Source organism: Pseudomonas sp. LBUM1668, assembly GCF_059695715.1.
Genome location: NZ_CP166787.1, coordinates 5,927,948 through 5,985,618 on the forward strand (window position 1 = coordinate 5,927,948; position 57,671 = coordinate 5,985,618).

The 57,671-nt window shown below is 59.1% G+C and carries 49 protein-coding genes (1 of these 49 cut by a window edge); 26 read left to right on the forward strand and 23 right to left on the reverse strand.

The window, feature by feature from the left end; all coding sequences use genetic code 11:
* Nucleotides 1–517 precede the first annotated feature (517 nt).
* The 5 genes from ACA061_RS26820 (at nt 518) to ACA061_RS26840 (ending at nt 10,391) form a co-directional block, all read left to right on the forward strand.
* Nucleotides 518–1,969, forward strand: coding sequence for an alanine/glycine:cation symporter family protein (locus tag ACA061_RS26820; protein WP_210700707.1), 1,452 nt, complete (start codon nt 518–520; stop codon nt 1,967–1,969).
* Nucleotides 1,970–2,137: 168 nt separating this feature from the next.
* Complete coding sequence (locus tag ACA061_RS26825; RefSeq protein ID WP_497300307.1) at nt 2,138–3,142, forward strand: asparaginase; 1,005 nt, start codon at nt 2,138–2,140, stop codon at nt 3,140–3,142.
* Between the two features lie 169 nt (nt 3,143–3,311).
* Nucleotides 3,312–4,307 (forward strand): AraC family transcriptional regulator, encoded by a 996-nt coding sequence (locus tag ACA061_RS26830; protein ID WP_497300308.1) that lies wholly within the window; start codon nt 3,312–3,314, stop codon nt 4,305–4,307.
* A gap of 268 nt (nt 4,308–4,575) precedes the next feature.
* Nucleotides 4,576–5,607: a histone deacetylase family protein gene (locus ACA061_RS26835; protein ID WP_497300309.1), complete on the forward strand. Its 1,032-nt coding sequence runs from the start codon at nt 4,576–4,578 to the stop codon at nt 5,605–5,607.
* Between the two features lie 146 nt (nt 5,608–5,753).
* Nucleotides 5,754–10,391, forward strand: a complete 4,638-nt coding sequence (locus ACA061_RS26840; protein WP_497300310.1) for a dermonecrotic toxin domain-containing protein — start codon at nt 5,754–5,756, stop codon at nt 10,389–10,391.
* Here the strand turns inward: ACA061_RS26840 and pdxR are convergent.
* Nucleotides 10,348–11,901 carry a MocR-like pyridoxine biosynthesis transcription factor PdxR gene (gene pdxR, locus ACA061_RS26845; protein ID WP_210700711.1) on the reverse strand — a complete coding sequence of 518 codons (1,554 nt, stop codon included), beginning with the start codon at nt 11,899–11,901 and terminating at the stop codon, nt 10,348–10,350. The genes ACA061_RS26840 and pdxR overlap by 44 nt on opposite strands.
* Nucleotides 11,902–11,993: 92 nt before the next feature.
* Here pdxR and ACA061_RS26850 point away from each other — a divergent pair, with 92 nt between their 5' ends.
* Genes ACA061_RS26850 through ACA061_RS26860 form a run of 3 tightly spaced genes read left to right on the forward strand, consistent with a single transcriptional unit; the run spans nt 11,994 to nt 13,758 of the window.
* Nucleotides 11,994–12,617: an FMN-binding negative transcriptional regulator gene (locus tag ACA061_RS26850; RefSeq protein WP_210553316.1), complete on the forward strand. Its 624-nt coding sequence runs from the start codon at nt 11,994–11,996 to the stop codon at nt 12,615–12,617.
* Between the two features lie 10 nt (nt 12,618–12,627).
* A complete protein-coding gene (locus ACA061_RS26855; RefSeq protein ID WP_497300311.1) occupies nt 12,628–13,074 on the forward strand; it encodes a GNAT family N-acetyltransferase in 447 nt (148 codons plus the stop codon).
* A gap of 12 nt (nt 13,075–13,086) precedes the next feature.
* Nucleotides 13,087–13,758, forward strand: coding sequence for a GNAT family N-acetyltransferase (locus ACA061_RS26860; protein ID WP_210553314.1), 672 nt, complete (start codon nt 13,087–13,089; stop codon nt 13,756–13,758).
* Between the two features lie 87 nt (nt 13,759–13,845).
* On the opposite strand, the gene ACA061_RS26865 is transcribed toward ACA061_RS26860, so the two are convergent.
* From ACA061_RS26865 to ACA061_RS26880, 4 genes are all read right to left on the reverse strand, one after another.
* Complete coding sequence (locus ACA061_RS26865; RefSeq protein WP_150603600.1) at nt 13,846–14,124, reverse strand: helix-turn-helix domain-containing protein; 279 nt, start codon at nt 14,122–14,124, stop codon at nt 13,846–13,848.
* Complete coding sequence (locus ACA061_RS26870) at nt 14,121–15,473, reverse strand: HipA domain-containing protein (RefSeq protein ID WP_210553566.1); 1,353 nt, start codon at nt 15,471–15,473, stop codon at nt 14,121–14,123. Before ACA061_RS26870 ends, ACA061_RS26865 begins: the two co-directional genes overlap by 4 nt.
* A 178-nt stretch (nt 15,474–15,651) precedes the next feature.
* Nucleotides 15,652–16,017, reverse strand: a complete 366-nt coding sequence (locus tag ACA061_RS26875; RefSeq protein WP_497300312.1) for a DUF6124 family protein — start codon at nt 16,015–16,017, stop codon at nt 15,652–15,654.
* 502 nt (nt 16,018–16,519) lie between these two features.
* On the reverse strand, nt 16,520–17,419 hold the full coding sequence (locus tag ACA061_RS26880) for a homocysteine S-methyltransferase family protein (protein ID WP_497300313.1): 900 nt from the start codon (nt 17,417–17,419) through the stop codon (nt 16,520–16,522).
* 113 nt (nt 17,420–17,532) lie between these two features.
* Between ACA061_RS26880 and ACA061_RS26885 the strand changes: the two genes are divergently transcribed.
* From ACA061_RS26885 to ACA061_RS26895, 3 genes are all read left to right on the forward strand, one after another.
* Complete coding sequence (locus tag ACA061_RS26885; protein WP_497300314.1) at nt 17,533–18,354, forward strand: ABC transporter substrate-binding protein; 822 nt, start codon at nt 17,533–17,535, stop codon at nt 18,352–18,354.
* Nucleotides 18,351–19,187 carry an amino acid ABC transporter permease gene (locus tag ACA061_RS26890; RefSeq protein ID WP_210700715.1) on the forward strand — a complete coding sequence of 279 codons (837 nt, stop codon included), beginning with the start codon at nt 18,351–18,353 and terminating at the stop codon, nt 19,185–19,187. Before ACA061_RS26885 ends, ACA061_RS26890 begins: the two co-directional genes overlap by 4 nt.
* 252 nt (nt 19,188–19,439) lie before the next feature.
* Entirely contained in the window at nt 19,440–21,809 is a 2,370-nt protein-coding gene (locus ACA061_RS26895) for an autotransporter outer membrane beta-barrel domain-containing protein (RefSeq protein WP_497300315.1), read from the forward strand.
* Nucleotides 21,810–21,970: 161 nt separating this feature from the next.
* Here the strand turns inward: ACA061_RS26895 and oadA are convergent, their stop codons facing one another.
* Together oadA and ACA061_RS26905 are read right to left on the reverse strand one after the other, a co-directional pair.
* On the reverse strand, nt 21,971–23,779 hold the full coding sequence (gene oadA, locus ACA061_RS26900) for a sodium-extruding oxaloacetate decarboxylase subunit alpha (protein WP_210553309.1): 1,809 nt from the start codon (nt 23,777–23,779) through the stop codon (nt 21,971–21,973).
* Between the two features lie 11 nt (nt 23,780–23,790).
* A complete protein-coding gene (locus tag ACA061_RS26905; RefSeq protein ID WP_042561843.1) occupies nt 23,791–25,206 on the reverse strand; it encodes an acetyl-CoA carboxylase biotin carboxylase subunit in 1,416 nt (471 codons plus the stop codon).
* A 190-nt stretch (nt 25,207–25,396) separates the two neighbouring features.
* Between ACA061_RS26905 and ACA061_RS26910 the strand changes: the two genes are divergently transcribed.
* On the forward strand, nt 25,397–26,359 hold the full coding sequence (locus tag ACA061_RS26910; protein WP_497300316.1) for a LysR family transcriptional regulator: 963 nt from the start codon (nt 25,397–25,399) through the stop codon (nt 26,357–26,359).
* On the opposite strand, the gene ACA061_RS26915 is transcribed toward ACA061_RS26910, so the two are convergent.
* From ACA061_RS26915 to ACA061_RS26925, 3 genes are all read right to left on the reverse strand, one after another.
* Entirely contained in the window at nt 26,301–26,513 is a 213-nt protein-coding gene (locus tag ACA061_RS26915; RefSeq protein WP_047304266.1) for a PA3496 family putative envelope integrity protein, read from the reverse strand. The genes ACA061_RS26910 and ACA061_RS26915 overlap by 59 nt on opposite strands.
* Before the next feature lie 183 nt (nt 26,514–26,696).
* Nucleotides 26,697–27,563, reverse strand: a complete 867-nt coding sequence (hexR, locus tag ACA061_RS26920) for a transcriptional regulator HexR (protein ID WP_150603608.1) — start codon at nt 27,561–27,563, stop codon at nt 26,697–26,699.
* A gap of 127 nt (nt 27,564–27,690) precedes the next feature.
* Nucleotides 27,691–30,564: a putative bifunctional diguanylate cyclase/phosphodiesterase gene (locus ACA061_RS26925; protein WP_497300317.1), complete on the reverse strand. Its 2,874-nt coding sequence runs from the start codon at nt 30,562–30,564 to the stop codon at nt 27,691–27,693.
* Nucleotides 30,565–30,820: 256 nt separating this feature from the next.
* On the opposite strand from ACA061_RS26925, the gene uvrD reads away from it, so the two are divergent.
* The 3 genes from uvrD to ACA061_RS26940 all read left to right on the forward strand — a co-directional run bounded on the left by uvrD (nt 30,821) and on the right by ACA061_RS26940 (nt 34,710).
* Complete coding sequence (uvrD, locus tag ACA061_RS26930) at nt 30,821–33,004, forward strand: DNA helicase II (protein ID WP_150603610.1); 2,184 nt, start codon at nt 30,821–30,823, stop codon at nt 33,002–33,004.
* A 287-nt stretch (nt 33,005–33,291) separates the two neighbouring features.
* Nucleotides 33,292–34,164 carry a Tim44 domain-containing protein gene (locus ACA061_RS26935; protein WP_150603611.1) on the forward strand — a complete coding sequence of 291 codons (873 nt, stop codon included), beginning with the start codon at nt 33,292–33,294 and terminating at the stop codon, nt 34,162–34,164.
* Between the two features lie 138 nt (nt 34,165–34,302).
* Complete coding sequence (locus ACA061_RS26940; RefSeq protein WP_003187120.1) at nt 34,303–34,710, forward strand: SMI1/KNR4 family protein; 408 nt, start codon at nt 34,303–34,305, stop codon at nt 34,708–34,710.
* Nucleotides 34,711–34,731: 21 nt separating this feature from the next.
* Here ACA061_RS26940 and ACA061_RS26945 read toward each other — a convergent pair whose 3' ends face one another.
* Entirely contained in the window at nt 34,732–36,495 is a 1,764-nt protein-coding gene (locus ACA061_RS26945; protein ID WP_150616926.1) for a cation:proton antiporter, read from the reverse strand.
* A gap of 281 nt (nt 36,496–36,776) precedes the next feature.
* Between ACA061_RS26945 and ACA061_RS26950 the strand changes: the two genes are divergently transcribed.
* Nucleotides 36,777–37,259 carry an acyl-CoA thioesterase gene (locus tag ACA061_RS26950; protein WP_003229693.1) on the forward strand — a complete coding sequence of 161 codons (483 nt, stop codon included), beginning with the start codon at nt 36,777–36,779 and terminating at the stop codon, nt 37,257–37,259.
* 99 nt (nt 37,260–37,358) lie between these two features.
* Here ACA061_RS26950 and pdxY read toward each other — a convergent pair whose 3' ends face one another.
* Nucleotides 37,359–38,231: a pyridoxal kinase PdxY gene (pdxY, locus tag ACA061_RS26955; RefSeq protein WP_210553306.1), complete on the reverse strand. Its 873-nt coding sequence runs from the start codon at nt 38,229–38,231 to the stop codon at nt 37,359–37,361.
* A 117-nt stretch (nt 38,232–38,348) separates the two neighbouring features.
* Between pdxY and ACA061_RS26960 the strand changes: the two genes are divergently transcribed.
* On the forward strand, nt 38,349–38,762 hold the full coding sequence (locus tag ACA061_RS26960) for a DUF3301 domain-containing protein (RefSeq protein WP_497300318.1): 414 nt from the start codon (nt 38,349–38,351) through the stop codon (nt 38,760–38,762).
* 96 nt (nt 38,763–38,858) lie between these two features.
* Here ACA061_RS26960 and ACA061_RS26965 read toward each other — a convergent pair whose 3' ends face one another.
* Nucleotides 38,859–39,824 (reverse strand): CobW family GTP-binding protein, encoded by a 966-nt coding sequence (locus ACA061_RS26965; protein ID WP_210700718.1) that lies wholly within the window; start codon nt 39,822–39,824, stop codon nt 38,859–38,861.
* 41 nt (nt 39,825–39,865) lie between these two features.
* On the opposite strand from ACA061_RS26965, the gene ACA061_RS26970 reads away from it, so the two are divergent.
* Entirely contained in the window at nt 39,866–40,222 is a 357-nt protein-coding gene (locus ACA061_RS26970; RefSeq protein ID WP_150688282.1) for an NADH:ubiquinone oxidoreductase, read from the forward strand.
* Between the two features lie 4 nt (nt 40,223–40,226).
* Here ACA061_RS26970 and ACA061_RS26975 read toward each other — a convergent pair whose 3' ends face one another.
* Nucleotides 40,227–40,877, reverse strand: a complete 651-nt coding sequence (locus ACA061_RS26975) for a DUF1826 domain-containing protein (protein ID WP_497300319.1) — start codon at nt 40,875–40,877, stop codon at nt 40,227–40,229.
* Nucleotides 40,877–42,082, reverse strand: a complete 1,206-nt coding sequence (gene zigA, locus ACA061_RS26980; RefSeq protein WP_210553302.1) for a zinc metallochaperone GTPase ZigA — start codon at nt 42,080–42,082, stop codon at nt 40,877–40,879. The genes ACA061_RS26975 and zigA overlap by 1 nt, the downstream gene beginning before the upstream one ends.
* Before the next feature lie 220 nt (nt 42,083–42,302).
* Here zigA and ACA061_RS26985 point away from each other — a divergent pair, with 220 nt between their 5' ends.
* The 7 genes from ACA061_RS26985 to ACA061_RS27015 all read left to right on the forward strand — a co-directional run bounded on the left by ACA061_RS26985 (nt 42,303) and on the right by ACA061_RS27015 (nt 48,083).
* Nucleotides 42,303–42,680, forward strand: a complete 378-nt coding sequence (locus ACA061_RS26985; protein ID WP_210553301.1) for a glutamine synthetase — start codon at nt 42,303–42,305, stop codon at nt 42,678–42,680.
* Between the two features lie 196 nt (nt 42,681–42,876).
* The gene (folE2, locus tag ACA061_RS26990) at nt 42,877–43,773 is read left to right on the forward strand and encodes a GTP cyclohydrolase FolE2 (protein ID WP_497300320.1); all 897 of its coding nucleotides are present in this window, start codon (nt 42,877–42,879) and stop codon (nt 43,771–43,773) included.
* Nucleotides 43,770–44,438: a metal ABC transporter ATP-binding protein gene (locus tag ACA061_RS26995; protein WP_150616933.1), complete on the forward strand. Its 669-nt coding sequence runs from the start codon at nt 43,770–43,772 to the stop codon at nt 44,436–44,438. The genes folE2 and ACA061_RS26995 overlap by 4 nt, the downstream gene beginning before the upstream one ends.
* Nucleotides 44,438–45,304: a metal ABC transporter permease gene (locus tag ACA061_RS27000; RefSeq protein ID WP_497300321.1), complete on the forward strand. Its 867-nt coding sequence runs from the start codon at nt 44,438–44,440 to the stop codon at nt 45,302–45,304. The genes ACA061_RS26995 and ACA061_RS27000 overlap by 1 nt, the downstream gene beginning before the upstream one ends.
* A gap of 11 nt (nt 45,305–45,315) precedes the next feature.
* A complete protein-coding gene (locus ACA061_RS27005; RefSeq protein ID WP_497300322.1) occupies nt 45,316–46,191 on the forward strand; it encodes a metal ABC transporter substrate-binding protein in 876 nt (291 codons plus the stop codon).
* The gene (locus tag ACA061_RS27010) at nt 46,188–46,748 is read left to right on the forward strand and encodes a gamma carbonic anhydrase family protein (RefSeq protein WP_150616936.1); all 561 of its coding nucleotides are present in this window, start codon (nt 46,188–46,190) and stop codon (nt 46,746–46,748) included. Before ACA061_RS27005 ends, ACA061_RS27010 begins: the two co-directional genes overlap by 4 nt.
* Nucleotides 46,749–46,751: 3 nt before the next feature.
* A complete protein-coding gene (locus ACA061_RS27015) occupies nt 46,752–48,083 on the forward strand; it encodes a dihydroorotase (RefSeq protein ID WP_497300323.1) in 1,332 nt (443 codons plus the stop codon).
* Nucleotides 48,084–48,239: 156 nt separating this feature from the next.
* Here the strand turns inward: ACA061_RS27015 and ACA061_RS27020 are convergent, their stop codons facing one another.
* Nucleotides 48,240–48,758: a DUF3617 domain-containing protein gene (locus tag ACA061_RS27020; RefSeq protein WP_210553296.1), complete on the reverse strand. Its 519-nt coding sequence runs from the start codon at nt 48,756–48,758 to the stop codon at nt 48,240–48,242.
* Between the two features lie 131 nt (nt 48,759–48,889).
* On the opposite strand from ACA061_RS27020, the gene cls reads away from it, so the two are divergent.
* Nucleotides 48,890–50,329 carry a cardiolipin synthase gene (gene cls, locus ACA061_RS27025; RefSeq protein ID WP_150603625.1) on the forward strand — a complete coding sequence of 480 codons (1,440 nt, stop codon included), beginning with the start codon at nt 48,890–48,892 and terminating at the stop codon, nt 50,327–50,329.
* Nucleotides 50,330–50,376: 47 nt separating this feature from the next.
* Here cls and cfaB read toward each other — a convergent pair whose 3' ends face one another.
* From cfaB to hflC, 7 genes are all read right to left on the reverse strand, one after another.
* The gene (gene cfaB, locus ACA061_RS27030) at nt 50,377–51,564 is read right to left on the reverse strand and encodes a C17 cyclopropane fatty acid synthase CfaB (protein WP_150603626.1); all 1,188 of its coding nucleotides are present in this window, start codon (nt 51,562–51,564) and stop codon (nt 50,377–50,379) included.
* Between the two features lie 85 nt (nt 51,565–51,649).
* Nucleotides 51,650–52,438: an HvfC/BufC N-terminal domain-containing protein gene (locus ACA061_RS27035; RefSeq protein ID WP_210553294.1), complete on the reverse strand. Its 789-nt coding sequence runs from the start codon at nt 52,436–52,438 to the stop codon at nt 51,650–51,652.
* Entirely contained in the window at nt 52,429–53,274 is an 846-nt protein-coding gene (gene bufB, locus ACA061_RS27040) for an MNIO family bufferin maturase (protein ID WP_210553293.1), read from the reverse strand. Before bufB ends, ACA061_RS27035 begins: the two co-directional genes overlap by 10 nt.
* Before the next feature lie 64 nt (nt 53,275–53,338).
* Nucleotides 53,339–53,590 carry a BufA2 family periplasmic bufferin-type metallophore gene (gene bufA2, locus ACA061_RS27045; protein ID WP_497300324.1) on the reverse strand — a complete coding sequence of 84 codons (252 nt, stop codon included), beginning with the start codon at nt 53,588–53,590 and terminating at the stop codon, nt 53,339–53,341.
* A gap of 110 nt (nt 53,591–53,700) precedes the next feature.
* Nucleotides 53,701–55,608: a heavy metal translocating P-type ATPase gene (locus ACA061_RS27050; protein WP_497300325.1), complete on the reverse strand. Its 1,908-nt coding sequence runs from the start codon at nt 55,606–55,608 to the stop codon at nt 53,701–53,703.
* Nucleotides 55,605–56,666, reverse strand: coding sequence for a protease modulator HflK (hflK, locus tag ACA061_RS27055; protein ID WP_150616943.1), 1,062 nt, complete (start codon nt 56,664–56,666; stop codon nt 55,605–55,607). The genes ACA061_RS27050 and hflK overlap by 4 nt, the downstream gene beginning before the upstream one ends.
* Nucleotides 56,663–57,671, reverse strand: partial view of a protease modulator HflC gene (gene hflC, locus ACA061_RS27060; RefSeq protein WP_497300326.1) — the 3' portion only. The gene runs 38 nt beyond the window's last position; 1,009 of the gene's 1,047 nt are visible here — the last part of the coding sequence; its start codon lies beyond the right edge, outside the window — the gene reads right to left on this strand; the stop codon is at nt 56,663–56,665. The genes hflK and hflC overlap by 4 nt, the downstream gene beginning before the upstream one ends.

Consider the following 57,671-nt stretch of genomic DNA (forward strand, 5'->3'; position numbering starts at 1 on the left):
TTTTTTAACTATCTGATCCTGAGACCCGAATGTCTGGGGATTGCTTCATGTGGAGGTGAGCCCTTGTGGCGAGGGGATTCATCCCCGATGGGTCGCGAAGCGGCCCCAAAAACTGCAATCGCAATGTATCCGGTACACCGCGCCGAATGGTTTTGCGACTGCTTCGCAGCCGATCGGGGATAAATCCCCTCGCCACAGGGTTTGCGTCAACAGAAAAGCAGTTCCCGCACAAACCCGGCACCGGTAACGCCGGGTGTTTCAAAGCTTCGTTTCGTCGCTTGCACCACTACCGTGCAGACGGGCGCGCCACTGATCGGTATAGTGCCGCCCCTCTTCGCGTGAGCGGTCGTCGATAACGAGGCCATAACCCATGCGAAACCCGAACTAATAACAAACCCGCGAAATGGATCCGGGACGAAACCTTCGCCTCACCTGTTGTGCCGCGCGCAAACCGGTGTAACGCGATGTTTCAGAACATCCAGCATTTGCTTACACAAAAAACAGCGAGGAAAAATCCATGCTCGAAGTCATTAACGACTTCCTCTCAGGGAAAGTACTGATCGTGCTCATTGTCGGGCTCGGTAGCTACTTCACGATTCGCTCGCGTTTCGTTCAATTGCGGCACTTCTTCCACATGTTCGCGGTGTTCCGCGACAGCCTGAAAAGCAGCGCCGGGCAGCTCAGCTCGTTCCAGGCCCTGATGCTCAGCCTCGCCGGCCGCGTCGGTGCAGGCAACATTGCCGGTGTCGGCATCGCCGTGACCCTCGGTGGGCCAGGTGCGGTGTTCTGGATGTGGGTGACCGCACTGGTCGGCATGTCCAGCAGCTTCTTCGAATGCTCGCTCGGCCAACTCTACAAACGTACCGACTCCGACGGCACCTTCCGTGGCGGTCCGTCCTACTACATCCAGCACGGTTTGCAGAAGCGCTGGTTGGGTATGGTCATGGCGTTCCTGTTGCTGGTGACCTTCGGTTTCGCCTTCAACGGCCTGCAAGCCCACGCGGTGACACACTCGTTGAACGACGCTTTCGGCCTCGACACCACTTACACCGGCCTCGGTCTGGCGGTGCTGCTGGGTCTGGTGTTCGTCGGCGGGATCAAGCGTATCGCCAAGGTCGCTGACCTGTTGGTGCCGGTGAAAACCCTGGTGTACATCGGCGTGACCCTCTACGTGATCGTGCTGCAATTCGACCACGTCCCAGCCATGTTGATGACCATCGTCAAAAGCGCATTCGGTCTCGACCAGGCATTCGGCGGTCTGATCGGTAGCGCCATCGTCATGGGCGTGAAGCGTGGCGTGTTCGCCAACGAAGCCGGTTTGGGCAGTGCGCCGAACGTGGCGGCTGTGGCCTCGGTCGAGCACCCGGTCGCACAAGGTGTGGTTCAGGCGTTCAGCGTGTTCCTCGACACCTTCGTGATCTGCACCTGCACCGCGCTGCTGATCCTGCTGTCGGGCTTCTACACCCCGGGCTTCGAAGGCGATGGCATTGCCCTGACCCAGAACTCGCTGGCCGCTGTGGTGGGTGAATGGGGCCGGATGTTCATCTCGGTCGCCCTGGCGTTGTTCGTGTTCACCTCGATCCTCTACAACTACTACCTGGGCGAGAGCAACCTGCGCTTCCTGATCGGTGAAAACCGCAAGGCGCTGATCGGCTACCGCGCGCTGGTATTGGTGTTGATCTTCTGGGGTGCGGTCGAAAACCTCAGCACCGTGTTCGCCTTCGCCGACATCACCATGACCATGCTCGCGTTCGTCAACCTGATCGCGCTGTTCCTGCTGTTCAAGATCGGCATGCGCATCCTGCGTGACTACGATGACCAGCGTGCGGCCGGCATCAAGACGCCGGTGTTCGATTCGAGCAAGTTCCCGGATCTGGACTTGGACCGCAAAGCCTGGCCGGCCAACCCGCCTGCTGCCGCTGGCAAGACCGAAGTCGAGCCGCAAGGCGTCCCTGCAGCGCAACGCTGACGGGAGATGACGGGCGCATCTCCTGCGCCCGTCAGTTATTGTGATGCAATACCTGTAGGAGTGAGCCTGCTCGCGATAGCCATCTAACAATCAGCATCTATGTTGATGAATGACCGCTATCGCGAGCAGGCTCACTCCCACAATGTCATCTCTTGTGGAGACCTTCAGATGATTGCCAATTCCTATCCAGCCGCGCAGAACGTCATGGTGCTCTACACCGGTGGCACCATCGGCATGCAGGCCAGCGCCAATGGCCTGGCCCCGGCGTCCGGCTTTGAAGCGCGGATGCGCGACTATCTGCACAGCCAGCCAGAACTGGTCGTGCCGCAGTGGCGGTTTCGCGAGATGTCGCCGCTGATCGACAGCGCCAACATGACCCCGGCCTATTGGCAGCAACTGCGTGAAGCAGTGGTCGATGCGGTTGATGTACAGAACTGCGACAGCGTGCTGATCCTGCATGGCACCGACACCCTGGCGTACAGCGCCGCGGCCATGAGTTTCCAGTTGCTCGGCCTGCATGCTCGGGTGTGTTTCACAGGCTCCATGTTGCCGGCCGGCGTCACCGATAGCGATGCCTGGGAAAACCTCAGCGGCGCGCTGGTCGCGCTCGGTCAGGGTCTGGCGCCGGGTGTGCATCTGTACTTCCACGGTGAACTGCTGGCGCCAACCCGTTGCGCGAAAGTGCGCAGCTTCGGTCGTCATCCATTCAAACGCCTGGAGCGTCAGGGCGGCGGCGTGAAAGCTACTTCAACTCCTGAGGCGTTGAACTACAACCAGCCAAAGCAACTGGCGAAGGTTGCCGTGCTGCCGCTGTTCCCCGGCATCAGCGCCGAAATTCTCGATGGGATGCTCGACAGCGGCATTCAGGGTCTGGTGCTGGAGTGCTACGGCAGCGGCACCGGGCCGAGCGACAATCCAGAATTCCTCGCCAGCCTCGGCCGTGCGCGGGACAACGGCGTGGTGGTGGTCGCGGTGACGCAATGCCATGAAGGCGGGGTTGAGCTGGACGTGTACGAGGCTGGCAGCCGCCTGCGCGGGGTTGGCGTGCTGTCCGGTGGCGGCATGACCCGTGAAGCGGCGTTCGGCAAGTTGCATGGCTTGCTGGGGGCGGGTCTTGAAACGGCTGAAGTGCGGCGACTGGTCGAACTCGACCTGTGTGGCGAACTGATCTGACACCACACAACTCCCCTGTAGGAGTGAGCCTGCTCGCGATAGCCATCCATCATTCAACACTTATGTTGGCTGACTGAACGCCATCGCGAGCAGGCTCACTCCTACAGTTTGATTTTCGCTCGGCACATAACTTGCTCTCTTTTCCAGCATCCCAAGGCTGGAAGATCTTATGCTCCACTCCCACCTCACAACCCTTAACGCGGTCTCTCTGGTGCTCAACACCTTCAGGGATCAAGGCTTATCCAGCGAGGCTCTGCTGGCCGGCAGCGGCATCAGTGCGGCGGATCTGGCCCGGGCCGACACGCGCATCACCACCAATCAGGAGATGCAGGTGTGCGCCAACGCGGTCGCGCTCAAGCACGATATCGGTCTGGAACTGGGCCGACGCATGCACGTTTCCTGCTACGGCATTCTCGGCTACGCACTGCTGACCTGTGCCACCTTCGGTGACGCTTTGCGCTTGGCGATCCGCTATCCGGCGCTGTTGGGAACACTTTTCGAGCTGAGTCTTGAGGACGACGGCGAACGCGTCTGGTTTGTCGCCGACGATTACCGCGAGAGCCCGGCGATGGCAGTGTTCAACGCCGAGTTTTGCCTGGTGTCGCTGAAAGTCATTTGTGATGACCTGCTCGGGCATTCACTGCCCTTGCTCGCCACCCGATTCGAGCACACCGCGCCGGACTACCGCGACAGCTATGCCGAACACTTCGCCAGCCCGCTGCATTTCGCCGCCAAGGACAACGCGTTCGCCTTCGACCGACACTGGCTGGACCAGCCGCTGCCGCTGGCAGACGCCATCACCCATCAAGCCATGGCTGAACGCTGTCGCAAGCAGAACCTCGAATTCACCGGACGTCAGGCCTGGCTGGGCCGTATCCGACAGTTGCTCAGTGCCCAGTTGAACGCCGCACCGGGACTGGAAGGTCTGGCCCAGCAAATGAAATGCTCGCCGCGCACCCTGCGCAGGCATTTGAAGGACATGGGCAGCAGCTATCAGGAACTGCTCGATGAGCTGCGCTTCGAGCGGGCCAAACAGATGTTGTGTGAGGATCAATTGCCGATCTACCGCATCGCCGAAACCCTGGGTTTCAGCGAGACCGCGAGCTTTCGCCATGCGTTTGTGCGTTGGAGTGGCGTCGCGCCGAGCCAGTTCAGACCGCATTGATATTCCAATGTGGGAGCTGGCTTGCCAGCGATGACTTCGGCACAGGCAACATTAATGTTGCCTGACACGCCGCTATCGCTGGCAAGCCAGCTCCCACAGGGTTTGTGTTTCATGTCTGTTGCTTGGACGGGCCTTTTCCAGCAAGGGGCGAATAGCGGTCAGATGTTCTGGCCATATCGATCCCCTTTTGGCCTCTCCTGCCGTTTTCCAATTCGTCTCGCGCCGCAACACTGAAAGCAACCGAATCAGCCCCTGCGGAGAACAACAAATGCTGACGATCTACTCGGACGATCACCACCTTCACCATGGCCGCTGCGAATTGATCGATGGCCAGCTCAAGCCTTGCTTCGAGATGCCGTCGCGTGCCGACCATGTGCTGCAACGCGTGCAGCATCAACATCTGGGCCCGGTTGAAGCACCGCAAGACTTCGGCCTCGAACCGATCGCCCGCATTCACAGCCGCGACTATCTCGTGTTCTTCAAAGGCGCGTGGGCTCGCTGGACAGAATTCAACACCGACGGCGACTTGCTGCCCTACACTTGGCCAGCCCGCACACTGCGCGCCATCAAACCGACCAGCCTGCACGGCCAACTCGGTTACTACAGCTTCGACGGCGGCGCACCGATCACCGCCGGCACCTGGCAAGCAGCGTACAGCGCGGCGCAAGTTGCACTGACCGCGCAAGCGGCGATCCAGCGCGGCGCACACAGTGCCTTCGCGTTGTGTCGTCCACCGGGACATCACGCTGCCGGCGATTTGATGGGCGGTTATTGCTACCTCAACAATGCCGCCATCGCCGCCCAGGCCTTCCTCGATCAGGGCCACAGAAAAGTCGCAATCCTCGACGTCGACTACCACCACGGCAACGGCACCCAATCGATTTTCTACGACCGCAGTGACGTGTTGTTCACCTCGATCCATGGCCATCCGGAGGCCGAGTTTCCGTTCTTCCTCGGCTACGAGGACGAGCTCGGTGAAGGCGCCGGCGAGGGCTTCAATTTCAACTATCCATTGCCCGCCGGTTCCGGCTGGGACGCCTGGAGTGCGGCGCTGGATCAGGCCTGCAACGAGATCGACCGTTATGGCGCCGACATCATCGTCGTGTCGCTAGGTGTCGATACGTTCAAAGATGATCCGATCTCCCAATTCAAGCTCGACAGCCCGGATTACCTGGCGATGGGCAAGCGTATCGCCGCGCTCGGCAAACCGACGCTGTTCGTGATGGAAGGTGGCTACGCGGTGGAAGAAATCGGCATCAACGCGGTGAACGTGCTGGAAGGTTTTGAAGGCGCTCACTGAAGCAAGACCAGCCCGATCGACCCGCCCACGCGGGTCTTTTTTGCTCGCCAGATGTATGTACCGCACGCCGCTGCAACGCGATCCCTACCTTGCTCTGACCAGCCACCGCTCCCGGTGCGCCCCAACAGTCAAAGCAGGTATTGCCCATGTCCGAAATATCCCCACCCAGTTCGGTTGATGTACTGACCCAACTGGTCACCGGCCCTTCACTGCGAGAAGTCGCAACAGCGGCATTGCGTCCGGCACTCAAGACGCTTTACCCGCATCTGGACATCGACCCGCAACTGGCCATGGTCGTGACGCCGACCTGGGTCATCAGCGGTAAGCATGTCATCGCTGGCGTTGATAAAATCGAGTCGCTTACCGATGTGCTGGTGCGGCTCGGCCTGTCCGGTACGACAGTGACGTACCTCGACGAAGAACACTTCCTGACTCTTCAACCATACGTCACGCTGGCCATCCACTTGCCGGTGAAGATCGGTGCCATCGCCAGCCTGATCAACGAGCTCGCGCCGCTGCTGTTTGTTGCGTTCAAAGAACAGCAGATCGAGTACTGGAATAAAAACAGATCTGCGGATCAACCTCGCTGGTATGAGCTGTCGGATGCCTTGCGCAACCTGTGGAATGTACCGGCCAGCCTGGACTGGACTGCCGATGAACAAGCCATGGCCCTCGCCGTCTTCAACCACCCGGACAAGAAAGATCGAGCCGCGGACAAGTACAAGACATGCGCATACCTGATTGACCTTGATCGCGAAAAAGGAGAAGCCCCCAGACACCTGACGTTGCTCACCACCAGCGTGCTGATCGGGACGCTCGCAGAGCGCACGCTGATCATTACGCATTCGGTGGGTCGAGGCTTCCGGCGTTTCAACTCGGTGGACGATATTGGCAAGGCCTTGCCACAAAGATATCGGGATGAGGCCGCCGGTGATGGTCTGAGCTGGCGGTTGGTCGAGCCCGAAGGCAACTTCTTCGACCACATGGCCTGCACACTGGTTGCGATTGAAGCCGACGCCGTGGGTAAGCTCGATTTCTTTAAAGACTCGCCCGTCAGCAGGTTCTATCCCCACCCTGGCACGGAAGGTAATCATCAGCAGCCGCCTGCGCGCCTCAAGCCGCACATCGATCAGTTGCGGCCCATGCTGCCCGAGTGGCTGGACACGGCCTCACCCGCTGATCAGACGTGCTACAGCCGACACTTGCTGGATCTGACGGTGGTGCAGCATGAAAACAATGGCAAGTCGTTTCAGAGCGAAGTCAAAGACCTGCACACGTTCACCCGTGAAGCGCTGACCACGCAGATCCTCAAAGATCACCCGAAAGCGACCGACGTGAAGATCGACGACATCGAGTTGACCATCGTCAGCCTGGTGATCTGGGGCACCTTCGTGGTGCCGTTCACCACTCAGACCCTCACCATGTCGCTTCCTGAACTCGCCCTGCAAAACCTCGCGGGCCTGCCCCTGGGCAATAAATCCGTGCGCTACAAGGATGGCAGCGCACTCCCCGCCTGGATGAGCGCTGCTTACCTGGAAAAACTGGTAACAACAGTCGATATCGGCAGCACCTACCCCGCTTACCTGAAAAAACAACTGGTCGACGACGCGACCCAGGCGCCCGCCCTGCGAGATCTCTACACCAGTCAGTTGCCTGTCGAGTTGCCGCTACTGGCACTGCAACGCAAGATCCTTGGCGAAGCGGGAATCACTGAACAGGGTTACCGCTATGTCGTTGCGGCCTTGAGCAGCAATCCCTCGGAACGGCGGGTCGACGGGGAAGAGATCGTCATCCGGCCTCTGGCGTTCGTTGCTCACCGTAGCAGTGCCCACGCCGATACCGTGGTCAACATGTTCGTCATCGGTCCGCGTCAGTCGGAAAAGGGACCGTGCCTGCTCTATCGGCCACTGTTCGAAAAAGTACTGATTCAATACCCGGGGCCGACCAACCTGCTATACGCGATCAGGCATGGGCGGGCACTGCGCGAATCGGTCCTGGCCTGGCTCCCGGATAGCGTACGGCTCAATTACAGCCAATACGTATTTACTGGCGAGCTGCCCTCGGCGTGGATTATTCCGGAACTGATTGTGCACCCGAGCAACGCCATTGATATGACGGGGCCCGTCGCTCTGGGCAGCGAAATCATCGAAACCGATACCCTGGCAACCCTGCACAAAACCAACGTGCAGGCGCTCATTACCCAGGCTGACCGGCAATCGGTTTCCAATGCAGAAGGCCGCTGGGCGACGCTCAAGCGCGGCGGCTGGATGCTCTTCAATGCCGCACTACCGTTTCTGGGACGCAGCCTGGGAGCAGCGGCCTGGATCTGGCAGATCATGGACGACCTGCAGGAAGTCACCGACGTGGCCAATGAGTCGGACAAGATAGCCTGGTCGGCGATTGCCGATATTCTGCTGGCGCTGGGCATGGCACTCGCCCATCGCGCAGCGGTCGGCCACAAACCGATCGAAGCAATCAGCACGCTGGCAGAGGAAAAACCGTTAGAAGCGATCAGCCTGATTGAAGAGGAAGTTTCGAAGCCATCGTTACCCACCCCCGAGCCCGCTAAGACAGTGCGCTTACCTGATCTCACCCTGGCCGAGATTCCCACCGCCCACGCCTCCTCGGTCAACCATTTCGCGGCTCTGAAACGCTCGCCCGCTGGACTTGCAGCATTGCTGGACCGTCTGAAAACCGCCAAACCGCAGGGTATCGGCGTGGCAGCTGTCGAAGGGCAGCATCAACACCTCTATGCCCATGAAGGCAAATGGTACGCGCCGGTCGGTCAACGCTGGTTCCAAGTGCAGATCACGGAACATGAACACGTACAAATCATCGACTCGCGTGTGCAACCGCCAGCCGCAGGTCCATTTTTGACCTGCACCGCCGGCGGTGAATGGGTGCCCGACCTGCGATTACGCCTGCGTGGTGGCGGCTTGAGCGCTCGCCGCGAAGTGGAGAAAAAAAGGCGACGCGAGCAAGCGGACCAACTGAACAAAGATATTTCCACATTCGAAGAAACCATGGAGACCCGGTTGAGCGATCTCCAGAAAGCTCACTCGAACCTGATGGCGGCCAACGACGTGAACCGCGCAGAACTGACCCGCCTCTATCTCATCGAACTCGATTCGCAGCACAAGGAATACGGCGCGAACATCGAGAAAATCAAGGCACTGCAAATCGTCGAGGCATCACCCAGCTATCGCACGAGCATGATTCAAAACCTGCAGATGCAGCTGTTCTTCGGGCAGGAGTGGCTCGCCCTGCACAGCAGGGTCCAGGCAGCCGACGTGGCCACGGCAATGGCAATAGAGAGGTTTGGCAGCCCCACCAATACCGACCGGCCGGCGTTTATCCAGACCTGTGAAAATCTGACCGATCAATGTCAGGCCATTATCGAAAAAATCGAGTCTGCCCATACCCGGTTTGCCGAACTGGAACGGCTCGGCAAAGGCGCCGTGGCAATTCTTAACGAATATCGACAAAAACTGCCCGACTACGATCTGAACAGCCTGAAGCTGTTGCAAATCTTTCTCGGCAAGGAAATCTGCGTCAAGCCGGGCTCGGCAGCGATCGATGCCAAAGCGCAGGAAGCACTGGAGCTGCTCATTGAAGATGCCGATCTGAATGCTCAGAGTTCGCTGAACCTGATCGACGACGAAAGCCTCGACGACCTGCGCGACCGTCTCAAAGCCCTGAACAACGTCTCCAAGCAGTTTGGCGCAGTGGAGCAACGCTTTGACGATTTCGCCCTCGAGTTTGCCGAGCAACTTCAGACCGAGCGTCTCAAGAAGGTCCGAACGCGGGTGATCGAGTTCAAAAAGCGAACCGCTGAACGACTGGCCGACCTGCTGCGCAATAAACACCTGCTGGGACCACAGTCTGGCCCGTCCAGACCGGCATCGAATCGGCGGATCATCCATACCAAATTCAAAGGCACGCAGGTCGGTGAGCGCAAGACGAGCACAGATGGCAAAGATACCCATCTGGTGGAAGTGCGCGGTGAGCTGACCGGGGTGATCGCGACCTTCCATGAGAAGTCGCCAGGTGAATGGGTCGAACATATCACCTCGACAGAGCCGGCGCCTGTGCCGGTGCCCAAGCCCAAAATGACCCTCAAGCAAAGCACTGCGGCAGGTCAGGCGCTGCTCGACGGGTTGGCAGAATTCAACCGACACACCGAGGCTTACATCGAACGAGCGCAACGGATTCCGGTCGAGGTTGAGGAAATCTACCATCGGCAAGCCACCCGCCTGCGCAATGCCAGTGAAGCGATCGATCAAGCATTGACCGCCGGCAATGAAACCACCAACCCGGCGAATCCGACGCTCAGCCACAGCTTGTCTGCATCGGCACAGGACCTATATGAAAAAGGTACCAGTGAACGTATCCGCCTCATCAAGCGACAACCGCCGACGGAGGCTGGCGTGCAGTGGCTGAACAGCAAGAATGAGGTGCGGATATCGCAAACCGTCACCCGGCGCAGGCTCAAGAGTCAGGCCAAAGACTTTCTCGACGAGTATGCGGTCAGCGATGCGAAGACCAATAAAGTGCTGTGGTACGCGCATTTCCACTACGCCCACGTCGACGACGCGGTCAACTTGTTTACCGCAGGACACCTGAAAACGGTGGCGCAGCAGCGCCTGGGTGGTGCCTTCACCACCCTGGGCGCCAGCAATCAGGAGCTCACCGCGATTTATCGCAGCGAAATCGGCAGTACATTGGCTCAGAGTCTGTTCTTCACAACTGCCACGCCTGGCGTAAGCGTGCCAACGCCGCTCTGATCGCCGGTTCAGGCACGGCGGCAAACCCCAGGACCAGTCCGGCGCGCTGATCCTGGGGAGTCACGGAGTCCGGCAACCAGTAATGGCTCAAGCCGCTGATTTCCACCTCCACGCCGGCGGCTTGCTCGATCAGTTGCTGCTCACGCTCGATGCTCTCCACCCTCACTGTCAGGTGCAGCCCGGCAGACACCGCCGGCAGGTCACCGACGCCGGGGATTGCCATTGGCCAGCCATCGAGCAACGTATTGCGCCGGTTTAACGCGGCGCGACGCATCCGGCGGATGTGCCGCTGGAAATGCCCGGCCGCCATGAACTCGGCCATCACCGCTTGCGTGCTCACCTCGGAATGCCGGACGTCCACCGCCCGGCGTTGCGAGAACGCTGGCACCAGCGCCGGTGGCAACACCAGATAACCGAGGCGCAACGCCGGAAATGCAACCTTGCCGAAAGTGCCGACATACAGCACGCGGCCCTGTCGATCGAGTGCCGCCAAGGGAGCCAATGGCGCGCCGGTGTAACGGTACTCGCCATCGTAGTCATCCTCGACGATCCAGCCTTGAGTCCGTTCAGCCCAGGCGAGCAATTCAAGACGCCGCGCCAGGCTCATCACCACGCCTGTCGGGTATTGATGCGAGGGCGTCACGTAGGCCACGCGACAATCACTGGCGGCCGACAGTGCCGAGCAATCCATGCCCTCCTCGTCCACGCCAATCCCGCGCAGAAGGCCACCCGCCACAGCGAATGCGTGGCCGGCCGCACGGTACCCCGGATTTTCGATCGCAACGCCATCGCCAGGCTCCACCAGCAGCTGTGCACAAAGGCTAATGGCCTGCTGCGCGCCACTGGTGATCACAATTTGCTCAGCCGAGCACTGCATCCCTCGCGAACTGCGCAGATAGGCCGCAATCAGGCTGCGCAGACGCGCATCGCCGGCCGGGTCGCCGTAGCACATCTGCTGAAGATCCGGTTTTCGCCAGAAAGCCCCGTTGAGCTTGGCCCAGACGTCAAACGGAAACAGATCGAAGGCCGGCACGCCGACCCGAAATGCCCGTGGCGGACCCGTGGGAGGCGTGGGTAAATGGTTGTACTCCAACCGCTGAAAAGCACCGCTGTGGATAACTTTACTGGATGAAATTACAGTGGAATTTGCCAAATTTGTGGATAAGGCTGTGGGTAAGCCTGTTGAAAACCCTGTGGATACTTTTGTGGATAGTTTTTTTGCCTTGAGCTGGTCTCGGGGCAGTTGCGCCACGTAAGTACCATCGCCCACCCGCCCTTCAATAAAGCCTTCGGCATAGAGTTGATCGTAGGCGCGAACCACACTGTTGCGGGAAATCGCCAGCGCTGCGGCCAGATCACGGCTGGCCGGCAAGCGCGTACCGCTAGCGAGCCGCCCGTCCAACACCCGCAGGCGCAGCGCCTGATAAAGCTGACGGCTCAAGCCCTGACGGCGATCAAGCTCGATTCCCGCCGGGTTGAAGGGCATGGACAACGTGGACGATTCAGGCATGACAATGGACCTATGAAATTGGTCATCAATGGCTCTTACAACAGACCAATAGCCTGCCTAGGATGCAGGCATTCGCCAAGGAAAATCTCTCCATGTACACGCCGCGCGCCTTTGCCATCGATGAGCTGTCCCAACTTCACGAACTGATCCTCGCCACTCGCCTCGCCATCCTGGTGACCCACGGCGAAAACGGTCTGCAAGCCAGCCATGTGCCGGTGCTGCTGCATTGCGAGCAAGGTGAATACGGCACGCTTTACGGGCACCTGGCCAGGGCCAACCCGCAATGGAAGGACCTGCGCGACGGCGCCGAAGCGATGCTGATTTTTGCCGGGCCGGATGCCTATGTCAGCCCGGGCTTTTATCCGAGCAAGGCCGAGCACGGCAAAGTCGTGCCGACCTGGAACTACATTGCCGTGCACGCCTACGGCCACGCCGAGACCTTCAGCGACGGCGGGCGGCTGCTCGACATCGTCAGCACCCTCACCGACCGCCATGAGGCTGGCCGCGCACAGCCTTGGTCCGTCGCCGACGCGCCCGCCGATTACATCGACAGCATGCTCAAGGCCATCGTCGGTTTCGCCATTCCCATCGACCGTCTGGAAGGCAAGCGCAAGCTCAGCCAGAACCGCAGCGCCGAAGACATCAAAGGCGTGCGCGAAGGGCTGGCCGCCAGTCCCGAGATCAATGATCAAACCCTCGCCCAATTGATGCGCTAAGGAAATCACCATGAGTCAGATCGAGATCCGTCAGGTCACCGCCGACGACCACGCCGCCTGGCTGCCGCTGTGGCAAGCGTACCTGCGCTTCTACAACACCGAACTGCCGGAGGCGGTGACGAACAGTACCTGGCAGCGCTTCCTCGACCCGAGCGAACCGACGCACGCCGCCCTCGCCTGGGCTGACGGTAAAGCGCTGGGCATGGTGCATTACATCTACCATCGCTCGAACTGGAGCATCGAAAACTCCTGCTATCTGCAAGACTTGCTGGTCGAGGAACACACTCGCGGCACCGGCGTTGGCCGCCTGCTGATCGAACACGTCTACGCCACTGCCAAGGCTGACGGCTGCTGCAAAGTCCATTGGCTGACCCACGAATCCAACGCCACGGCGATCCAGCTCTACGAGCGCATCGCCGAACGCCCAGGCTTCATCCAGTTTCGCAAAGCCCTTTAAGGAGACGCGCTCATGACCACCTCACCTGCCGACTGGAAAGGCGTGCCCGCGCCAACTACCACGTTGCTCGAAGGCCGCTTCATCCGTCTGGAAAGGCTCGACCCGGCGCGCCACGGTGACGACCTGTTCAATGCCCTCGAAGGCCCCGGCGCCGACCCGAAACTTTGGGATTACTTGCCCTACGGCCCGTTTCCCGAGCGCAGCGTCTTCAACGACTGGCTGAACAATCACGCGGCCAGCAGCGATCCGTATTTCTTCAGCGTCATCGACCGCGCCAGCGGCCAGGTACAAGGCATGCTCAGCCTGATGTCGATTGTCCCGGCCCATGGCCGTATCGAAATCGGCCACGTTAGCTTCGGCGCGCCAATGCAGCGTTCGCCAAAAAGCACCGAGGCTGTTTACCTGTTGGCCAAGCACTCCTTTGATCTGGGCTACCGTCGCCTGGAATGGAAGTGCAACAACGGTAACGCCCGCTCCAAATACGCCGCTGAACGCCTGGGCTTCAGCTTCGAAGGCGTGTTCCGCCAGCACATGGTGGTCAAGGGCCAGAACCGCGACACGGCGTGGTACTCGATTTTGGATTCGGAATGGCCGGCGATTGCGGTGGGGTTCGAGCGCTGGTTGAGTGATGAAAACCAAACCGCATCGGGGCAGGTGAAGGGTTTGGTCGAGTGCCGTACTTGAGCCTTTAAAAGCAAAAGATCGCAGCCTTCGGCAGCTCCTACACGGGAAAAAATGTAGGAGCTGCCGCAGGCTGCGATCTTTTGATCTTTAACTGATATCTCGCCGAATTCGCACAACGCCCATCTTCATCCCAAACGGACGAAACACGGCGTTCAACGATTTCAGCGTTTGATTACCCTCACCGTGTTCGATATGCACCAACGTGCGAACAGAAATTTTGCACATTTTCGCAAACTGGGTTTGGTGCAAACCCGTCACTTCCATACGCAAGCGGCGAACGGCTTCGCCGATCTCAAGCGTTCCCTGCGCCAGCGCTTCTCGTATGTTTTCAATAAGCACAGTGCGTTCGGCAACGGTCAGGCTCATTTCAGGTCCCACTCTTTCAATCGTTGCTCCAGATTTTTCAATGCAATGCCTGGGTGATTCATGGTTCGGTCCGGCAAGCCGCTCTCAGTCAAAATATCGGGAAGCGCCGCGAGGCGATGTGCGTCCTGACGCAGACGCTCGAACAAATCCGGCGCGCCAGCCAAAGCAGCCAAGGGGTCATCCGGATCAGCAATATCAGACAATGCGCGACAAACACCTCGCCAATCGACATCACCCGCCCTTTCCAACGCTTTCGGCCACTTTGTCGTCCGGGTAATGCCTTCATCGTCCATGACCATCGGCGCCAAATCATAAATTGGAGCAAGCCGAAACGAACTTATCCCACGAATAATCGCGGTATTGCGGCCATGGTTATCCGAGTTACCGAGAATTTTGTTGATCAGATCCCGACGCAAGTAGTCCGCCACCAGATCGGGAATCTGATTCGCTTGCCCTGCCTCACGCCAAAGACCGGCAAGCATGCGAATCACGTCCAAATGGTCCATCGCGCTGCCTGGTGTTGTCACGTTAGCCAGCGAATAAATCGATTCGACTGCGTAACGCTCAACACCTTGAGCGGTTACCCGACGGTCAAAACGCTGCATCCACAAGCTGGGTTTGGTCGCCTCTTCCAGTGCCAGCCCCTGTGATGCGACCGTTTCGATGCCTAACGTCTGAAGGGCTCTGTAGTAGTGGAACTCACTTCGCAAAATGTCCTGATCGGTCCGGTTACCTTTGTTGCGGGCAAATTTCACAAACCAGTGCTGACTGACGTCTGAATCCTCAAGGACTGCGTCGGGGAACAGGAGACCGGACTTGTCCTCTGCCAACAGAAGCTTCGGTGCTTCCCCCCCCGCCCCCGTCGCACCGCCAATGGCGGCACCCAGTTCATAGGCGTACTCGAGAAACCGGTTGTCACGCAGGATCACGTCCTGACGCTGAAACCCAATGGGCTCTCGCTCATCCACAGATTCGGCAGACTCCTTTATCCGCATGTTGCCGATCGGTGCCGCTGTACTTCGACCCAACAGATAAAGATCGGCGCTGATGCCTGCGGGTTTTTCTTGCCCCACGCGAGCGAGAAGAAAACGTTTCGCCGCACCGGCAGGAGCGATGTCATGGATGAAGGCTGGCACAGCGGATCGCCGGCTATCCCATTCCAATGGGAACCGTACACTCACAGCTTTTGAGAACGGCGACCCTATCTCGTCGAAGTTATCGAAGAGATAGGTGGTTTGATAACCGAAATCGCAGCGACTTTCGAAACCCTTTTCGGGGTCAGCGAAACTCAGAATCATCGCGTCATGCCATTGCCCTGCCGTGAATATCTGTAATGTCAGGTCGTACATGCGCTTTTCACCTGCATTTAAATGCATTTTAGCGAAGAGTTTTTCGTAATAACTGCAATATAGTGCATATTTAATTGAGAGCCACGAATACATCTGCAACAAAATGCAGAAAAGCACCCACAACGTCTTTCCCTATCCATGTGCTGGCGGACATGCGCATACACCGCCAGCGCGTTGATCACTCCGTTGGCACTAACCTGTCCAGCACCCGATTAACCGCCAGCTCTGCCAGCATCACCACCTGAGCGATGCCTTGCAGGGTTTTGCGGTGGGTACCTTCAACCTGCGCGATATGGTTGTTGATGATGACGGTGGCCGAGCCGAGGGTTTCACTGGCATCTACCAGCAGCGACTCGTTGTCGGCCTCGGGACTTGCCATGTACAGCGTGTTGGGTTTGTAAGGCGTGGCCATGATGTCGGCCGCCGATGGGCGGAGATAGTGGTCGAGGGCGCGCTCGGCGGCTTCGTGAAGTTTCTTTGAATCGGGCGATTCGTAGGGGGATGCCGGATCTGTGACCGGCGGGTTAGGCGTTACTTTGAACATGGGGACTAACCTCTGGTAAGGCTGCGTCCTTCTCGCTGCTAAACGATTGGGTGGCAGCTGTGCGCAAGTTAGCAGACCGGTAGTCACCCAAAACCCGGCGCACCCGAAGGTGCCATGCGCACAGCCACCATCGAGCGCAGGCAAATGCCTGACTGGATGAGACTCGTACGACTGGGCAACTGCCGGGCTGCTAAACCCGATCACTGGGAATCAGTGACCCGATCAAGTTACGCAGCCCGCCCAGGGCGCACAAGCCGGCGGATTCTGGTGCATGCGTAGGCAGCGGCGCAAGGTTTTGTAGGTCGCAAGACGTAAAGCCAACAGGCTTTAAACAAGAGCGACGACAGAGGTTTACCGCACAAGAATAATTGGCGATTTATCTGTCTTGTTTCACCTACATGCCGATCAGGCACAGGCTCAAGGAGTCGCAATGCGTCCGTCATGCGGGATGGCTCCTACACCCTGTAGGAGCTGCCGCAGGCTGCGATCTTTTGATTTTGTCTTAAGCCAGTTTCTGCGCCAGCACCGCAATGTGCTCCGGGCCGATCCCGCAGCAACCGCCCAGGTGACTGGCGCCGCGCTGCTGCCATTCACGCGCCCAATGCAGATAACCCGGCGGATCGAGATCTTCGCGCAACGGATCGAGCCCGTCGTTGGCCGTGGCTTCTTTAGGCTGCGGCGGGAACGCATTGGCATACGCGCCGATGTGAATCTTCACCCCCAGACGTTCGAAGGTTTCACGCGCCGCATCAATCGCCGCGCCAATCACTTCCGGCTGGCTGCAATTGAATAGCAACGTTTCAACGCCCAACTCCGCTGCTACCGCAGCCGCTTCGGCCACAGGCTCGCCAGAACGCAAACGCGGTACGTCGTCAGTGTCTTCATCCTTCAAGGTAAACGACAGCCAGAACGGCTTGCCGTCCTGCGGCAGTCCGGCGTGGATGGCCCGCGCCTCGACAATCGAGCTCTGGGTTTCCGCCAGCCACAGGTCAACGTGCGGTGCCAGACCGTTGACCAATGGATTCAACAGTTCCGTGACCCGGGACGCGTCAAACAGATCAGGACGATATGAGCCGAACAACGGCGGCAACGAGCCCGCCACCCGCACGTTTTTGCCCGATGCCTGCACCGCACGCCACGCCAGTTCGCCAGCCAACGCTGCCAAAGCCTGACCTTCAGCGGCAAAACGCGCTTCGCCGATATGAAACGGCACCACTGCATAACTGTTGCTAGTGATCACGTCGGCACCACTGGCGATATAGGCAGCGTGTACAGCCTCGACCGCTTGCGGTGCTTCGCTCAGCGCCAGTGCCGACCATTCTGGCTGCCGAAATGGCGCCCCGGCTCGTTGCAACTCACGGCCCATGCCGCCATCAAGAATAACCGTGCTCGCTGCGCCCATATGCTTTTCACTCATATGCTTATGAAAATAACTCACTATCAGAGTCGTTCTTATAACTATTTAATACGCACCAATCGGTTAATAACAACTTCTTTTTTATTCAGGGATCGCCTGTGAAACTGCAACCACTACTGGCCCTCGGCCTGACGATTCTGGCCGCCTCAACCCAAGCCTTTGGTGGCACCACGCTGGATCGCGTCGAGCAGAAAAAAGAAATGGTCGGCGTGTTGATGGAAAGCTATCCACCCTTCTCGTTCCTCAACGAGCAGAACCAGCTCGACGGCTTTGACGTTGATGTGGCCAAAGCCGTGGCGGAAAAACTGGGGGTCAAGCTGAGTCTCGAAACACCGTCCTGGGACGTCATCGCTGCCGGCCGCTGGAGCGGCCGTTATGACATCTGCATCTGCTCGATGACCCCGAGCAAGGCCCGTGCTGAAGTGTTCGATTTCCCGGTCGAATACTACGCCTCGCCAGCCGTGATCGTGGTCAATGCCAAGGACGATCGCATCCACGGCGCCAAGGATCTGAGCGGCAAGAAAGTCGGCCTTACCAGCGCCTCAAGCTACGAAAGTTATCTCAACAAAAATCTGGTCATCGAAGGCGCGGAAGACACGCAGTTGCAGTACCCGTTCGAGGATGTGCAGATCGCCCCGTATGACACCGACAACGTCGCCTTCCAGGACTTGGGCCTGGGTGCCGGCGTGCGTCTGGATGCGATCCTCACCAACCTCGTCACTGCGCAGCCACGCTTGAATGAAGACAAACGCTTCAAGCTCGCCGGCGAAGCGCTGTACTCGGAGCCGAACTCGGTCGCCATCGAGAAGGGTGATGCGCAGTGGGACGCCAAGGTCCGCGAGGTCTTTGCCCAACTCAAACAGGACGGCACCCTGAGCAAGCTTTCGCAAAAATGGATCGGCGCCGACATCAGCCAATGACTTCTTTCCCGGTACCTCCCAAGCCACCGCAACCGGTGGCTGAATCACGCCTGTGTCGGCTGTTCGGTTTTCGTACGCGGCTGTACCTGACCTGGGCGGTGATGTTCTGCCTGTTCGCGGGATTCTTTCTGAGCTTCGACCTGAAGTTTTCGATCATCCTCGACAAGCTGCCCAACCTGGTCGGCCTGAAACTGGCACCTAATGGTTTCTTGCAGGGGGCAGCACTGACGCTGTTTCTGTGCCTGTGCTCAATCGTTGCTTCGGTGCTGCTGGGTTTCGTGACTGCGCTGGCGCGACTGTCGAAAAGTGCGGTGGCCTTCGGCATCGCCAGTTTCTACGCCTCATTCTTTCGCGGCACGCCGCTGCTGATCCAGATACTGCTGATCTATCTCGGCTTGCCGCAACTGGGCATCGTGCCCGGCGCCATCGTCGCCGGGATCATCGCCCTGTCACTCAACTATGGCGCGTACCTCAGCGAGATCTTCCGCGCCGGTATTCTTGGCGTCCCGTACGGCCAGCGAGAAGCATCGCTGGCGCTGGGCATGCGCGACTCAGTCATTCTCTGGCGCATTACGCTGCCTCAGGCCATGCGCACCATCATTCCGCCGACCACCAATCAATTCATTTCGATGCTGAAAGACTCGTCGTTGATCTCGGTGATGGGCGTCTGGGAAGTGATGTTTCTTGCGCAGTCGTATGGACGTTCAAGCTATCGCTACATCGAAATGCTGACCACGGCGGCCATTATTTACTGGTTGATGTCGATTGGGCTGGAGCTGATTCAGGCGCGGATGGAGCGGCATTACGGCAGGGCATACGTTCGCCGTACTTGAAGTGATCAATAACGCGTCAGGAGTTGATTGGGCAGTGGCATCTGAGCTTTTGACTGCTGAACAGTCGGCGACGTCCCGATAGATTGTAGGAAAAGGAAGCGCTGGATTCGGGTAAAACCACCGGCTGCGGATCTGGTGGAAATTTTCCACAAAATGATGCGACGTCGCCTGCAACGCTTCGGGAAGCAGCCGACATCGGATTCTTCGGTGCATCAATAGAGTTGGGTCTTCTTTCAGCAGAGACTTTACTTGATGGATGCTCAACACAAGTACCAAGCAAAAAAACTCGCGTTAGCAATCGCGCTGACGCTGGGGTGCACGCCCTTCACTTTTGCAGAACTCGCCCCTGATCCAGTACCGAGCGCTGAAGAATTGATCGGTATGCTCGACCACTTCGTCGCTGATCCTGACACCGTCAAGCATGACCCCATCAAAGCAAAGGTCGCTGCAATCGACGGTGTTTCCCTGACGCTTGATGACCGTAATGATCTGCTTACTTTAGGCAGCCGCGGCAATTTTGCCGGGCTGGTTGATGGCGCGGGCGGAGTGAATGTCCTACAACTCGATGGCGCGAGAGGAACGCTGGGGAAAACTGTTAACTTCAACGGTTTGCACGTCAAGCAAGGCACCTGGATTCGCAGTGGAGATGGCGATTTCGATCTTGGCGTTCTGGTCAGGTCAAAAGCATCATTGACCAATGATGGGAACATATTGGGGCAGGCAGTGACCGCGGGAATTCTGATCAACAAAGGGGCCATAGTTGGCGGAGCCACAGTATTGGGCGGCGGAGACCTTACCAACAAGGGACTGATTGACGGCACCGTCACCGTTCACGAAAAGGGACATTTCGCGGGTGGGGGCGCGTTGAGAAACCTGAACGTCCACGGGCGGCTTTCGGTTGATGAGGTGTATCACGCCCCGAAAGTGAGTGGAGACCTGAACCTGTCGCAAACAGCGGTTTTGTCCTACGCCGTTAATGCTGCGGGTAACAGTCCGACGATAGAAGTCGGCGGAACCGCCCGGCTTGGCGACGCAACCCTGAAACTCGTCACTGCCGGTGAGTACCCTAAAAGCTCCGAGCACACCATTCTCAATGCAAAAAAAGTCGAAGGGCGTTTTGTCAGCATCGAGAACAACCTGGCCTTCATGACGCCAGAGGTGCATTACGAAGATCAAAAAGTCGGGCTGACTTATTCCCGCAATGAAGTAGAAATTGAAAGTCTTGCGAATACAGAAAACGGTCGTGCGGTTGGCGGAGCTATAGATGCGCCAACCGAACCAACGCCATCCGCGATACCAACACCAACACCAACACCAACACCAACACTGTTGACTACCTCGACACCAATATCATTGCCGGCACCAGATGTAGCTTCAGTGCCAGATTCCGTCACAGCTTTAGCTCCCGCTCCTGCGTCAGTTGCTGTTCCTGTTGCTGCGGTTGATGTTGATCTTGATGTTGATGTTCCATCCGTAGTTGCAACATCGTCGACAACGCACTCTCCAGTGCCGGTTGAATCCTTTGTCGAGCGCGCCCCCCAAAACGTCGAACAACCGGCAGCTCAACCGCAAAAACCGGTAAATGCTGCGGTCACCGCGTTACTGGCCAGCGATAAAACTACTGCCCCCGTCGCCCTCGAACAACTCGCGGCCGGCAGCAACGCCAACCTCGCAAAAGCCACGTTAAGCAGCATCAACCCCGTGAGCGCTAGCATGCTGTCAGCCATGCGCCAACTCGACCATCGCACGGGCGCAGCTTACGGCTCGGGCAATTCACCTCGCGAAGCTGCCGGCAGTGCAGATTCCGGGCGAGTCTGGGTTCAGGCATTGGGCCATGGCGGCAAGGTTGATCGCGAGTACGACAGCACCCTGAAACACGCCACCCAAGGCTTGGTCATGGGCGCTGACTGGCGGCTCAATGAGCAATGGCATATCGGTCTGCTGGGTGGCAAATCCCAGACCAAATTCGATGCCCGCCAATACGATGGCGACCTCGACAGCTGGCACGTTGGCGCCTACGCCGTGCGCCAGGATGGTCCACTGGCCCTGCGCCTGGGTGCCACTTACGCCAACCATGACGGCAGCAGCAAACGTCGGGTGGCGTTCAACGGATTCAGCGATCGCCTCAAAGGCAACTACAACGCCAACACCCAGCAAGCCTTCGCCGAGCTGGGCTTCAACTTCGGCCGCAACGACGTGACACTCGAACCGTTCGCCAGCCTCGGCTACCAACGTTATCAACGTGACAGCCACAGTGAAAAGGGTGGTGATGCGGCGCTGAAAGTCTTTGGGCAAACCCGCGACAATCTCAGCAGTACCTTCGGCCTGCGCACGGCAAAAATCCACACACTGGACAACGGCATGAGCCTGACGCCGCGATTGAGCGCCGGGTGGAAACACACCTTTGGCGAACTCGACAGCGACACCGGCCAGCAACTGGTCAAGGGCGGTAAACGCTTCACCGTGACCGGTGCAGAACTGGATCGCAACAGCCTGGGCGTCGATGCGGGTCTGGACCTCGGACTGTCGACCAACCACACACTGGGCGTGGCAGTCACGGGCGAGTTCGGCAGCGAAAGCCGCAATCGCGGCGTGATGGGCCAGTGGCGCATGGCGTTCTAAGTCGCTTCCTGTAGGAGCTGCCGGAGGCTGCGATCCTTTGATCTTCGCTTTAAAAGATCAAAAGATCGCAGCCTGCGGCAGCTCCTACAGGTGAAAAATCAGAAAAAAAAGGGGAGCACATGCCCCCCCGAGGTTTAAAGCGTTGGATCGCGGCGGTTATCTCAGCCTTCGATCTCGATCAGGATTTCGCCCGGGTTCACCCGGTCGCCCTTGGCCACATGAATCGCCGTAACCTTACCGGCGATGGCGGCCTGAACTTCGGTTTCCATCTTCATGGCTTCGGTGATCAGCACAGCCTGGCCCGCCTTGACGGTGTCGCCTTCCTTGACCAGCACATCGACGATGTTGCCGGGCATGGTGGTGCTGACGTGGCCCGGTGCCGAGGCCTGTTTGCGCTTGCTGCTGCCGCCGCCGACGAATTCGTTAAGCGGTTCAAACACCACTTCTTCCGGCATGCCATCGATGGACAGGTAGAAGTGGCGCTTGCCTTCAGCCTTGACGCCGACACCCGTGATATCGACGCGGTAAGTCTCGCCGTGGACGTCGATGACGAACTCGGTCGGTACACCTTCGCCACCGGCCGACGTCACTGCGCCCGCCTCTGGAATCGGCAGCAGCACTTCCGGCACGAGAGTACCGGCGGCACGCTCTTCGAGGAACTTGCGACCGATGTCCGGGAACATGGCGAAGGTCAGCACGTCTTCTTCCGACTTGGCCAATGCACCGATATCGGCACGCAGCTTGGTCATTTCCGGTTTGAGCAGATCGGCCGGACGTACATCGATCACTTCTTCGCTGCCAATGGCCTGACGACGCAGTTTTTCGTTCACCACGCCCGGCGCTTTGCCGTAGCCGCCCTGCAGGTAGAGCTTCACTTCGTTGGTGATGGTTTTGTAGCGCTCGCCGGCCAGCACGTTGAAGAACGCCTGGGTGCCGACGATCTGCGAAGTCGGGGTGACCAGCGGCGGGAAGCCGAGGTCTTCACGCACGCGCGGGATTTCCGCCAGCACTTCAGCCATGCGGTTCAACGCGCCCTGCTCTTTCAACTGGTTGGCCAGGTTGGAAATCATCCCGCCCGGCACCTGGTTGACTTGCACGCGAGTGTCGACAGCAGTGAATTCGCTTTCGAACTGGTGGTACTTCTTGCGCACGGCGTAGAAGTACAGGCCGATCTCTTGCAGCAGTTCAAGGTTCAGACCGGTATCGAACTCGGAGCCCTTGAGCGCAGCCACCATCGACTCGGTGCCTGGATGGCTGGTGCCAGAGGCGAAGCTGGAGATCGCGGTGTCGATGTGGTCAGCGCCGTTTTCGATTGCCTTGAGTTGGCACATCGTCGCCAGACCGGCGGTGTCATGCGAGTGAATGAACACCGGCAGCGACTGTTCGGCTTTCAATGCCCGGACCAGTTCGCCAGTGGCGTACGGCGTCAGCAGACCGGCCATGTCCTTGATCGCTACCGAGTCGCAACCCATGGCTTCCATTTGTTTGGCTTGGGCCACGAAAGCGTCAATCGTGTGCACCGGGCTGGTGGTGTAGGCGATGGTGCCCTGAGCGTGCTTACCGGCAGCTTTCACCGCTTCGATGGCCACGCGCAGGTTACGCACGTCGTTCATCGCGTCGAAGATGCGGAACACGTCGATGCCATTGACCGCTGCCTTGGCGACGAACGCTTTGACCACGTCATCGCTGTAATGGCGATAGCCCAACAGGTTCTGGCCACGCAGGAGCATTTGCAGACGCGTGTTAGGCAACGCGGCGCGCAGTTGACGCAGACGCTCCCACGGATCTTCTTTCAGAAAGCGGACGCAGGCGTCGAAGGTTGCGCCGCCCCAGCATTCCAGCGACCAGTAGCCGACTTTGTCGAGCTTGTCGCAGATCGGCAGCATGTCTTCGGTGCGCATGCGGGTGGCGAGCAGCGATTGGTGAGCGTCGCGCAGGATGGTGTCGGTAACGAAGATCTTTTTGCTCATTGTTGTATTCCTCACAGGCCTGCGTGGGCGGCGATGGCGGCGGCGATGGCCAGGGCCAGCTCTTCGGGTTTGCGCTTGATCGAGTAGTTGGTCAGTTCAGGGTGGCTTTCAACGAAGCTGGTATTGAACTGGCCGCTACGGAATTCCGGATTGCGCAGGATTTCCTGGTAGTACGCGGCAGTGGTCTTCACGCCTTGCAGACGCATGTCGTCGAGAGCACGCAGGCCACGGTCCATCGCCTCTTCCCAGGTCAGTGCCCAGACCACCAGTTTCAGGCACATCGAGTCGTAGAACGGCGGAATGGTGTAGCCGGTGTAGATCGCCGTGTCGGTGCGCACGCCCGGCCCACCGGGGGCGTAGTAACGGGTGATCTTGCCGAAGCTCGGCAGGAAGTTGTTTTTCGGGTCTTCGGCGTTGATGCGGAACTGCAACGCGAAACCACGGTGCTGAATGTCTTCCTGCTTGACCGAAAGCGGCAGGCCGGAAGCAATGCGGATCTGCTCGCGGACGATGTCGATCCCGGTGATTTCTTCGGTGATGGTGTGTTCCACCTGCACCCGGGTGTTCATCTCCATGAAGTACACCTCGCCCTCGGCGAGCAGGAACTCCACGGTGCCGGCGTTCTCGTAGCCCACGGCTTTGGCTGCACGCACCGACAGGTCGCCGATGTAGGCGCGCTGTTCCGGGGTCAGTTGCGGGCTCGGGGCGATTTCGATCAGCTTCTGGTTACGACGCTGGATGGAGCAGTCACGCTCGAACAGATGCACGACGTTGCCGAAGCTGTCGCCGAGGATCTGCGCTTCGATGTGTTTGGGATTGACGATGCATTTTTCCAGGAACACTTCCGCCGAACCGAAGGCCTTGGTGGCCTCGGAGATAACGCGGGGAAAATTCTGTTCGAGTTCTTCGCGACTGTTGCAGCGACGGATACCGCGACCGCCACCACCGGAGGTGGCCTTGAGCATCACCGGATAGCCGATGCGGTCACCTTCGGTCAGGGCTTCGGCGATGTCCGCCACGTTGCCCTCGGTGCCCGGCGTAACCGGCACGCCAGCCTTGATCATGCTACGGCGCGCTTCAGTCTTGTCGCCCATGCGGCGAATGACTTCTGCCGACGGGCCGATGAATTTGATTCCGCGCTCGGCGCAGATGTCTGCCAGTTCGGCGTTTTCCGACAGGAAACCGTAACCGGGGTGCAGTGCATCGCAACCGGTTTCCACCGCCAGATTTACCAGCTTGCGCGGGTTGAGATAACCGGCCAGTGGTTCGGCACCGATGCTGTGAGCCTCATCCGCACGCTTCACATGCAGCGCATGCCGGTCGGCGTCGGAAAAAATCGCAACAGAGCGAATGCCCATTTCGGCGCAGGCTCGCACGATTCGTACGGCAATCTCACCACGGTTGGCGATCAGGATCTTTTTTATCACTTGGAGGTTCCCTTGAGCCGGTGGCACCACGACCTGCTAGACCCAGGTCGACGCGTGACCAAATGTTTCAATCTGGTCGCGACTCCACACTAGCGCTCGCAAGGGATTAACAAAAATGAATAATTATTGGGTCAGGCATAAGTAAACACTTATAGTTGAAACATCCGCCCGCACCCAGAGCCTGAATAAAATGCGTAAGTCACTGATGCGTATGACATTACGCCAGTTACAGATCTTCAATGAAGTGTGTGATTTACGCTCCTACAGCCGCGCAGCCGAGGAAATGTCGCTCACACAACCGGCCGTGAGCCTACAGATTCGTCAGCTCGAAGAGCTGATCGGGCAGCCATTATTCGATTATGTCGGCAAAAAACTCTACATGACCGAGGCCGCCGAAGCCCTTCAGCGCGCCAGCCGAGACATTTTCGGGCGCCTGGAAAACCTCGACATGCAGTTGTCGGACATGCAGGGCTCGCTGCAGGGCCAACTGAAACTGGCAGTGGAATCGAGCGCGAAGTATTTCGTGCCGCATCTGTTCGCGGCGTTCAAGCGCCAGAATCCGGAAGTTAATCTGCAACTGACCGTGGTCAATCGCGGCCAGGTGATCCGGCGTCTTTCCGACAACCGCGATGATCTGGTGATCATGTCGATGGTGCCGCAAGACATGGGGTTGGAGTTTCTGCCGTTCCTCAATAATCCGATTGTCGCCGTGGCTCTCCCGGATCATCCGCTGGCGCATATGGGGCCGCTGCGTTTGCAGGATCTTGAGCCGTACACGCTACTGATCCGCGAACCCGGCTCGGGTACGCGACTGGCGTGCGAAGAGTATTTCAAAGAGAAGCGCGTGCATTTCACCCAGACTCAGGAAGTGGCCTCGGCCGAAGCGCAGCGTGAATGCGTGGCAGCGGGTCTGGGCCTGGCGCTGTTGACGCGCCACGCCCTGAACCTTGAGCTGGCGACCGGCGGCCTGGTCGAGTTGCCGGTCGAGGAGTTGCCGCTGCTGCGTAGCTGGTGCCTGGTGCAAGCCAAAGCCAAGCGCTTGTCACCGGTGGCGCATGCCTTCCTGGCGTTTATCCGCAGCGAACGCGTGCAGATCAGCGCGCTGGTTGAGCGCTTCGACGGGAAGCTGCCGGTGCTGCCTGCCAATAATTGAGTTCGACTTCCTCGGGAAAACCGCCGATTTCGGCCTGAAGCTGACGAAGTTCATAGCGATCTTCGATGGCGCGACGAAATTCCATACGGCGCTGGTCTTCTTGCTGACGACGGGTTTTCGCTGCGCTGTTGCGTTCTTCGTAGGGCTGAGCCATTTCGAGTCTCCCAAGGCGTTTACGGGAGTTTCACGATAGGCGCGGGGGATGACGGTTTGGCTGCGTCGTGGTTACAGACTGATGAAGGTTTGCATCAAAAAGCAAAAGATCGCTGCCTTCGGCAGCTCCTACAAGGGAATGCGTACACCCGTAGGAGCTGCCGAAGGCTGCGATCTTTTGATCTTAGTCATCCAGTGCTTTCACAGCTTTTGGCGACAGACGCAAGCTCCGCAGACTGCGCTTCACGCTCTTGAGGTGGTTGACCAGGCTCGGACCACGCGCCATGGCCACGCCCATCGCCAGCACGTCGATTACCACCAGGTGAGCAATGCGCGAAGTCAGCGGCGTATAGATTTCGGTGTCTTCGTGCACATCGATCGCCAGATTGACCGTCGACAGTTCCGCCAATGGCGTCTGGCTCGGGCACAGGGTGATCAGCGAAGCACCGCTCTCGCGCACAAGATTGGCGGTGATCAGCAAATCCTTGGAGCGCCCGGACTGGGAAATGCAGATCGCCACGTCAGTCGGCTTCAACGTCACCGCCGACATCGCCTGCATGTGCGGATCGGAATACGCCGCCGCCGTCAGCAGCAGGCGGAAGAACTTGTGCTGCGCATCCGCTGCCACCGCACCCGACGCGCCAAAGCCATAGAACTCGACGCGCTGCGCCTGCGACATCAAGCTCACCGCACGCTGCAATTCCACCGGATCGAGCTTCTCGCGAACCTCCATCAACGTGTGCAACGTGGTGTCGAAAATCTTCAGGCTGTAATCAGCGACCGAGTCGTCTTCGTGGATCGCGAACTGGCCGAAGCTGGCACCGGCGGCCAGGCTTTGCGCCAGTTTCAGTTTCAAATCCTGAAAGCCGGAACAACCGATGGCGCGACAAAAGCGCACGATGGTCGGCTCACTGATGCCGACATTGTGGGCCAGGTCGGCCATGGAACTGTGCATCACTGCCGCAGGGTCAAGCAGCACGTGGTCGGCGACCTTGAGCTCCGACTTGCGTAACAGGTGACGTGACTGGGCGATGTGTTGCAGCAGATTCAAGGGGCTGGACTCTTCTTATGGTCGGGGATGTAGCAAGCTTGTAGTTATACTACATGAATTGGCTTTTTGCCTGCTCAATGCGTAACTCCATGTCCCCATATCAGGCGCGATGGCGTGCATGTAGCCCTTATAGCGGGTTTTCCTGTGTACGCAAAAGCCCGGCCAGAGCGGCAGCTTCAACGGGTCGACTGATCAGATAACCCTGCACTTCATCACAACGCTCGGCGCGCAAAAACTCCAGCTGTTCCTCGCGCTCTACCCCCTCAGCCACCACTTTCAGCGACAGCCCATGGGCCATGGCGATGATCGCCCGGGTGATCGCCGCATCTTCACTGCCCTCGCCCAAACCACGAATGAACGCTTGATCGATCTTCACGTAATCCACCGGGATGCGCTTGAGATAACTCAGCGATGAATACCCGGTGCCGAAATCGTCGATGGCGAGTTTCACGCCCAGATCGCGCAGTTGCTGGAACGTCGCGATGATGTGTTCAACGCTGTCGAGCAGCTGACTTTCGGTCAGTTCGAGTTCGAGGTAGTGCGGCGCCAGCCCGGTTTCTTCCAGAACTTGTCGCACCAGACTGACCAGCTTGCCTTGACGCAACTGGTGCACCGACAGGTTCACCGAAACGCGAATCGGCGCGAGCCCCTGACGCTGCCATTCGCACGCCTGCCAGCAAGCCTGGCGCAGCACGAATTCGCCGATCGGCCCGATCAATCCGGTTTCTTCGGCCAGCCCGATGAAGTCCCCCGGCGGCACCTGACCCATGCTCGGATGATCCCAGCGCACCAGGGCTTCCGCCGCATTCAAGCGCCCCGACTCCAGGCACAGCTTGGGCTGATAGAACACCTGTAATTGCTTCTCATCGATGGCTTTGCGCAACTGGTTTTCCAGCTGCAATCGCTCAAGGGTGCTGGCCTGCAGGCTTTCGGTGTAGAACTGGAAATTGTTGCCGCCCAGATGTTTGGCATGTTGCATGGCCATGTTCGACTGGCTGACCAGCGCGGAGATCTCCCGCGCATTGTCCGGCAGCATGCTAATGCCCATCGAGGCGCTGACCACCAATTCGTGCCCGTCCACGGTCAGCGGCAGGCGCAGCTTGGCCGACAGCCGTGTGGCGACCCGCGCCAGACTCGACAGGTTGCCGTAGGCATCGAACAGCACAGCGAACTCGTCGCCAGATAAGCGGGCGATCGTGTCGGCTTCCGGCAAGGCGTTGACCAATCGGCGAGCCATCTTCTGCAGCATCTGGTCAGCGATTTCATGGCCCAGGCTGTCGTTGAGCAGTTTGAAGCGATCAAGATTGATGTGCAGCAGCGCCAGACTGCGCCGTCCGCCCTGCCGAAACCGTTGGTGGGCTTCATGCAGCCGTTCGCGAAACAACGAGCGGTTGGCCAGGCCGGTAAGTTCGTCGTAGTGCGTCAAATAACGCATGCGCTCTTCGGATTCACGCCGCGCGGAAAGATCGGCGAAGAAGCCAACAATGTGACTTACATTTCCCCGACTATCGCGCACCGCGTTGAGTTGAAGCCATTGCGGATAAAGTTCGCCGTTCTTGCGGGTCTCTACCAATTCGCCCTGCCAACTGCCGTGCTGCTCCAGCGCGGTGCGGATGGCGACGTAATGGCGGCGGGCATCGCGACTGCACGGCAGCTCGACCACGTTGCGCCCGAGCATTTCATCAATGCCGTAACCGGTGACCCGGCTGAACGCCTGATTGATCGCGATCAGTGCGTAATTCGGGTCGAAAATCACAATGCCTTCGCTGGCCGCCTCGAACACCGTTGCCGCTAGGCGCTGCTGCTCTTCAAGGCTCTTGCTGGCGCTGATATCGCGGCGGGTGCCGACCATGCGGATCACCCGCCCGCTTTCACTGCGCTCTACGGCGCGGCCCCGGTCCTCGATCCAGACCCAATGGCCATCGCCGTGACGCACGCGGTATTCGATCTGATAGTCCTCGCTGCGGCCCTTCAGATGCTCGATCAACGCCTGTTTGAGGGGCGGCACATCTTCGGGGTGCAGCCGCGGTTTGAGGTCGCGCAGGATGGCGGTGACGTATTCCGGGGCCAGGCCGAACAGCTCCTGGATCTGCGTGTGGTGGACTTCGTCAGTTTGCAGATTCCAGTCCCATAGCCCCAACTCACTGGCCTTCAACGCCAGCGCCAAACGCGTTTCGCTTTTGCTCAAGGCCTGATTGGCGGCGTCCAGCTCGCGGCTGCGCAGGGCGACGCGGTCTTCCAGCTTGACCTGCGCTTCGCGCAACTTGCCCTCGGCGCAGCGCCGGTGGTCGATTTCTGTCGCCAGTTCCTGATTGAGCTGCTCGCTGCGCGCCTGCGTCTGTTGCAGATGCTCGATCAGGTGCTGATTCTGGAAGCGCCGCAGCAAACCACGATCGATCAGACGATTGACCTGCCACGCCACCACGCTCAGCGATCCCAGCAGAATCAGCCCGAGCCAGCCCCAACCGCGCGCCAGCTCGTCGCCGCCCCAAAACAGATAACCGATCGCCGGCAGCAGACAGGGCAAGGTAAACGACAGAAATGCCGGCAGGCTCACCGCGTAGGCGACACTGGCCGACAGGGTCGCGGCGCCGATCAGGCCGAAAACCCAGGCTTGCTGCATGAAGTTGTCGGCGGGCACAAGCGCGATGCCCGCACCGGCCAGGGTCAGGCCGGTCATGGTCGAGCCGAGCAGGAACATCCGGCGCCAGATCGGCTGGGCCTGCCGGTTGGGGATCGCGGAGTCGAACGCGGCTACCTGAATCACCCGTAAAGCCACCAGCGACAACAACCACACCAGCCAGACGCTGACCACGAAATAGCGCTGCGGGCTCCAGAGCAAACCGGCGCAGACCAGACCATTGATCAACATGAACAGCGTGGGCAATAAAGAGCCCTGATACAGCAGACGCGTGCGCTCGACCGCCATCTCGACGGCGTAGTGCTTGCGGATAACCCGGGGTTCCACAGAGGGGCCCGACAGTTCGGCGCTGAGGGTCATGGGCAACGTTCTTGTTCTTATAAGGGGGCGTGCGCCCGAAACGTGGACGGAGCATACACAAGCCGATCCCGTTGCCAAACTGCTGCGGATCACAATTTCACCGAAACTTTTCCCTCCCGTGGTGCCGACAGAACCCGCAGAGTGAGACGGGCTGACGCCTGTAGCCAGTGACCGACCGGTCGTCATTGACGGCACTTTCATCGGCTAATGCAAAGCTCGGTTTGCCCGGGCCTGCGGCGCACCCTAGAATGCCCCGATGCGCGATGACCTCTCCCTTCTGCTGAACTCCCTCAACGATGCCCAACGCCAGGCCGTAGCAGCCCCCGTTGGCCGTCAGTTGGTCCTGGCCGGTGCCGGCTCTGGTAAAACCCGAGTGCTGGTGCACCGTATCGCCTGGTTGATCCAGGTCGAAAACGCCTCGCCCCACTCGATCCTGTCGGTGACCTTCACCAACAAGGCCGCTGCCGAGATGCGTCACCGCATCGAGCAGTTAATGGGTATCAACCCGGCTGGCATGTGGGTCGGCACCTTCCACGGCCTGGCGCACCGCTTGTTGCGGGCGCACTGGCAGGAAGCCGGCTTGAGCCAGACCTTCCAGATTCTCGACAGCGACGACCAGCAACGGCTGGTCAAGCGGGTGATCCGCGAGCTGGGCCTGGACGAGCAACGCTGGCCGGCCCGTCAGGCCCAATGGTTCATTAATGGACAGAAAGACGAAGGTCTGCGTCCCCAACACATACAGGCCAGCGGCGACTTGTACCTGGCCACCATGCGCGGCATTTACGAGGCCTACGAGGCTGCTTGCCTGCGCGCCGGTGTTATCGACTTCTCCGAACTGCTGCTGCGCGCCCTCGACTTGTGGCGCGACCACCCTGGGCTGTTGGCGCATTATCAGAAGCGCTTCCGGCACATTCTGGTGGACGAGTTCCAGGACACCAACGCCGTGCAGTACGCCTGGTTGCGCCTGCTCGGCAAGGGTGGCGACAGCCTGATGGTGGTCGGCGACGACGACCAGTCGATTTACGGCTGGCGCGGGGCGAAGATCGAAAACATCCATCAATACTCCGCCGACTTCCCGGACGCCGTGACCATTCGCCTGGAGCAGAACTACCGCTCCACCGCCGGTATCCTGAAAGCGGCCAACGCCCTGATCGCCAACAACACCGGACGTCTGGGTAAAGAGCTGTGGACCGACGGCGGCGACGGCGAGGCGATCAATCTGTACGCCGCGTTCAACGAACACGACGAAGCACGCTACGTTGTCGAAACCATCGAAAGCGCGCTGAAAACCGGCCTGGCTCGCAGCGACATCGCGATTTTGTACCGCTCCAACGCCCAATCACGCGTTTTGGAAGAAGCATTGCTGCGTGAACGCATTCCGTACCGCATCTATGGCGGCCAGCGCTTCTTCGAGCGTGCGGAAATCAAAAACGCCATGGCCTACCTGCGTTTGCTCGAAGGTCGGGGCAATGATGCAGCGCTGGAGCGGGTGATCAACGTCCCGGCTCGCGGCATCGGCGAGAAAACCGTCGAAGCGATTCGCGAGCATGCGCGCCACAGCGATGTGTCGATGTGGGAAGGCATGCGCCTGTTGGTCGCCAATAAAGGCCTGACCGGTCGTGCTGCGGGTGCGCTGGGTGCGTTTATCGAGCTGATCGAGAACCTCGCTGCCAAATGCGCAGAGATGCCGCTGCACCTGATGACCCAAACCGTCATCGAGCAATCCGGTCTGATCGCCTATCACGAAGCGGAAAAGGGCGAAAAAGGCCAGGCGCGGGTAGAAAACCTTGAGGAATTGGTCAGCGCCGCGCGCAACTTCGAGAACACTGAAGAAGACGAAGACCTGACGCCACTGGCAGCATTCCTCGGCCACGCTTCGCTGGAGGCCGGCGATACTCAGGCCGACGAGCACGAAGACAGCATTCAGTTGATGACCCTGCACAGCGCCAAAGGCCTGGAATTCCCTTACGTGTTCCTCGTGGGCATGGAAGAAGGCCTGTTCCCGCACAAGATGAGCCTGGAAGAACCGGGACGTCTTGAAGAAGAACGCCGCCTGGCCTACGTCGGTATCACCCGGGCCATGCAGAACCTGGTGATGACCTACGCTGAAACCCGGCGCCTGTACGGCAGCGAAACCTACAACAAGGTCTCGCGTTTCGTACGGGAAGTGCCGAAAGGCCTGATTCAGGAAGTCCGTTTGTCGAACAGCGTCAGCCGTCCGTTCGGCGGCAACCAGTCGATGAGCGGCAGCAATCTGTTCAGCGGCAGCGAGATTCCCGAGACTGGCTTCAGCCTGGGTCAGGCAGTACGCCACTCGGTCTTTGGCGACGGCGTGATCCTCAACTTCGAAGGTGCGGGTGCACAGGCGCGAGTGCAGGTGAACTTCGGCGAAGGCAGCAAGTGGCTGATGCTCGGTTACGCCAAACTGGAAGCCATATAAGCGCCTGTTCTGCTCTTCTGTAGGAGTGAGCCTGCTCGCGATAGCGGTCTGTCATTCAATGTATGTGTTGACTGACATCCCCTCATCGCGAGCAGGCTCACGCCTACAGGTTTCAATTTCTTTCTGAACCTATCTCCTTTTCCTACAGCCGAAAGTACATGGCCTTATTGCCCCGACGGAGCTGAACGTAACCTGTCAGGCAAAAGCCCGAAACACTCTCTCGCTAGCCAGTAACACTTCAGCTGTGCAACATGGCGCGCGTGTCTCCACAAACGGGAAATCCCTTTATGAAACGTTTTCTTAGCATCGCCATGGCGTTGTGCATCGGCCTGACGATGAGCCTCGACGCCAACGCCAAGCGCTTTGGTGGTGGCAAAAGCGCCGGCGCTGCGCCGTCGCACCAGACCAGCCAAATGGCTCCTTCTTCCCCAGCTGGCGGCGCTGCGGCGACCGCTGGTGCTGCCGGTGCCGCTGGCGCTGCTGCCAAGGCCGGCGGTGCTTCGAAATGGCTCGGCCCTCTGGCCGGTATCGCCGCCGGTGGTCTGCTCGCTTCCATGTTCATGGGCGGCGGCTTCCAGGGCATGCAGATCTTCGACATCCTGATCATGGCCGTGATCGCGTTCGTGATCTTCCGCTTCATCGCCGCTCGTCGCCGCAAGCAGCAGGAGCACCTGGCTCCGGCTGGCGCGCCGATGCAGCGTGAAGTGTTCGAGCAGAAGCCTGCCGGCATGGGTTCGATCTTCGGTGGTTCGGCTGCACCTGCTGCCGCCCGTCCGGTGATCAACGCACCGGCCTGGTTCAACGAGCAGAGCTTCCTTGAAGCTGCACGCAGCCACTTCCAGTCGCTGCAGCAGCACTGGGACGCTAACGAAATGGACAAGATCGCCGAGTTCGTGACCCCGCAGATGCTCGAGTTCCTCAAGCGTGAGCGTGCGGATCTGGGCGACGCCTTCCAGTCGACCTACATCGACAACCTCCAGGTTCAACTGGACGGCGTAGATGACCGTGCCGACAAGACCATCGCCACCCTGACCTTCAGCGGTGTGTCGAAGACCTCGCGTTTCGACCAGGGCGAAGTGTTCAGCGAAAGCTGGAACATGGAACGTCCGCAGGGCGAGAACCAGCCTTGGCTGGTGGCCGGTATCCGCCAGAACGGCTGATCCCCTCTGCGTTAAGCATGCGGTAACAAAAACCCCGGACTTGTCCGGGGTTTTTCTATTTCGCGGTTGCATCTATAGCAAGCTACTGTATAAACCGGCCCATATAAACCGCGCCATACAAGCAAGAGGATCCCGGACGTGGAAGAAATCATCGAACAACTGCGCGAAGCCAACGAACCGGTACCGGTTCCTTTGGAGTTGCCTGACGAAGACCTGCTGGTTGAAATCGAAGAACAACTGTTCATCGATATTCCGTTTGTCTTCAGGGAGTTTTTGCTGACGGTCAGCGACGTGGTTTACGGTAGCCTGGAGCCGGTAACTGTCACCGACCCGCAATCGCACACCTACTTGCCGGATGTCGCCGCCAACGCCTGGGATGCCGGCGTGGATCGCAGTCTGATTCCAATTTGCCAGGACGGCGACGACTACTACTGTGTCGAAGAAGACGGCACGGTGGTGTTATGGCAAGCCGAGGAAGAGCTGATTGCCGAAGAAACCTGGGAATCGGTCTGGCATTGGGCGCGGGACGTCTGGCTGGAAAGCTGATCGGCCAAACGCCCCGGGTGGTCAGTGCCCCGACGACTCTTTGTGGTTGTCGAGGGTTTCCAGCAAGGCCACCTGCATCCGCGTGTGCACGCGGATGAACCAGCGCCAGAGCAGCGCCGCCACGGCGGCCGCGACCACGGCGATCAGCACCAGCAACTTGTTGGTCGGCAGAATACTGGCCGACAAGGCTGCCAGCAGCAGGAAAATCACCAGCAGCGAGAGAATCGGGATCACCTCGGAGATCACCCGGCGCACTCGCTGCGTGTGCCGCCCCGCCATCTCCGGCTTCACGCCCATCTCGGCCAACAGCATCGATAGCGCCTTGAGCTTGCGATAGGCCGCGATCAGAAACGGTAACGACACCAGCAAAGCCCCGCCCCAGATCAACGCTTTCTGCCAGCTCGGATCGCTGATCCAGTCTTGCAGATACGTCGAGATACGCTCGGCGAAGAACGCGCCCGAGAAGAAGATCGCAATGACCAGCGCCAGATTGACCCCGACCTGCAACAGGATTCGCCGGATGATCGACGCCAACATCGCCCCCTCGCCCTGCGGCTGAATGCTGCGCAGCCATTCGCCGTACATCCCCAGCACCCGCCCCAAACGCTGCGGCATCGCGGCAGCCAGTTTGATCGACAGTGGATCGGCGGAGCGAATCAGGTACGGCGTCAGCAGCGTGGTAATCACCGAAACGGCCACGGCCACCGGATAGAGGAAGTTGCTGGTGACCTGCAGCGTCATGCCCAGCGCGGCGATGATGAAGGAAAATTCGCCGATCTGTGAAAGCCCCATCCCTACCCGCAGCGAGGTGCGTCCGTCATTGCCGGCGATAAACGCACCGAGCCCGCAGGACAGCATCTTGCCGAGCACCACGGCTACCGTAATCACGGCAATCGGCCACGCGTATTGCAGCAAAATCATCGGGTCGAGCATCAGGCCGATGGCGACGAAGAAGATTGCGCTGAACAGGTCGCGAACCGGTTCGATCAGTCGCTCGATTTTCAGCAGTTGCCGCGACTCGGCCATGATCGCGCCGATCAGGAATGCGCCAAGCACCATGCTGTATTCAAGTTTGACCACCAGCAGGCAAAAGCCGAAGCACAGGCCCAGCACGGTGATCAGCAGCATCTCGTTGCTTTCGAATTTGGCCACGTAAGCCAGCAACCGCGGCACCAGCAGAATGCCGATCACCAGCGCGACGATCATGAATAGCGACAACTTGCCGACCGTGGAAAACACTTCTCCGGAACTCACCGTGCCGCTGACCGCGATGCTCGACAGCAAGGCAATGATGCCGATACCGAGGATGTCCTCAACGATCAATACGCCGAAGATCAATTGAGCAAAGCGCTCATTCTTCATCTTCAGATCGTTGAGTGCCTTGACGATGATGGTGGTCGAAGAGATCGCCAGGATTGCACCGAGGAACAGCGAGTCCATGGTGTTCCAGTCGAACCAGCGACCGATCTCGTAACCAATCCAGATCATCAGGACGATTTCGAGGAACGCTGCGATGAACGCCGTGGCGCCCACCTTGAACAGCTTGCGCAGGCTGAACTCCAGCCCGAGGCAGAACATCAGGAAAATCACCCCCAGCTCGGCGAGGGTCTTGATGGTTTCTTCGTCGTGGATCAGGCCGAACGGTGGGGTGTGCGGGCCGATGATGAAGCCGGCGACGATGTAACCGAGCACCACTGGCTGCTTGAAACGATGGAACAACACGGTCACCACGCCCGCGACCAACATGATCACTGCCAGGTCCTGAATAAAGCTGATGGCATGCATGGCGTGGGCTCCTTGAATGACGACGCTCGCAGTCAGGCATCAGAAAGGTCTGAGCGAGCCGGGGTAAAAATCCGCTTTTCGTGTGGGAATTGCCCTTGGGCAGGGCTTTTGCAGGTTAACACCGCGACTTCTCACTGGAAGGCGGTGCAATATTAGGAAACAGATCGATCCCGGCGTGACGGCACCCAGTCGCCCGGCGTCCCGATAACGGTGCTTTTGAAAAGTGACCAGGCACCCGCAGAGGTGCTTCCAGCAAACCAGCCTTGATCCGTGAGAACGTTATGGAACCCGGAAACGCCCAGCTGTCGATGACGGTACTGATGACCCCCGACATGGCCAATTTCTCTGGCAATGTCCACGGCGGCACCCTGCTCAAATACCTCGACGAAGTGGCTTACGCCTGCGCGAGCCGCTACGCCGGCCGCTACGTGGTGACATTGTCTGTGGATCAGGTGATCTTCCGCGAGCCGATCCATGTCGGCGAACTGGTGACATTCCTGGCGTCGGTCAACTACACCGGCAACACCTCGATGGAAGTCGGCATCAAAGTCGTCACCGAAAACATCCGCGAGCGCTCGGTGCGCCACACCAACAGCTGCTTCTTTACCATGGTTGCGGTGGATGACCAGCGCAAACCGGCCGCTGTGCCGCCGCTGCAGCCGCAGAACAGCGAAGACAAGCGCCGCTACATGCAGGCGCAGCAACGTCGGCAGATTCGCCAGGAACTGGAAAAGCGTTATCAGGAGATCAAGGGCGACGCCTGACCTAAAAAACAAAAGATCGCAGCGTTCCGCAGCTACTACATGGCAATCCAGGACCCTGTAGGAGCTGCGGAACGCTGCGATCTTTTCGCTTTTAAAGGCTTACAAACTGATCGCAGTGGCTTCGAACTTGACCCGCGGATGCGCAATGCGATCCTGCGCCCGCACCAGTTGCAGTTCGTAACTGGCGCACGCTTGCGTTTCCAGCAGCACCTCATGCACCGCTGCCGCCGTGAACTCGAACGCCGCCACCAGACTGTCGCCCAGCAGCACGCGCGCCAGGAACAGGCCGGACGTCAGATCGCCCACGCCCACCGGCTGACGCGGAAACGCCAGCAGCGGACGACGCAGGTGCCAACTGCCCTCGGCGGTCACCAACAACATCTCGAAACCATCCGCCGGTTTACCCGGGTAATCCAGATGCTTGACCAGGACGACTTTCGGCCCGCGAGCCAAAAGCGCCCTCGCCATTGCCAGGCAATCGAACAGCGATTGCGGCTTGCGCCCGGAAAAACTGTCCAGCTCCAACTGGTTCGGACACATGATGTCCGCGACGGCAGCCGCTTCTTCCAGCAGAAAATCGCTGACCTCCGTAGGCACGCTGCAACCCTTCTCCGGATGGCCCATCACCGGGTCGCACAAATACAGCGCTTTCGGATTGACCGACTTGATGCGCGCCACGCCACTGAGAATCGCCCGGCCCTGCGCTGCGCTGCCGAGATAACCGGACAGCACCGCATCGCAATTGCCCAGCTCGCCAATGGCCGCAATGCCTTCGACCAGTTCGGGAATCTGTTGCGGCGCCAACACTTCGCCGGCCCACTGGCCGTACTGGGTGTGATTGGAAAACTGCACCGTGTTGAGCGGCCAGACATTCACCCCGACCCGCTGCATCGGAAATACTGCGGCGCTGTTGCCGGCGTGGCCGAACACCACATGGGACTGAATGGCGAGCAGATGAGGCGTACGTTTCATTCGGGTTTTTCCGTAAAACGATTGAAATTCAAGCCGCGCAGTATGCGACGAAACGCAGCCTGTACGACAGACCGGCGACGCAGTTAAGCTGGCGCTAACTTTTGGAGTTCATTGTTGATGCTGACCCTCGAAAACATCTTCGTGCTGATACTGTTCGCCGCCGCTGGCGCGTGGCTATGGCACAACCACGGCTTGCGCGAGCGGGCGCTGGAGCGGGTCAAACAGCATTGCATCAACGTCGGTGTGGAGCTGCTGGACGGCAACGTCGCGTTGAAGAAGATTGGTTTCATCAAGGATGCCAGCGGTCGCCGGCGACTGGCGCGGGTCTACAACTTCGAGTTCACCGTGACCGGCGAAAGCCGACACAACGGCACCATCACCCAGTTCGGCGCACACAGTGCGCAGATTGAATTGGCGCCCTACCCGGCACCTTTCGACGATACGCCGCCAGTTGTTGAAGCTCACAAGCCACGGGCGGAGGTGATCGAGCTGAGTCAGTGGCGGCAGGAACACACCAAGTGGAAGCCGTAGAAATCAAAAGATCGCAGCCTTCGGCAGCTCCTACAGTGGATTTATGTGCACTGTGTAGGAGCTGCCGAAGGCTGCGATCTTTTGATCTTTTGATATTTAATTCACCAGACAACCCGCTAACGACTTCTGCAAAACGCCAACATCCTGCGCCTCACTGAAAATCAGCTCGATCCGCGAATCGCGCCGCCATTCACTGGCCTGCCAATGCAGATCAGCGTTCTCCAGGGCATTCGCTGAAACCCAGCCATTCGTGCTGTGGATAACCAGTTTCGCCCTTTTCCAGACAAGACTTTCCAGCCAGGCTGCGACCTTTTGTGAGTCGAACGTCTGGCTCGGATGCCAACGCCAACCGATACTCCAACCACCGTCCTGGGCCTGGCTCAGGCAAATCGGCAGTGTCGGATCGCTCCAGACCGCCGGCATCTGCGCCAATCCTTTGGGCACGATCAGATTATCCACACCCGCCACCGCTCGCGCGGCCAGCCCCGGCAATTCGCTCAAGGGCAATTGCGCTTGTTGCGTCCAGACGAGCCTGACTGGCGGTAACTGACTGGCAATCTTCCGCCTGACAGTTTCAGAAAGGTTTTCTGCCTTGTTCAACACCAGTAAACCAGCGCTGGCCAACGCATCCTGCTGCGCTGCCGGCAACGCTTTCCCCGCATTGAGTGCTTGGGCATCCAGCACCAGAACACACGGCTGAACCGCCAGCACACCCAGCCATGGCGCTTCACTCAACTGCTTGAGCAACTGCGCAGGGTGGCCCAGTCCAGAGGGCTCGATAAACAGCCGATGCGGTTTCGCCTTGCGCAACAAACGTCCAAGGCCAATCTGAAACGGCGCCCCATTGACGCAACACAAACAGCCCCCGGCCACTTCCCCCAGTGCGATACCATCGCCGTCGCGGGTCAGTAGAGCGGCGTCGAGGCCGATCTGGCCGAACTCGTTGATCAGCACCGCCCAGCGCTCGCCTTCAGGGCGTTGCGCCATGAGCTGGCGGATCAGGCTGGTCTTGCCGGCGCCGAGTGGGCCTGCGATGACGTGGACAGGAATGTTCTGCAACATGGCCGGGGATTTTCTAAGGAAGGTTTCTGAGGAGATTGAAGATGCGTTGGATGGGATGGTCGTTGCTGTTGCTGCTGGTGTCCAGCAAGGTGTTGGCTCAGGCCTGCGTGGTGCACAGTCAGGGCGAGCGGCTCGACGTGAAAGTCTGCCAGCAGAACCGCAGCATCCCGGCAAAACTGTTCAGCGACGGCTTCTGCCAACCAGCGCTGGCCGGACAGAAAGTCGAGGTGCAGTACGTCGATCAATGCCCCACCGGCGCTTTCGGTGTGTGCAGCAACGCACAAGTCGCCAATATGCCCTATCGCCAAGACATCCACTATTACGGCGTCGCCACTGACGCCGCTTATCTAAAGCCTTACTGCGAAGGCCAGAGCCAGGGCACATGGCTCAAGCCATGAGGCGTTAACCAAGCCAGTCGAGGGTCAGAATCAAACGGCGCTCGCCCTGGACCGGTTGCGGCGAGCGGTGGATCAAGCCAAACCCTTCATTGCCGTGCCATTTTTCACCTTTTAGCAGTGCCACTTCGCCGCTCTTGAGTTGCTGGATCTGTGTGGTGCCCGTCGGCTCGGCGTTGGCCTGACCGAGTTGGCGTCGATCCATGACGCCCTCCTCCAGCCACTCACTGCCAATTCCCGCGCAGGTGGTGATCAAGCGCACCGGCACGTGATCGACGTGGAACCGCGGGCACATGGCTTTATCCAGCACCCGCAGGCGCAAACCGATACGCCGCGCACCGAGCAGGCAAGCGAAGGCACTGACCAGCCATTTCAGATCGGCGATAAAGCCATCGTAGCCTTCCAGATCGCGGAAGCCTGAGGCCAGTCCGCAGAGATCAGGTTCGGCGTCTTCGTCGGCCAGTTCCAGGCATAACGACTCTGCCAAGGGCTCGTTTAGCGAAAGTAATAACCTTGCGAATTCGGCGATGTGCAGCGGCATATGTCGCTGCCAGACGGCGAGGTTGATATCGTCGTCAAGAATTCGGCTCAGCGCTTTGGGAGTAGGGCCCTGATGCTGTGAGCGCGTACGCTCTTGCAGCAGCTTAATCGCAAGCATCAGGCGGCCTCCTCGTGCCACGGACCGAATGGATCCGGCAGCAATCGCCAGCCTTCCGCACCCAGCGCCATTTCATCGTCGGTCAGCAGACACCCATCGAGCTCGCTAGATAGCTGTACGAAATTGATGTTCTGGCCGATAAACACCAGCTCCTGACGGCAATCTCCGACACTCGGCGTCCAGTTTTCCATGATCGCAACGGTACTTTCCTGATCCTGCGGCCATTGGCTTTTCGGCACGAAACGCCACCAGCGCCCGGCAAAACCATGGCGCATCAAGCCACCGGCCTGCGACCAACTGCCGGCATCGTTGGGCTTGCTTGCCAGCCAGAAGAAACCTTTTGAGCGCAGCAGCTTGCCGTTGAGCCATGGACGATCGATGAAGTTGAAAAAGCGTTGCGGATGAAAGGGCCGACGCGCCCGGTAGGCGGTGGAGGCAATCCCGTACTCTTCGGTTTCCGCGACGTGCTCACCGCGCAACTCCTTCAACCAGCCGGGTGCTTGCGCAGCTTTTTCGAAGTCGAAGCGGCCGGTGTTGAGAATCTTCTCCAACGGTACTTCGCCCATCACCATCGGGATGATTTCGGCTTGCGCGTTGAGCCGCTTGAGGATGGCGGTCAATTCCTCGCGCTCGTGCTGGCTGATCAGGTCGATTTTGCTGATCAACAGCACGTCGGCAAACTCGATTTGCTCGATCAGCAAGTCGGTGATCGAGCGCTCGTCCTCGTCACCAAGCGTTTCACCACGAGAGGCAAGACTTTCGGCGGCCTGGTAGTCGAGCAGGAAATTCACGCCGTCGACTACAGTCACCATGGTGTCCAGACGGGCGATGTCGGCGAGGCTTTGGCCTTGCTCATCGCGGAAGGTGAAAGTCTCTGCGACGGGCAATGGCTCGGAGATACCGGTGGATTCGATCAGCAAGTAATCAAACCGCCCTTCTCGCGCGAGTTTGCTGACTTCTTCGAGCAAGTCTTCGCGTAACGTACAGCAGATACAGCCGTTGCTCATTTCCACGAGTTTCTCTTCAGCGCGGTTCAGGCTGACATCGCGCTGAACTTCGCTGCCATCAATGTTGATCTCGCTCATATCATTGACGATGACCGCCACGCGCAAACCCTTGCGATTACGTAGTACGTAATTCAAAAGTGTACTTTTTCCGGCACCAAGAAATCCTGAAAGAACGGTCACAGGCAGTTCGGCTGACATTGGGTAATCCTCTTTAAATGGCAGCCGATAGCGCTTTTGCGTAGCGCGTGACGTTCTGGCTTCACACGGAGCTTCGCAGAAGGTAAACGTTTGAAATCGGCCGAATCAGGCTCAGTTCAAACTGATGTTATAGTATAACAATAGAGAATGGCTAGCCCTGCTCTTTCTCTTATCTACAAACAGACGAAAGCTGCCTTCAAGTTCAGGCTCGGAAAATGTGATGAAAAATGCGCTGAAATGCTTGGCTTTAAGTGCCCTGTTGTTAACTGTAGCCACCGCATGGGGACAAACCTCAGCGCTCGCCTCCTGCACGCGTAGCGCCAATCTGCTGGCCTGCGCGGATGCCGATGGCAACACCTACAGCGTTAACACGGTCGGCAACACGCTTTACCTGCGCGGTTTTGAAAAGAACGGCAAGCGATATTGGGCGCAGACCAATAGTCGGTTTGGGCAAATGACGTTCTTCACTGGCATCGCTTCCGACGGTGAAGCCTGGGTCGGCTATACCCGGCGGGTGGGATGGACCACCATCAATCGATTCTCCAGCTCAGGTGGCAGCAGCGCGAAATTCACCTGTAGCCGATTGTCCGGTTGCTAATCCGCCCAAGTCATCGACATGTCGAGGATACGACCACGATGATGTCTCGCTCGGAATAGGTGATTTTCCCGAGTGTTTCACGTGGAACCCTAGGCGGAATTTGCGCGTACATATGAAAACCTGTTCATGAAAAAGACATCGTGATTCGAATTGTTATAATGTAACATCGAATTTAATCAACACGATGGTCCCGATCATGAATTCGCTGACACTTCCGGATATCGCCGCGCAGGCCGCTCGCCAAGCCTTGCCACTCGAATGGGTGGGCATGCGCGGCATCGCGTTGCCTGTTTTTCTGGACGGCCAACGCCTGAGTGCGAAAGCTGATGCGGGTGTAAGTCTTGATGATGGTGAGGCGCGCGGTATTCATATGTCGCGCTTGTATCTGGCACTCGAAACCCTTGAACAACGCAACATTAGCCCAACGCTGCTTCACCAGATTCTTGTGCATTTCCTCGATAGCCACGCAGGTTTGTCCAGCAACGCCTATTTGAAAATTCACACGGATTTACTGCTAAGGCGACCCGCATTGATCAGCCCTCTGGCCGGATGGAAATCCTATCCAGTCACCATTTCGGCCAGCCTGAAAAACAGAATGTTCCACGTGGAACTAGAAATCGAAGTGCCTTATTCCTCGACATGTCCGTGCTCGGCAGCGCTTGCGAGACAGCTTATCCAGCAACAATTCATTGATGACTTCGCTAACAAACACCTGAATCACGCAGAGGTTTTGGCGTGGCTGGGCTCACCCCAAGGCATTGTCGCAACGCCCCACAGCCAACGGAGCTTCGCGCAACTACACGTTCATCTCGACGAATTCATCGATGAACTGCCATTGAGCGCGATCATCAACGATGCCGAAGCCGCCCTCGGCACCGCCGTACAAACTGCGGTCAAACGAGCGGACGAACAAGCCTTCGCCCTCGCCAACGGGCAGAACCTGATGTTCTGTGAAGACGCCGCACGCCGACTGAATCTTGCGCTACGTCGCTCTCCCGGAGTGAGTGCATTCAAACTGCGAGTGACCCACGCCGAAAGCCTGCATGCCCACGATGCTGTCGCCGAAAGTCACTGGCACCGGGAGCAGGCATGATCCGCTGCCAAGCCTTGAGCTGGGGCGCACCTGGCCAACCGCTGACTTCGCCCCTGACCCTCGAATTCGAAAGCGGCAGCCTGACGGCAATCATCGGCGCCAATGGCTGTGGCAAAAGCAGCCTGCTGAAAGTCATCGCCGGGCTGCAAAGGCCTTTGGCAGGCAAGGTCTCGTTGAGTGTTCCACGGCAAAGCGGAATCTCCTTCCTCCCTCAACAACAGCACCTTGATCGCCAGTTCCCGATAAGCCTCGAAGAGTTGGTGGCCGCCGGATTCTGGGGACGTCGATTGTCCACACAACTGCGTGCACAGCGCCTCGCTGCAGCCTTGGAAAACTGGCACCTGAACGGACTTGATCAACGCCCCTTGATGGCCTTGTCCGGCGGTGAACTACAACGCGCGTTGCTCGCTCGATTGAGTCTGACCGACGCTCCTGTTTTGCTACTCGACGAACCGCACGCTGCACTCGATGAATTGGGCCAACAGTTGCTCTGGCAACACATCCACGCCTGGCACGCCGAAGGTCGAACATTGATCGTGGTGTGCCACGACCTCTACGCCGTTCGCCAACACATTCCAAAAACGCTGCTGATAAAAAACAGCGCCTGCGTATTCGGCACAAGCGAAGAACTCATCCAGCAGTCACCGCATACGCAGGTGGCCTGATGCTCACCGTCGCACACTTCTTTCAGCCGTTTAGCGAGTTCGTGTTCATGCGCCGCGCCCTGCTCGGTGGTTTGGTGCTGGCCTGCAGCACCGCTCCCCTCGGCGTGTTTTTGATCTTGCGGCGTATGAGTCTGATTGGCGACGCCGTTGCCCACGGCATCCTGCCCGGTGCCGCATTGGGCTTCTGGTTCGCCGGCCTCAGTCTGCCTGCGCTCACCATCGGGGGTCTCGGCGCGGGCCTGAGCATGGCCGGACTCGCCGCATGGATCACTCGCAAAACGGGTTTGCGAGAGGACGCCAGCCTCGCCGCGATCTATCCAATATCGCTGGCAGGCGGTGTGCTGATTCTTGGCATCGCCGGCAAACGCCTCGACCTTTTGCACCTGCTCTTCGGGTCGGCATTAGCGGTCGACGGCCCGACCCTGAACGGCATGCTCTGGGTATCGAGCTTCAGCCTGATCGCCATGGCACTCATTTATAAACCGTTGCTGCTCGACACCCTCGACCCATTGTTCCTGAGAACTGTCAGCCGACTTGGCCCACTCGCCCATGGTGTGTTCCTGACCTTGGTGGTGCTGAATCTGGTGATCGGATTTCAGGCGATCGGCGCACTGATGGTCGTTGGACTGATGATGCTGCCCGCCGCCAGCTCGCGATTCTGGAGTCGCCGCCTGCCGATCCTGATTGCCATCGCCGCCCTCCTCGGCTGCCTGTCGGTGTGGCTCGGATTGCTGCTGTCGTTCTACTTCTCGCTGCCCAGCGGGCCGGCCATCGTGCTGGTCGCGGGGGCCGGATATTTGCTCTCCGTGGTGTTCGGACCGGTTCACGGTTTGCTGCGCCGCCCACCGTTGCTTACATCCCAATGAGGTGTTTCCCGATGCGCGTTCTATTAGTGCTGTTCAGCCTGATGCTGTCGATGTCATTGTCGGCGGCTGAAAAATTGCCGGTGGTGACCAGCTTCAGCATCCTCGCCGACATGGTTCATCAGGTCGGTGGCGAGCATATCCAGATCACCAACATGGTCGGCCCGGACGCTGACGCGCACACCTATGAGCCGACCCCGGACGATGCCAAAGCACTGCTCAAAGCCAAACTGATCATCAAGAACGGTTTGGGTTTCGAACCTTGGCTGGATCGCTTGGTCACCAGCACCGAAACCAAAGCCACGATAGTCAGTGCCAGTCACGGAGTGATCCCGCGCTCGCTGGATGAGGACGGAGAAACCGTTCCCGATCCGCATGCCTGGCACAATCTGGCCAACGCCGAGTTGTACGTCGCCAACATCACCAAAGCGCTGATCGCCGCCGACCCGACGAACAAGGCCGACTACGAGCGCAACAGCCAAACCTATCTGAAACAGATCTACGCCCTGCTCGCCGAAGCCAAGGCCAAACTCGGTTCACTGCCACCGGGCAATCGCAAAATCGTCACCAGCCATGATGCCTTCGGTTACCTGGGCCAGGCGTACAGCATCGACTTCATGGCCCCACAAGGATTGTCCACCGAGCGTGACCCCTCGGCCGCCGAAGTCGCGGCGCTGATTACCCAGATCCGCCAGGCGAAAGTCAAAGCGGTGTTCATGGAAAACATCAAGGACGCGCGATTGCTCAAGCAGATTGCCGATGAAAGCGGCGCGCACATTGGCGGCACGCTCTACTCGGATGCCCTCGCCGCCAGCGGGCCGGCCAGCACCTTTATCGGGCTGTTCGAATACAACCTCAACACCCTTTACAAAGCGCTGAGCCAACCATGATCCGCAAGAATCCTTCAGGCGATCTGCCACAGATCGCCGAGTCGGCCTACGTCGATAAAACCGCGATCATTTGCGGCAAGGTGGTGATTGGTGAAAACGTGTTCGTCGGCCCCTATGCCGTCATCCGCGCCGACGAAGTGGACGCCTCAGGCGAGATGGAGCCGATCACCATCGGCGCCAATTCGAACATTCAGGACGGTGTGGTGATCCACTCCAAATCCGGCGCGGCGGTGACCATCGGCGAGTTCACTTCCATCGCCCATCGTTCGATCGTGCATGGTCCGTGCGTGGTCGGCGACCGGGTGTTCATTGGCTTCAACAGCGTGCTGTTCAATTGCGTGGTTGGCGACGGCTGCGTGGTGCGGCACAACTCGGTGGTCGACGGACGCGATTTGCCGGACGCCTTCTACGTGCCCTCCACCACCCGCATCGGCCCGAACACCGACCTCTCGCAATTCCCCCCGGTGAGTGTCAGCGCCTCGGAGTTTTCCGAAGACGTGGCGCGCACCAACGTCGATTTGGTGCGCGGCTACAAAGCCTTGCAGAACGAGTTTTAGACCATGAGCAGTGTGCTGATTCGCAATGCAAGAATGATCAACGAAGGACGTGAGTTCGATGGGGATCTATTGGTCAGCAACGGTCGTATCGTCAAGATTGCGCGCAGCATCGAAGGTGAAAATGCGAACGTCGAAATCGACGCGGCCGGTCAGTGGTTGTTGCCGGGGATGATCGATGACCAGGTGCATTTCCGCGAACCCGGTGCGCCGGCCAAGGGCAGCATCCACACCGAATCTCGCGCGGCGGTTGCGGGAGGCATTACCAGTTTCATGGACATGCCCAACACCAGCCCCGCCACCCTCAGCCTCGAAGCGCTGGCGGATAAAAAACGCCGGGCGGCGCTCAGCTCTGTGGCCAATTACGGCTTTCACTTTGGTGTCAGCCAGGACAACCTCGACACCGTCGCCGCGCTTAATCCCTGCGAAGTGGCCGGCGTCAAAGTGTTCATGGGCGCCTCCACCGGCAACATGCTGGTAGATGATCCGAAGATTCTTGAGCGGTTGTTTGCTGATGTGCCGACGATCTTGCTGGCTCACTGCGAGCACACGCCAAGCATCAACGCGAATGCGGCCAATCTGAGCGATCTGTTTGGTGAGCATCTGCCGCCCGCCGCCCATGCGCTGATTCGCAATGCCGAGACTTGCTATCGCTCGTCTTCGTTGGCGGTGGAACTGGCCAAGCGTCACGGCACACGACTGCACGTTCTACACCTCACCACCGCTCGTGAACTGGAGTTGTTCGAAGACAAACCACTGGCGCAAAAACGCATCACGGCAGAGGTCTGCCTGCATCACTTGCTGTTTGATGATCGCGACTATCCCGCGCTCGGCAACCTGATCAAATGCAATCCGGCGATCAAGACTCAGGCCGACCGCGATGCCTTGCGCGAAGCGTTGAACTCCAATCGACTGGACGTCATCGGCAGCGATCACGCGCCGCATACCTGGGCGGAAAAGCAAAGACCTTACACTGAAGCACCTTCGGGTTTACCGCTGGTGCAGCATGCATTGCCGGCGTTGCTGGAACTGGTGGCGGACGGCGTACTGTCAATCAGCACTCTGGTGGCGAAGACCAGTCATCGCGTGGCGGATCTGTTTGCGATTCCGGATCGAGGCTATTTGCGTGAAGGGTACTGGGCGGATCTGGTGTTGGTTGAGCGGCGGACTTTCGAGGTGTCTCGGCAACCGATTCTGTCGCAGTGCGGGTGGACGCCGTTTGCCGGGAGAAGCTTTCGACATCGGGTCAGTACGACGCTGGTGTCAGGGCAGATCGCCTGGTGGGATGGTCGGGTGAATGAAGGCTGTCGCGGTTTGCCGTTGCGGTTTATGCGCTGAGTGATCTTCGCCAGCCATCACACCTTGTCCCCTGTAGGAGCATTCGAGTGAAACTAGGCTGCGATCTTTTGACCCTGGCTTTCAAAAGCAAAGTCTAAAGATCGCAGCGTGCCGCCGCTCCTGCATTAATACCGCGCAACGCCGGTAACGCAGTTTTTAGGCACGAGGTTTCACGGCGCCGCAGTCCTGCCCCAGCCACACGGCGCGGGTTTCCAGACTGCCCTTCTGGTTGATGCCGATGGCATTGAACGTGCCGTTGGCGACGGTGTTGAATTCCCGATCACTGAGGAAAGTCGCAACACCGGTGCCCTGCGCTTTCGGGCAGCTGAAACGGAATTTCCACTGGTTGCCGTTGCGTTCGGTGATCTGCTGTTTGCAGCCCGATTGCGGGTCGGCCAGCGGAATATCATTGGTCGCCACTTGCTCAGGCGTCAGGCACGCGCGGATGCCCTTGCCGCCGATATTGATGCCGTTTTTCTCCAGCGCCGCCCGCTGCTGCGGGGTCATCTGGCCTTGCAACTGGCCGAGGATTGATTGCACGTCCATCGGCTGATCATCGACTTTGACGTTACTCGAGGTCATTTCCCACAGCCCCGGCTGCAGCATCTGCGCCTGAGCACCCACCGGCAATGCCAAACCCAGGCCCAGCGCCAAACCCAGCAGACGAATGTTCATCGAAAAACTCCTGATCAGTAGTGGCCGTTAGACGTCGGCCAATTGCTTCGGTTCATGCACCAATTAAATAGCGACATTCGCGGCGGAACATGGTCTGTTAAGCATTGAATCTTCCGGAGCAAGGCTGCCCCATGGATTATTTTGGACCGCATATTTTCGGTTATCTGATCGCCCTGATACACACCCTCGGCTTGATCGCCGCCGTTCACGCGGTGCTCACCGTGCGCACGGCTCAAGGCTCGATCGCCTGGGCATTGTCGCTGATCTTCATTCCCTACCTCACGCTTATTCCGTACCTGGTGTTTGGCCGCAGCACCTTCGATGGCTACATCAAGGCGCGGCGCCAGGCTAACGAACAGATGCGCCAGGCCATCTCCGAATTGAACTGGCGGCCGTGGGTGGAAGAAGCCCTGACCGCGCGCGCTTCGAACGCCTACGCATCATTGCGCGCCATGCCGAAACTGGGGCGAATGCCGTGTCTGGCCAATAACGAAGTGCAGTTACTGGTGAACGGCAAAGCGACGTTCGAGGCGATTTTCCACGCCATCGACACGGCGAAGGAAGCCGTGCTGATCCAGTTTTTTATCATCCACGATGATCGGCTCGGTCAACGCCTGCGTGATCTGTTGCTGAAAAAGGCCGGCGAAGGCGTGGCGATTCATCTGCTCTACGACCGCATCGGCAGTCACGCGTTACCCCACGACTATGTTCAGGCATTGCGCGATGGCGGCGTCGAGGTGAAAGCGTTCGCCAACCGCAGCGGCTGGCTGAATCGCTTTCAGGTCAACTTCCGTAACCACCGCAAAATCGTGGTGGTCGACGGGGTGATCGGATTTGTCGGCGGGCACAACGTCGGCGATGAGTACATGGGAGAAAAACCGCCGCTGGCACCGTGGCGTGACACTCATGTAATGGTGCGCGGTCCGGTGGTCGCGTGCATGCAGGAATCCTTCGCCGAAGACTGGTTCTGGGTGGCGCGCACACTGCCACCGCTGATTCTGCCCGACGAGTACCCGGAAGACGGCGTTCTTTGCCAATTGCTTGCCAGTGGCCCGGCAGATGCCTACGAAACCTGTTCGCTGTTTTTCGTCGAAGCTATCCACGCCGCGACGCAACGGGTGTGGATCACCAGCCCCTACTTCATTCCCGATGAGGCCGTGTTCGCTGCATTACGCCTGGCGGTGTTGCGCGGTGTCGACGTGCGTTTACTGCTGCCTTCGCGCCCCGATCACCGCATCGTCTACGCGGCGTCCAGCCTGTACGCCTTCGAAGCTGTGCGCGCCGGTGTTCGGGTGTTCCGTTACGAACCCGGATTCCTGCATCAGAAAGTGGTGTTGATCGACAGCGAGATCAGCGCCATTGGCAGCGCCAATTTGGATAACCGCTCGTTCCGCTTGAACTTCGAAGTGATGCTGCTGACGGTCGACAGCGACTTCTCCGCCAACGTGGAACAGATGCTGATCGAGGATTTCGAGCAATCTTACGAGATCGCCAAAGAAGAAAGCCGGGAGATCCACCGCCTGCAACAGGTCGGCATGCGGATCGCCCGGCTTATTTCGCCGATTCTCTGACATTCCCCCTGCCCTGCCCTGTGCGCAGGGCAAGGGGATACAGGGAATCACGGGTGGTAGATGTCGTCGCGAGTCCACGGCAATTCATGGCTGCCATCGGCGTGCGCTTTTACCGCGAGGATCTGGTGCAGATTGATCCAGCCGCGCGCGAAGGCGTAAGCACAACCGGCCAGGTACAACCGCCAGATGCGCAGCGCCTGCTCCGGCACTAGCTTCGCTGCGGTTTCGAGGTTGTCTTCCAGACGCTCGCTCCAGTGGTCGAGGGTACGTGCGTAGTGCAGGCGCAGACTTTCGACGTCGACAATTTCCAGCCCGGCTTCACTGATCTCGGCAGAGATCATCGACAGATGCGGCAACTCGCCATTGGGGAATACGTATTTTTCGATGAACTCGCCGGCACCACGTCCTACCGGGCGGCCATCGGTGTGCTTGGCCGTGATGCCATGGTTCATCACCAGCCCCCCCTCCTTCACCGCACCGAACAGCGTTTTGCAGTACTCGGCCAGGTTGGCGTGACCGACGTGCTCGAACATGCCGACACTGACCACTTTGTCGAAGCGACCGTCCTGGGGCAGATCACGGTAGTCCAGCAGTTGCAGTTCGATCTGGTCTTGCAGACCTTCTTCTTTGACACGTTCGCGGGCCAGTTCCAGCTGTTCCTTGCTCAGGGTGATGCCGAACACTTTCGCACCGAATTCCCGCGCGGCGTACCGCGCCAATCCACCCCAGCCACAGCCGACGTCCAGCAGATAGTCGCCCGGCTGCAAACGCAGCTTGCGGCACAGATGACGGAATTTGGCTTGTTGCGCCTGTTCCAGGGTTTCACTGCCGGTTTCGAAATACGCGCAGGAATACGCCATGTCGCTGTCCAGCCACAGCTGGTAGAACGCATTGGACAGGTCGTAATGGTAGGAAATGGCTTTGGCGTCGGTTTCCTTGTCATGCACCGAACGCACGGGATGACTGTCGTCGTCTGCACCGAGCAACGCATTGCTCAATTCGTCGCAGAGCCGGATGACCTCGCTGATCGAGCCCTCCAGTTCAAGCTTGCCTTCGACGAACGCCGCCCCTAGCGCATCCAGACTTGGATGGGTGAACTGGGTGACCATCTGAGGATCCTTGACCACGATGGTGACGCTGGGCGTTGGGCCCAGATTGAATTCATGGCCGTCCCAGAGTCGCAGGCGAAGCGGTAGCTGCAGATTCTGTAAGGCCGGTGGAAGTTGCGCGAGCATGGAAAATCCCCCCTTGTTTCAGACGTCTGATCTGAGGGTAGACCATCCTTGAAAAATAGCAGGCTATCGATTTGATTGGCCGAATCTACCGTTCCAGACGCTCCAACAGGCCATCCTGCACCCACTGTTTCAGCCAGGTGACGGCTTGAAGTGCAGCGCCCTCACCATAAATGACTGCCAACGCCGCACACAGTTCGGCGAAACTCCAGCCTTCGTTGAGCAGCCCGTTCAGGGCCGAGGCTTCGGCAGCTTCCAGACTGCGGTAATGACAGATCAGATCATTACGCCAGATCAGGCAGAGCTGAGGGGCAGCAAGCGCCATGCTTGCGGGGAATTCGCTTTCTTCCTTCACCGAGCGCCACAGCGAGAGACTGTTGAATTTGCACTCCAGCCTTTGCAGCGACGGTGTGGGTTTGAACTGCAACCCGGGCCAATCTTGCGGAGCAAGCGACGCCATCGTTTCGAGGGTTAACGGCGAACCTGCGGGCGTATCAAAGGCCAGCGTGAACGCCCATTCCAGCGCAGCCAATTCGGCCAGTGGTGCGCCCTGCTCCGGCACCAGGTACTCACAGACAAAACTGGCGAACCCTTTGCCCAACCAGCGCAGGCTGTAGTGTGCCGACGGGCATTGGCGGATATACGCGGTAGCCAGCAGGTCGAATTCTTCGTCGCCCATCCAGTGCCAGATCGTCGGGTAATCCGTGCGCAACACTTCCAGTAAACGCGCCTTGTAGGCGTTGTGATAAATCGCCAGACCGGTGTCGATATCCAGCGTCGGGCCGCCGATCAGGCTCTTTCCCAATGCCAGGTTGGCCGTCGCTGCGTCATCCAGCAGAAACGACTCGAATGCCAACTGCCATTCCCTCAGGCGCATTGCTGCCTCCCGGCCAAGACATGGCTACCGAGCTCGCGAGCCTTTTGCAATTCATCGAGCATCTCTTCAAACGGCGGAAAGTGATCGTCACGTTCCAGCAATGTCGACACCGGCCCGAAGTGTTCAAGTGTGCGCTGATACAGCGCCCAGACCGGGTCACTCACCGGATGATCGTGGGTGTCGATCACGTAGTCGCCGTAATCGCTATGCCCTGCCAAGTGCAACTGGCGCACTTTGTTCTTGGGCAGGCTTTCAATAAAGCTCCACGGATCGAAGCCGTGATTGCGCGAACTGACGTAGACATTGTTAACGTCCAGCAGCAACTCGCAGCCGCTCACCCGGCTCAGTGCGGCGAGAAATTCCCACTCGGTGAAATCATCCGAGGCGGCGCGCACATAGCTGGAGACATTCTCCAGCACCAATGGACGCTGCAACACATCTTGAACCTGAGCCACTCGGCCAGCGATGTATTCGAGGCTCTCAGCGGTGTACGGCAACGGCAGCAGATCATGCAACTGGTGAGCGTTGCCGCGGCTCCAGCACAGATGGTCGGAGATCCACGCCGGTTTGAGCCGATCGGCCAATTGCTTGAGTTGTTTGAGATAGTCCGGGTCGAGGGCATGCGGCCCGCCGATGGACAGGGAGACGCCATGCATCACCAGCGGATAGCGCTCGGCGATGGCGTCCAGGTAATACAGAGCCTTGCCGCCCTGCACCATGAAATTTTCCGAGACCACTTCGAACCAGTCGACGTCGGGCGACTGTTCAAGGATCTGCTGGTAGTAAGCGCTGCGCAATCCCAGGCCGTAGCCGAGGAAAGGAAGTGAGGCAGACATGTGCGGGCTCCTGATAAAAGTGGCCGCAGTGGCGCTTACCACTGCGGCGGCACTTACCGGTCAGTTATTCGCCGACCTTGCCACCTGCTTTATCGCAAGCCGCTTGAGTCATCGATTTGAAGCCCTGGCCTTTGCAAGCGCCCATGCCTTTGCAAGCGTGGTCTTTGGTTTTGCAGTCGTTCTGGCCTTTGCAGGCGGTCACGCCGTAACAGTGCACGTTGGCATCGGCGGCGACCACATTGGTGGCTACACCGGCAAACATAGTAGCGGCGGCCAAAGCGAGAGCGGCACCAGCAGCAGCGGTCTTGATCGTCATTTTTCTTATCCTCGGTAAGCATCAGGGATGTCGGCTGGAAGGTTGTTCAGTCCCGACACAGCACTAGAGAACGCTGCCCTGATAGCGTTACAGCGAGGCGAAAAATAATTTCAGATTTCTTCCTTGAGCTTGAGCAGCGGCTCTTGAAAGCGCAGCAATCGCCCGGCATTGCCCAACACCAGTAACGTGCTGAAGTTGTGCAGCAACGCAGCGATCATCGCCCCGGCGGCTCCGAGCCAGCCGAACGCTGCGAACACGACAATGGCCAGCGTCCAGCCCAGCCCGATGATCACGTTGACCTGCAAGGTTCGTCGACATTGGCGACTGAGCCGCACACAAGTGCCGAGCCGACGCAGATCGCTGCCGATCAACACGATATCGGCCGAAGCCAAGGCGATGTCTGCCCCGCCCGCGCCCATCGCCACACCGACCACGCCAGCCTTGAGCGCCAGCGAATCGTTGATGCCGTCGCCCACCACCATCGGCCGGAAACCGTCGTTGATTTCTTTCAGCACACGATTGAGTTTGTCCTCGGGCAACGCCTGGGCTTCGACTTCCTTCAGACCGACTTCGCGGGCCAGTGTCCGGGCCACGCTTTGGCGATCGCCGGTCAGCAACAGTTGCCGCCCCAGACCCAACTCACGCAGTTCACTGAGCGCAAATCGGGCTTCCGGTTTGACACTGTCAGCCAACAGCAGCCAGGCGAGAAACTCACCGTTCAAGGCCAGGCCGGCAATCGGTCCATCGTGTTCAGGGACGGTCGTCGTAGTGATGCCCAGTTGTGCGAACAACTCCGGGCGGCCAAGCGCCGCTTCGCCCTGCGCGGTCATGGCGACTACGCCGAGGCCCTGCCGTTCGTGGATATCGGTGAGTGGCAAACAGTCGTCCTGACTGACCAACCCCGCCAGCGCACGACTGACCGGATGACTGCTCGCCGCACCCAGACTGGCGGCGAGCGCCATGACCGTCGACTGATCCGCGTGCGAGCTGTTGATCGACTGCAAGCGCAAGGTGCCGTAAGTCAGGGTGCCGGTCTTGTCGACGACCAACGAGGTGAGATCGGCCAGCTCTTCGAGGAACGCCGAGCTGCGGATCAGAATCCCGTGCCGCGCCGCCACCGCCACGCCGGCAATCGCCGTAGCCGGTGCCGACAATACCAACGCACATGGACACGCGGCGACCAGCACCGCAAGCATCGCTTGCGCATCGTTGGTGATGAACCAGGTAACCGCCGCCAACAGCAATACCAGCACCATGTAACTGCCGGCATAGCGCTCAAGCAAACGAGTGATCGGCGGTTTCGAACGCTCGGCGTTTTGCATCAGCGCGATGACTTTGCCCAAGGTCGACTCGTCGCCAGTGCGGGTCACTTCGATGCGCAGCAAACCGTCGAGATTGATCGCGCCGCCAAACACCGTCATGCCGACGCTTGCTTCCACCGGCACGGATTCACCGGTAATCGACGCGGTGTCGAGACTGGCCTGGCCGGACAAAACCCGACCGTCCGCCGGCACTCGATCACCCGCGCGGACCTCGACGGTGTCACCGGATTTGAGCGTGCCGTTGTCGACTTCAACGATCGAGCCGTCAGCCTGAATCTTGCGTGCATGACTGCGGGTCAATTGACCGAGTGCGTGAATCGCTTCTTGCGAGCCAATGACGCTGCGTTCCTCCAGCACATGGCCGAAGATCATGATGATCGGCAGCAACGCGGCGGTCAGCAGATCGCCAGTCGCCCACGCCCCGAGCATCGCCAGGGCAATCAATTGGTCGGTGATGCCATGCAGGCTTGGATAACGCAGGCTGAACCACGCCGAACGCATCACCGGAACGGCGACCAATAAAGAAGCAACACCCAGCAGTAACTGACTGACACCGGTTTGTTCCGGCAGCAGCCAACGCCAGATCAGACCGAGGCCGAGCAAACCAAGCGCGAGCATGGCCAACGTCAGTTGACCCGCGGCGCGACGTTGTTCGGCTGAGGACAAAAGGCCCGGTGCAGCGGTGGTCTCGCTCATTGACTGGCTCCCTGAATGATCAGGCGGGAATCGTCTTTCGGATCGACCGTAGTCACTGATCCGGCCTGGCCAAGAATTTTCGGCATGCGCTCGCGATACAGGCGCAGGAACATTTGCGGGTCAGTGCCATTCAATTGGGCCTTGGCCAGACTCGACACCGTAGCGGTGTCAGCAGACGCTTTGGCCAGGCGCTCACCCGCCTGAGCGTGAGCGACTTGCAGCGTACGATCGGCTTGTTCGTTGGCGGACTGGGTGAGTTTCTCGGCATCAGTGCGAGCGTTGGCCACGGCTTTGTCGGCTTGTTGGCTGGCGGTCAGCACCGCGTTGAACGCGCTGACGGCGAGACTGGGCAGACTGGACTGCACATCAACCCGTGCCACCTCGATGCCTATGCCCTGCCCGCTGGTTTTCAGTTCAGCCAGGCGTTGGTTGATGCCTCGGACCAGATCACCGCGCAAGCGCTCGCGACGTTCGGCAGCCTGATTATCGGCACCGATCAATTCCGGTCGGGCCACCAGAATGGTGTCCAGATCCCGCGCGGCGGTCAGTGCCACGGCGCTGCGAGTGACCAGCCGATCAAGCGCTGGCAGCACATGATCACCCTGCAGCACGAAGTCATAGGGATCGGTCACTTTGTAAAACACTCGCACATCCAGTTGCACGACGCCGGCGTCACCGGTCAATAAATAACCAGATCCAGCCAGTGCATCACTGAGCGGCGTGGCAAACGTGGCGACCCGATCAGCCTTCAAGGCCTCATCGTTGCGCAGCAGATTTTCCACGCGACGCTCTATCACTCGATCTGCCGCTGGCAGCAAAACCACCTGCTCGAATGGCTGCGGCCAAGCCAACAGCAAACCGGCATTCTGGATGCGATCCAGCGCACCAAAGTGCAAAACCACGGCGCGATTCTGCGGATCAATCTGCCGGACATTCGAGAATGCCCACGCCACCGCGGCCAGCACGGTCACGGCGTAGAGGGCAAAAAACGCCAAACGTCCGGCCTGAATCCACGGACTGTTCAGCGAATATGTTCCACGTGGAACTTCTTCACTCATGGTTGCGATCCGGTTTTGCTGTCGAGATTCGGCGGGCCGTCGACCAGCACACGGAATGGCGCGGCATCGGTGCGCAGAATCAGCTTGGTGTCTGGGGTGACGATGGTGCCGAGGGTGTCCAGCGAACGCAGCAAGTTATACAACTGCGGTGAACTGGCGTAGGCGCGACCGTAGATCTGCGCGGCCTCGACGCGAGATTGAGCTTCGATATCCGCGGCTTTCACCGTGGCATCTGCTTGAACAATCCGCGCATCACGCTCGGCGGCAGAGCGAATTTGCGCGGCTTCGCGCTTGCCGATGGCGGTGCGTTCGGTGGCAATTGTTTCACGCTCGGCGCGCATCCGATCGACCGTGGCGGTGAGTGTCACTGACGGCAAGGTCAACCGCTCGATACCCACCTGCACCACTCGCACGCCGTAAGTCGCGAGGAGTTGCTGATCGATTTGCTGACGCAGCTGTGCCTCGAATTCGGCGATGTGTACCTGACTCGCATCGGTGTTAACCAGATTCGCCAGATCAAAACTGCCGGCGGTGGTTTCCAGTGCCGAGCCTACAAACGTGCGAATCTGCCGTGCTGCTTCGTCCGGCTGGTTCTGCACGGCGCGCATGAAGCGCTGCACATTGTCCGGATCGCCCTGCACCTGCCACGCCACATAAGCCTGGACGATGATGCGCAAACCATCCCGGGTGCCAACATCCTGCAAACCGCTGGAGGTGGTACGCAAGCGCAGATCCACCGGGATCGCAGCTTCGAATGGCGCGGGCCAGCGCCAGCTCAAACCGGGATCGAGCAACACCCGCGACGGATTCCCGAACCGGGTAATGACCGTGGCTTCACCGGAGCGCACTTGCACCAGGCTCGCCGCGGCGATGGCGAACGCCACCAGCAAAGCCGCCCAACCCACGCGCCGCCATGGAAAAGGCCCCGCCTCTTCCGGCGCGCCGTGGTGATGATGCCCATGATGATGGTGATGTCCGCCGTGGCCATGGCCGTGATCGTGGCCG

Coding starts and splice junctions, on each gene's coding strand:
- uvrD (WP_150603610.1), top strand. CDS start 30,821: ATGCGCGATGACCTCTCCCTTCTGCTGAACTCCCTCAACGATGCCCAA.
- ACA061_RS26985 (WP_210553301.1), top strand. CDS start 42,303: ATGAAAAATGCGCTGAAATGCTTGGCTTTAAGTGCCCTGTTGTTAACT.
- ACA061_RS26935 (WP_150603611.1), top strand. CDS start 33,292: ATGAAACGTTTTCTTAGCATCGCCATGGCGTTGTGCATCGGCCTGACG.
- ACA061_RS26880 (WP_497300313.1), bottom strand. CDS start 17,419: ATGGGCGCAGCGAGCACGGTTATTCTTGATGGCGGCATGGGCCGTGAG.
- ACA061_RS27015 (WP_497300323.1), top strand. CDS start 46,752: ATGAGCAGTGTGCTGATTCGCAATGCAAGAATGATCAACGAAGGACGT.
- ACA061_RS26925 (WP_497300317.1), bottom strand. CDS start 30,564: ATGACCCTCAGCGCCGAACTGTCGGGCCCCTCTGTGGAACCCCGGGTT.
- ACA061_RS26875 (WP_497300312.1), bottom strand. CDS start 16,017: ATGTTCAAAGTAACGCCTAACCCGCCGGTCACAGATCCGGCATCCCCC.
- ACA061_RS26965 (WP_210700718.1), bottom strand. CDS start 39,824: ATGTTGCAGAACATTCCTGTCCACGTCATCGCAGGCCCACTCGGCGCC.
- ACA061_RS26950 (WP_003229693.1), top strand. CDS start 36,777: ATGGAACCCGGAAACGCCCAGCTGTCGATGACGGTACTGATGACCCCC.
- ACA061_RS26870 (WP_210553566.1), bottom strand. CDS start 15,473: ATGTACGACCTGACATTACAGATATTCACGGCAGGGCAATGGCATGAC.
- zigA (WP_210553302.1), bottom strand. CDS start 42,082: ATGTCAGCCGAACTGCCTGTGACCGTTCTTTCAGGATTTCTTGGTGCC.
- bufB (WP_210553293.1), bottom strand. CDS start 53,274: ATGTCTGCCTCACTTCCTTTCCTCGGCTACGGCCTGGGATTGCGCAGC.
- ACA061_RS26960 (WP_497300318.1), top strand. CDS start 38,349: ATGCTGACCCTCGAAAACATCTTCGTGCTGATACTGTTCGCCGCCGCT.
- ACA061_RS26830 (WP_497300308.1), top strand. CDS start 3,312: ATGCTCCACTCCCACCTCACAACCCTTAACGCGGTCTCTCTGGTGCTC.
- ACA061_RS27010 (WP_150616936.1), top strand. CDS start 46,188: ATGATCCGCAAGAATCCTTCAGGCGATCTGCCACAGATCGCCGAGTCG.
- ACA061_RS26970 (WP_150688282.1), top strand. CDS start 39,866: ATGCGTTGGATGGGATGGTCGTTGCTGTTGCTGCTGGTGTCCAGCAAG.
- bufA2 (WP_497300324.1), bottom strand. CDS start 53,590: ATGACGATCAAGACCGCTGCTGCTGGTGCCGCTCTCGCTTTGGCCGCC.
- pdxY (WP_210553306.1), bottom strand. CDS start 38,231: ATGAAACGTACGCCTCATCTGCTCGCCATTCAGTCCCATGTGGTGTTC.
- ACA061_RS26850 (WP_210553316.1), top strand. CDS start 11,994: ATGTACACGCCGCGCGCCTTTGCCATCGATGAGCTGTCCCAACTTCAC.
- ACA061_RS26840 (WP_497300310.1), top strand. CDS start 5,754: ATGTCCGAAATATCCCCACCCAGTTCGGTTGATGTACTGACCCAACTG.
- folE2 (WP_497300320.1), top strand. CDS start 42,877: ATGAATTCGCTGACACTTCCGGATATCGCCGCGCAGGCCGCTCGCCAA.
- ACA061_RS26915 (WP_047304266.1), bottom strand. CDS start 26,513: ATGGCTCAGCCCTACGAAGAACGCAACAGCGCAGCGAAAACCCGTCGT.
- ACA061_RS27035 (WP_210553294.1), bottom strand. CDS start 52,438: ATGCGCCTGAGGGAATGGCAGTTGGCATTCGAGTCGTTTCTGCTGGAT.
- pdxR (WP_210700711.1), bottom strand. CDS start 11,901: ATGCCTGAATCGTCCACGTTGTCCATGCCCTTCAACCCGGCGGGAATC.
- ACA061_RS26995 (WP_150616933.1), top strand. CDS start 43,770: ATGATCCGCTGCCAAGCCTTGAGCTGGGGCGCACCTGGCCAACCGCTG.
- ACA061_RS27020 (WP_210553296.1), bottom strand. CDS start 48,758: ATGAACATTCGTCTGCTGGGTTTGGCGCTGGGCCTGGGTTTGGCATTG.
- ACA061_RS26945 (WP_150616926.1), bottom strand. CDS start 36,495: ATGCATGCCATCAGCTTTATTCAGGACCTGGCAGTGATCATGTTGGTC.
- ACA061_RS26910 (WP_497300316.1), top strand. CDS start 25,397: ATGCGTAAGTCACTGATGCGTATGACATTACGCCAGTTACAGATCTTC.
- cfaB (WP_150603626.1), bottom strand. CDS start 51,564: ATGCTCGCGCAACTTCCACCGGCCTTACAGAATCTGCAGCTACCGCTT.
- ACA061_RS26865 (WP_150603600.1), bottom strand. CDS start 14,124: ATGAGCCTGACCGTTGCCGAACGCACTGTGCTTATTGAAAACATACGA.
- ACA061_RS26975 (WP_497300319.1), bottom strand. CDS start 40,877: ATGCTTGCGATTAAGCTGCTGCAAGAGCGTACGCGCTCACAGCATCAG.
- cls (WP_150603625.1), top strand. CDS start 48,890: ATGGATTATTTTGGACCGCATATTTTCGGTTATCTGATCGCCCTGATA.
- ACA061_RS27050 (WP_497300325.1), bottom strand. CDS start 55,608: ATGAGCGAGACCACCGCTGCACCGGGCCTTTTGTCCTCAGCCGAACAA.
- ACA061_RS27000 (WP_497300321.1), top strand. CDS start 44,438: ATGCTCACCGTCGCACACTTCTTTCAGCCGTTTAGCGAGTTCGTGTTC.
- ACA061_RS27005 (WP_497300322.1), top strand. CDS start 45,316: ATGCGCGTTCTATTAGTGCTGTTCAGCCTGATGCTGTCGATGTCATTG.
- ACA061_RS26860 (WP_210553314.1), top strand. CDS start 13,087: ATGACCACCTCACCTGCCGACTGGAAAGGCGTGCCCGCGCCAACTACC.
- ACA061_RS26890 (WP_210700715.1), top strand. CDS start 18,351: ATGACTTCTTTCCCGGTACCTCCCAAGCCACCGCAACCGGTGGCTGAA.
- ACA061_RS26820 (WP_210700707.1), top strand. CDS start 518: ATGCTCGAAGTCATTAACGACTTCCTCTCAGGGAAAGTACTGATCGTG.
- oadA (WP_210553309.1), bottom strand. CDS start 23,779: ATGAGCAAAAAGATCTTCGTTACCGACACCATCCTGCGCGACGCTCAC.
- ACA061_RS26825 (WP_497300307.1), top strand. CDS start 2,138: ATGATTGCCAATTCCTATCCAGCCGCGCAGAACGTCATGGTGCTCTAC.
- ACA061_RS26855 (WP_497300311.1), top strand. CDS start 12,628: ATGAGTCAGATCGAGATCCGTCAGGTCACCGCCGACGACCACGCCGCC.
- hflK (WP_150616943.1), bottom strand. CDS start 56,666: ATGAGTGAAGAAGTTCCACGTGGAACATATTCGCTGAACAGTCCGTGG.
- ACA061_RS26835 (WP_497300309.1), top strand. CDS start 4,576: ATGCTGACGATCTACTCGGACGATCACCACCTTCACCATGGCCGCTGC.
- ACA061_RS26895 (WP_497300315.1), top strand. CDS start 19,440: ATGGATGCTCAACACAAGTACCAAGCAAAAAAACTCGCGTTAGCAATC.